Source organism: Pseudoduganella sp. jia 12 (assembly GCF_055502675.1).
In genome coordinates this window covers 55728-110300 of the sequence record NZ_JBUXKP010000014.1, presented here as the reverse complement: position 1 = coordinate 110300, position 54573 = coordinate 55728, and the positions used below count along the sequence as shown (strand labels likewise).

Here is a 54573-nt window from a genome sequence, read left to right as displayed (position 1 = left end):
CCACGCGGATCGTGCCGACGGCGGAAACCTCCGTGCCCAGCAGGCGCGTGCAGTATTTTTCGCGCAGCGTTCGCATCGCCTCGGCCGTATCGGCGGCACCGGAAATGAACAGCGCTTCGGCATGTTCGACCGGGTAGCCGGCCTGTTCCAGCGCCGGTTCGAGGAAAGTGCCGGAAACGATGCGGATCTGCGACAGTGCGGCTTCCACGGCAAGCGGCGGCATCGGGGCGGCCGGCATGCCGGCGCAGCTGCCGGGCGCGGCGCGATAGGCATTGATCAGCGTTGCGAGTGGCGAGGTGGCCAGCGGCGGCGCGTGCTGCGTTTGCGCGGGGATGGCGCAGGCGAATGCCGGGGCCAGCGCGGCCAGCGACAACACCATGCGTTTGTTGATAATGTTGAAAGATGTATGTGACATCATCGGAGTTGCAGCGCAAAGAGCGATCTTGCCGCAAATGAGGGCGAGCGGCAAGAGTACAATACCGGCGCCGGTGGTAAGCTGGCGGCCTGTGACGTTCCTGTCCCTGATTCTGTTCCTGTTCCTGTCCCTGTTTCTGTCCGATCTTGTCCTACTCTGCCGAAGCAACCTCCGAAGCGCGCGCCACCGAGGTCACGCTCGTCCTGCACGCCGCCTATGCCGCCGCCCGTTCGCCCTGGGGCGTACGTGCCTGGCGCTGGCACATCATGGCCGATGGCGTGGCTGTCGGCACGATCAGTTTGCGCGATGGCCACTCGCACGTGTACACGCACCTGCTCGGGCACATCGGCTTCGCCGTCGACGCGGCGTTTCGCGGGCGAGGATTTGCCGGCCAGGCCGTGCTGGCGTTGCTGCCGGAAGCCGCGCGCCTGGGCCTGCGCACCGTGTGGATCACCACCACGCCGGGCAACGCCGCTTGCCGGCGCGCGCTGGAACGTATCGGCTGCACGTTCGTGGAAGAAGTGCCGATCCCGCCATGGTATGCCACGTATGGCAAGGGCGAGCGCACCAAGCTGCGCTACCGGCTGGCCGTGGATGGCGACGGATTGGCCGCAAGGTAGCCGATGCGGCGTCGCCCAAAAAAAATGGCCTGCATGCGCAGGCCATTTTCCTTGGGGCTGACGCTTATTTTTTCACGGAGTTGTCGTCCGCGTTGCTCGGATTGGTGGGCGAGGTGCCCGGCGTTGCCGTCGGCGACGTGCTGCCGCTCTGGTTCCACTGGCTCGAATTGGTCGAACCGGACGAGCTGGAACCGGACGAGTTGGAACCGGAAGTGCTGGAGCCCGCGGCGCCCGAATCCATCGAGCTGCTGCCCGACGTGGTGCTCGAGCCGGTTGCCGAGCTGTCGCCCGAGCCGCTGGAGTTCATGCTGTCGGTCGTGCTGCATGCGGCCAGGCCGAAGCACATAGCGGCCGCGAAGATGGCTTTGGTCATGGTTGCTTTGGTCATGGTCATGATGATTCCTTTTCCAGAGAGTTGATTGGTGACTCGAGCTTTGATCGTAGCATTGGATGCAACAGGACCGCGGCACGTTACCCTTCGAAAAAGCCTGTTGCCCAGGAACAGAACTGCAGGTTTCAATCGTGCGTCCATTGACAGTACATTATGACCATGGCAGCATCTATTGCCACACATCAACCTCGATGTGCGATGATGCTCACCCTCAATTTGTTTTCTGGAGTTATCGATGACCGCCCTTGCTTTCGACCAGCCCGACCTGGGCCAGCACTTGGCTGCGCTTACCGACGAACAGCTCGACGATGCAACGTTCGGCATCATCGGTTTCGATGACGCCACCGTGGTGCGGCGCTACAACCGCTTCGAATCGCATGCGGCCGGCCTGTCGCCGCAAAGCGTGGTGGGACAGCCGTTCTTCACCAGCGTGGCGCCGTGCATGAACAACTTCATGGTGGCGCAACGCTTCGAGGATGCGCAGGCCGACGGCGTGGCGCTCGATGAAACGATTCCCTATGTGCTGACGCTGCGGATGCGCCCCGCCCGGGTGCAACTGCGGCTGCTGGCGCAGCCCGGCGCGGCCACGCGCTACGTGCTCGTGCAGCGGCAGCCGTGAGCACGCCAGCATCCGGCCCCGGCATCGAGCCCGACCTCGCGGCCGAGCACGAGGCGCTGATGCAGTTCCTGTACCTGGCACCCGTGGGGCTGGTGCAGGCGCAGGCCGATGGCGCCATCACGCTGATCAACCCGATCTCGGCGCAGCTGCTGATGCCGCTGTCGCGCGACGGGTGCCTGGACAATCTGTTCACCGCGCTGCAGGACGTGGCGCCGGAAGTGCGCACGCTGTGCGGCGAATTCGCGGCGCCGCGCGGAAGGATCTGCGACGGCCTGCACATCCACCTGCATGGCGGCCGGCGCGACGGCCCCGGCATCCTGTCGCTGTCGATCGTCAAGCTCGATGCCGCCCGGCTGATGGCCGTGCTGCAGGACGTGACGCTGCAGGTGCAGCGCGACCGCCAGCTGCGGCAAAGCGACGCGTGGCTGAACGCGCTGCTGGCCAGCGTTGCCGACTATGCGCTGGTCAGCCTGGACCGTAAAGGCCGCGTGGAACAGTGGAACGACAGCATCGGCCGGGTGACCGGCCACACGCCCGCGGTCGTGGGGCAGCCCTATGCCGTGTTCGAGCCCGACGACACGGCGACGCCGGAAAAGGCGCGCGACCTGCTGCGCGAGGCGGATGCCAGCGGCTGGAGCTTGGACGAAGGCCTGCGCCTGCGCGCCGACGGCACGCCGTTCTGGGCCAGCGCGATGATCACGCCGCTGCCCGAGCGTGACCCGCAGGCGCCGGATACCGAGCCCGCGTATTGCCTGGTGCTGCGCGACATCACCGACCGGCGTGCGGCCAGCGAAGGCTGGCGCCAGGCCGTGTTTTCCGACCACCTCACCGGCGTGGCCAACCGGCGCGGCTTCTTCCATGCGGCCGAACTGGAGCTGGGCCGCGCGCGCCGCTTTCCGCGCCCGATCGCGCTGGCGATCTTCGACCTCGACCACTTCAAGCAGGTCAACGATGCGCACGGCCACCCGGTCGGCGATGCCGTATTGCGCGCGTTCGCGGCGGAGCTGCGTGCCACGTTCCGCCCGGTGGACGTGGTGGCCCGCGTGGGCGGCGAGGAATTCGCCGTGCTGCTGCCATCGACCGAAGTGACGCAGGCATGCGCGGTGGCGAAACGCGTGCTCGCGGCCGTGGAAGCGTTGACGGTGCGGGTCGACGGGGTGGCGCTCAAGTTCACCGTCAGCGCCGGGGTCGCGGCCTGGGACGCGCAATCGAGCGGCATCGACGACCTGGTCAAGCGCGCCGACACCGCGCTGTATGCCGCCAAGGCCGCCGGGCGCAACCGCGTGGAATCCTGGCGTCCCCAATCGACCGATACCCCCGCATGATGGAGCACGACGACAAACTCGCCTACGAGGCGCTGGTTCAGTTCATGTACCGCACGCCGATCGGCCTGCTGCAGGCCGATATCGACGGCGCCATCGACATGCTGAACCCGATGGCTTCGCAGCTGCTGATGCCCCTGGCGCCGCAGGGCGCGCTCGACAACCTGTATGCGATCTTCGCGGGCGCGGCACCCGGGCTGCGCGATGACGTGGCAAGGTGCGACACCCCGTCCGGCGTGGTGGTCGAAGGCATGCGCATCGACGCCCCGGAAGGCAAGGAGGGCCCGCAGGTGCTGTCGCTGTCGGTCATGAAGATCGATCCCCACCGGCTGATGGTGGCCGTGAACGACATCACGCTCGAGGCGCGCCGCGAGCAGGAGCGGCTGGCCAGCCGGCTGTCGTCGGCGGCGCGTACCGATGCGCTCACGCGCATGCCGAATCGCAGCGCCGTGCACGAGGAACTGCGCAGGATACTGGAACGCGGCGGTGCCGCCGAGGCCGGCTTCGCGGTGCTGTTCATGAACTGCGACCGCTTCCGCCAGGTGAACGACACGCTCGGCCAGGCGGTGGGCGACCAGCTGCTGGTGCTGGTGGCCGAACGCATCCGCAACGTGCTGCGCCCGCCCACCGACCACATCTCGCCTGGCCAGCAAGGCGGGCAACTGGCGGCGCGCGTGGGCGGTGACGAATTCGTGGTGGTGCTCGATGGCCTGCGCCGCGTGGAAGATGCGGAGAGCGTGGCCATGCGGCTGATCGGCTCGATCGGCCGCGCCTTCCACCTGCAGGGGCATGAAGTCATCTGCAATGTCAGCGTGGGCATCGCCTGGGGCGACGACCATGATCCCGATGCGCTGCTGCGCGACGCCGGCATCGCGATGGTGGAAGCCAAGCGCAGCGGCGGCGCGCGCTTCGTGCGCTTCGAATCCGCCATGCGCGAACGGGCCGCGCGCCGCACCGATATCGAGACGGAGCTGCGCCAGGCGCTGCAGTCCGACCAGCTGTTCGTGGTGTACCAGCCGGTGGTCGGGCTGCGCGGCGATGGCGGCACCGACCGTTCTGCCGGCGTGGAGGCGCTGGTGCGCTGGCGGCACCCGGTGCGCGGCATCGTGCCGCCGTTCGAATTCATCGGCGTGGCCGAGGAGAGCGGCCTGATCGGCCCGCTCGGCGATTTCGTCCTTGCGCAGGCCTGCCGCGATTTCGTGCGCTGGCAGGACGAGCTCGGCGTGCTGGCGCCGCGGCTGCTGGCCGTCAACCTGTCGCGCGCCCAGCTGGGCCAGCGCGGATGGGTGGAGACGGTGGCCCGCATCCTCGCCGAAACGGGGATGGCTGCGCAGCGGCTGCAGCTCGAAGTGACGGAAAGCCTGGCGGCGCAGGATACCGACGTGCAGCAGCGCCTGCACGAACTGAAGGCGCTCGGCATCACGCTGGCGCTGGACGATTTCGGCACCGGTTATTCATCGCTGGCCAGCCTGCACCTGCTGCCGGTGGACACGGTGAAGATCGACCGCTCGTTTGTCAGCCAGAGCGAAACGAGCCACCACCACCGCGTGCTCATCGAAGCCACGGTGAAGGTGGCGCAGAGCCTGGGCATGAACACGGTGGCCGAAGGCATCGAGACGGCCGAACAGGCCACCGTGGTGCGCACGCTGCAATGCGACAAGGGGCAGGGCTACCTGTATGCCCGGCCGCTGCCGAGCGAAGAGCTGGCGGCCTGGCTCAGGCAGCCCGGCGCCGCCTGAGCCAGGCCATGGCCGGCGCCGCGAACGGCAGTCTTGCGCGCGGCAGGCTGGCCGCGCTGGCCGGATCGGCCAGGAAGCCGGCCAGCACGTCCTCGAACAGCTGCGCGTCGCCCGCATGCTGCTTCTGGCGCATCGCACGCGGTTCGCCCAGCCAGCGCAGCGCGAACCAGTCGGCCAGCAGGTCGCCCTGCGCCTCCATGTTGAAGTCCGCCAGCCGCCGGCCCGGCGCCAGCTGGTAGCGATAGGACAGGCCAACGCGCAAGGCGCCGCGGAACATCACCGGGTAGCCCAGCTGCCACTGCCATACGTGCACCATCTCGTGCACGAACCAGAGCAGCCGCCATGCCGGCTCGCGCGAAAAATCGTCGCGGAAATCCTCGGGCCGGAACCAGACATGCCCATCCGGCGCCATGGCCGTGTGCCGCCACTGCAGGCCGAAGAACCAGCCGCGCGCATGGATGCGCACGCGCGTGTAGTCCAGCCCCGCGCCGAACAGCTTGCGGCAGCAGGCGATTTCGCCATCGGTGAGTGGCCGGGAGTGATGTTTCATCGAAAAATGTTTCCTAAAACCGGGGGCGTAGCCGGGGTTTCAAAGAGTACTGCTCTTTGCCGGCGCAGCGGTGCTGGCTTACAAGCCAGCACTCCTTCCTGACCCCGGTTTTAGGAAATTTTTGCCAGGAAGGTAACGAGTTCGCGGTTGACGTCGGCGGCGTGCGTGATGGGGGCCATGTGGCCGCCGGGTGTTTGCGCGGTGGTGGCGCGGGGCAGGGCGGTGGCGAGGCGCGTGGCGACGGAGCGCGTGGAGGCGGGGCCATCGCGGCCGGAGAGCACGAGGGCGGGGATGCCGATCGCGGCCATGTCGCGCGGCGTGGCGGGCTCGCCGAGCAGGGCGACGAAGTCGAGTTTGACTTTCGCCACCTGGCCGGTGAAGCGCTCGCGCATGGAGGCGGGCATGCCGTCGAACGCGCCGGGGCCGTTCCAGTAATCGATGAAGCTGCGCGTGGCTTCTTCCGGGGTGGGCGCGGCGTCGATCGCGGCGATGACGGCGCATACTTCGGCGCGGCCCGTGTCGGTTTCGTCGAGCAGGTGGAAGGCGACGGGTTCGAACACGGCCAGCGAGCGGATGCGGCCCGGCACGGTGCGGGCCAGGCGCAGTGCCGTGGCGCCGCCATAGGAGTGGCCGACGAGGTGGAACGGTTCATCCTGCGCCAGGTGGGACGCCAGGGCGGCCTGCACGGCGTCGGCTTCGTGGGCCAGCGAGAAGTCCGCCTGCATGGCCGCATCGGGGAACGGCGCCTTGCCATAGCCCAGCAGGTCGAGCGCGATGAAGCGGTAGTCCGCTTCGTGCGCGGCCATCAGCGCGGCCCACTGGCTGCGCGAACTCATCGAACTGTGCAGCAGCACGACGGCGGGGCGGGGATCGGGAAGGGGCATGGCATTCTCGCGGTAGCGGCAGATCGCGCATTATAGGACTGTGGATGAAAACACGCGGCCATGAAAAACGACGATGCCGGCAGGCGATCGTCGTGCGGGTTGCATCAGGTGCCGGCGCGTGCGCCGCGTCCAGCCAGGCGCCGGCGCGAACCTAGTAACGCATCAGCGGCGCATCATGCCTGGCGGCCCGCTTTCCGGCGGCGGGCGACAGCGCCCACCAGGCCCAGGCCGGCCAGCATCATCGCGTACGTGCCCGGTTCCGGCACGGCGCTGACGGTGATGTTGTCGACGGCCACGTCGAAGTCCGTGAAGCCGTACACGTAGCCCGGCTTGTAGGTGGTGAACGCGATCTCGTCCACGCCGGCCAGTACGCTGGCGAACGTGCGGTCCGCCGGCAGGTACGGGGTGCCGTCCGCTTCCTCGGCGCCATAGCCGCCCCAGCCCGACGGCAGGCCGATGGCCGACGTGTCGTCGATTGTGACCGAGAAGTGCTTCCAGCCTTCGTTCGACGCGTCGAGCGTGCCCACCGTGTACCACACGCTCGTGTAGGGCAGGCCCGCGCTGGCGTTGTCGTAGTCGCGCAGTTCCAGTACCAGGTCGCGGGTCACGTCCTGGCCAAAGAAGCTGACCTGCTGCGCCAGCACGTCGATGCCGAACGTGACGGACGACGTGGCCGTGTAGTCGCGCACGACGTCGGCGTTCGTGCTGTTGGCGAAAGTGATGCCGAAGTTATTGATGATCGTGCGATAGGCCGGTGCGCCATTGCCCAGCGTTGCGTCGATACCGGAGCCGCCGACGCCATTCGCCGGTTGCGTTCCCTCCCAGCCTTGTGCGCCGGAAGAAAAGTCCGTCGTGGCCGCGGCGGCGCTGCCCGCGCCGAATGCCAATGCCAACACCATGTAAGCCTGCTTCATCTTCATGTTGCATTCCTTGTAGTAGTTGATAGGTACCAAGTGGCGCCGCGGCCGGGGTCTCCGGCACGTTGATTTGTGGTCAATGCGGCAAGCCATTCTCGGCAGTGCAGCCACCAGGTGTCAAAGCAGAAAGATGAATTATTTGTAACAAAGTGCCGTGGTTATATGGCAATTTCTGGGCGGGAAGGGAGGCGGGGAAATAAACTTTGGTAGCGCTAGCTTGGCAGACGGCTTGAATCGCGGATTACCACTCTGGGAGACAGCAGGCACGCGCAATGGGTGCCCGGACGCGCAGTGACTTTATTCGTGCAAGCCGGAGTGTGTCTCCGGCACCACGATCAATCGAGGCTGGCCTGGCGCAGCGATGCCGTCTTGTCTTCCAGCTCGAGTTTCAGCCGGGCTGCCTTGAGCGTCGCCACATCCACCTTGGGCGGCGTGCTGACGAGCAGCGGCTTCGGCCGGTTATGCTGGTCGATCTCCGCCGTGGGCAGCCTGAAGTATTCCTTGACGACCTGCGGCCGGCCTTCGTCGATGGCGGGCACTTCGGCCACGCCGGGAGTCACGCCCGGGGTCGCGTCGCCGGTTGCAGGGGCCGTGTCGGAGGCGGGCACGGCCTGCACGATGGCGCAGGGCTTGTCGGACAACATCGTGGCGCCGTTCGGATCGATGCACTTGTAGATCTGATCGTTGGCGCCCGCGCCCGTGCCGGCCAAAGTGGCCAGTCCGAGGGCGAAGGGAAGAATGAAGCGTCGCATGGTTCACCTCCTGTGAAAGCGATGGAGGAAGTATGCGCGCCGGATACTTGCGGGTCTGTTCGCCATCCCACGATCGGCCGGAGGACCAGTCCTACAGCGCGGTAGGCCAATGTCCGGATAGCGCGGCCGTGGCCTGGTTATTCTGCCTGGCGCGCGCGCAGCAGGTTCGCCCAAGCCGGTATGGCCGCATGCCAGAAGGCGGGAATGGTGGCCGCCTCGATGTGCAGACCAAGGAAGCGGGCGGCGGGCAGCAGGCTGTCGGCCAGCAGCCGCTCCGGCGCCGCACCGTTGTCGAACGCCGCCGCGCCGGTCTGCTTCGACAGCTTCTCGCCGTCGGCATTGGCAACGACCGGCACATGCAGGTAGCGCGGATGCGGCACGCCCAGCAGTTCCTGCAGGTAGAGCTGGCGTGGCGTGGAATCGAGCAGGTCGGCGCCGCGGACGATGTCGGTGATGCCCTGCGCGGCATCGTCGACGACGACGGCCAGTTGATAGGCCCAGAAGCCGTCCGCGCGGCGGATCACGAAATCGCCCACCTCGGCCGTGATGTCCTGTTCGACATGGCCGTGCCAGCGGTCCTGGAAGCCGATCACGCGGCGCGGCTGCTGCGGCGTGCGCAGGCGCAGCGCGCGCGGCGCCTTGCCCGGTGCCAGGCCGGTGCGGCATGTGCCCGGGTAGACAAGCGTGGCGTTGGGCTGCAGCGCCTGCAGGCTGACCTGGGAGTCGGCGATCTCCCGGCGCGAGCAGCCGCACGGGTACACGTGTTCCGCCAGCTGCGCCAGCGCCGCCTCGTACAGGTGCTCGCGGCGCGTCTGCCACGTCACTTCGCCGTCCCACGCCATGCCGCAGCGTTGCAGCGATGCGAGGATATGCTCGTCCGCGCCGGACACGTTGCGATCACGGTCGAGGTCTTCGATGCGCACCAGCCACCGGCCACCGTGCACCTTCGCGTCGAGGTAGCTGGCCATGGCCGCGACGAGCGACCCGAGGTGCAGGGGACCGGTGGGAGAAGGGGCGAAACGGCCGGTGTAGGAAGTCATGCGCGCAGTATCGGGGAACGGGCGGCGGGGCGTCAACCGGCCGCCGGCACGTGCATGGTACTGCCGGGCCCGTAATGTCCCCGTGCCAGGCACCGGGACACGAGCTCGACCGCACGGTGTGGCGATGGACAGCGGCGGCTCGCGTGCTCTATAGTCGTCGCTCGTCCATAACGCCCGGTGCCGGATGACTTCACGACGATTGCTCTCCCTCGATGCCTTCCGCGGTTTCACGATCGCCGCGATGCTGCTGGTGAATAACCCTGGCGACTGGGGCAACCTGTATTCGCAGCTGGCGCACGCCGACTGGCATGGCTGGACGTTCACCGACTGGATCTTCCCGTTCTTCCTGTTCATCGGTGGCGTGTCGATGACGCTGTCGCTGGGCCGGCAGGCCGAAGCCGGCGCCGATAAAGGGGCGCTGCTGGCGAAGCTGTGGCGCCGCGCGGCGCTGATCTTCGCGATCGGCCTGTTCCTCAACCTGTTCCCCGCCTTCGATCTTTCCACCCTGCGCATTCCCGGCGTGCTGCAGCGGATCGCGCTGTGCACGGCGCTGGCCGCGCCCATCGTGGTGTATTTCGGCTGGCGCGGGCAGGTGGCATGGATCGTTGCGTTGCTGGCGCTCTACAGCGCCGTGATGCTGCTGTTGCCGGTGCCGGGTGTCGATGGCGTGGTGGCGGCGGGCGTGCTGGAAAAGGGGCGCGACGCGGCGTCGTGGATCGACCGCATGGTGCTGTCCGGGCATATGTGGGCGGTGTCGGAGACATGGGATCCGGAGGGGCTGTTCTCGACGGTTCCCGCGCTGTGCAGCCAGCTGTTCGGCGTGCTGGCGGGGCGCTGGCTGGCGGCGCGCGTGGATGCGGTCGAACGCACCGTGTGGCTGTTGCTGGCCGGGCTCGCGTTCGTGCTGGCCGGCGCGATGCTGGACGTCGTGCTCATGCCGGTCAACAAGAGCTTGTGGACCACCTCGTTCTGCGTGATGACCACCGGCTGGGCGCTGCTGGTGTTCGGCGTTTTCTACTGGCTGCTCGATGCCGCGCCGTCCGCCGCGCTGCGCGAGCGGACCGCTGTTCTGGCGCGGCCGTTCGTCATCTTCGGCATGAATGCGCTGTTCCTCTATGCGCTGTCGGGCGTGGTCGTGAACCTGATCGGCCATGTCGGCTGGCACGGCGCGCTGTATGGGCCGATCGCGGCGCTGCCGCTGGCGCCGAAGGCCGCGTCGCTGGCTTACGCGGTGGCCTTCGTGCTGGCGATGTTCGCCGTCGCCTGGGGGATGTGGCGGCGGCGCTGGTTCGTCAAGGTGTGACGGCGCGCGGCTGCCGCTGCTCGGTGGCGAAGACCATCATGCCGGCCGCCGGGAACAGCAGGCCGGTCATCAGCACGCCCTGCCAGCCGTGGTGGGCGTACATCCAGCCGCCCACGGAAGAGCCGAGCGCGCCGCCCATGAAGAAGATCGCCATGTACAGGCCGTTCAGGCGCGAGCGCACGTCGGCGCTGAGCGCGTAGAGCGCCCGCTGGCCGGTGACGAGGCTGGCCGAGACGGCGCCGTCGAGCACGATCGCGGCCACCGCCAGCAGGCCCAGTTCGAACGTGCGGCCGCCGTGCAGTGCCAGCGGGGCAACGAGGGACAGGGCGGCAGCCACGAGCGCGATCGCCGTCGTCGAACGGGACTTGCCCTGGTCGGCGCGCCGGCCGGCAATCGGCGAGGCGAGGGCGCCGGCCACGCCCACCAGCGCGAAGATCGCGATGCCGGTTTGCGACAGGCCGAACGCCGGGCTGGCGAGGATCAGCGGCACGGTGGTCCAGAACAGGCTGAAGGCGCCGAACATGCAGAACTGGTAGGCCGAACGGCGGCGCAGGATCGGCGTGGTCCTGAGCAGGGTCCATAGCGAAGCCAGCAAGGCCGGGTAGGTGTGTTGCTGCGCGCCCGGCTGTACCGGGTCGCGCAGCGGCAGGCGCTGTTTCAGCACGACCGCCAGGCCCGCCATGACGAGCGCCGACAGCACGAAGATCGCGTGCCAGCCCAGCGCATCGGTGACGAGGCCGGCCACGGGCCGCGCCAGCATGATCCCCAGCATGAGGCCACTGACGACAGTGCCCACCGTTTGTCCGCGCGTCTCCGGCCTTGCCAGGTGCGACGCGAACGGCACGATGACCTGCGCCGCCACAGAGCCGAGGCCGATACCGAACATCGCGGCCAGGAACAGCGCCGCGCTGGTGCTGAACGCGGCCACGCCGAGCGCGCACGCGGTGCCGGCCAGCGCCGTCACGATCAGCTTGCGGTTCTCGACCAGGTCGCCGAGCGGCACGATGAAGATCATGCCGAGGCAGTAGCCCAGCTGCGTCAGCGTAACGATGAGGCCCGCAGCGCCCGCATCGAGTCCCGTCGCCCGGCTGATCGGCCCGATCAGCGGCTGCGCGTAGTACAGGTTGGCGACGATGAGGCCGGTGGCCGTGGCCATCAGCCACACCATGGCGGCGGAGATATCTGGTTGTTCTTGTTGTTGAGTGTGCACTGCAAATTCCTTTTGTTACTGCATCCGCCCGGCCACTGCCAGGCGCCTGACTACCGATTCTAGGAAATATTTCTCAAAACCGGGGTCTGACCCCGGTTTTGGGAAATATATTCTGACGGTACTAAATTGATGTGCTTAAAGGCAGGCTGTGAAGAATGAGTGCGCAGATAGCGCGAAATCTCAGGGGGATTGCTGGTCCGCCACCTGCCCGATTCCGGAATATTTTCTGAAACCGGGGTCTGGAGGGAGTACTGTCATGCATGACAGTACCGCTACGCCAGCAAGGAGCAGTGCTCCTTGAACACCGGCTACGCCCCCGGTTTTGAGCAATGTTTCCTGGACTTGGCCCTACAGCTTTCGGTGGTCAGCCGCGCAGGATGTCGCCGAGGATTTCGTAGGAGCGCAGACGGGCGCGGTGGTCGTGGATCTGCGAGGTGACCATCAGTTCGTCAGGCTGGGTGCTGGCGATGAACGCGTTCAGCTGGGCGGCCACGGTGGCCGAGGAGCCGATCGCCGAGCAGGACAGCACGGAGTCGAGCATCGCGTTTTCCGCATGGCCGAGCGTGGCGCGGTAGTTCGCTACCGGGGGCAGCAGTTTCGATGGCTGGCCGGTACGCAGGTTGACGAACGCCTGCTGCATCGATGTGGCGAGCAGTTGCGCTTCCTCGTCGGTATCCGCGGCGAACACGTTATAGCCCAGCATGACGTAAGGCTTGGCGAGGGTGGCCGACGGCTTGAAGTTGGTCCGGTAGAAGGCCACGGCCTGCATCATCATCTGCGGCGCGAAGTGCGAGGCGAATGCGTACGGCAGGCCGAGGTGCGCGGCGAGCTGCGCGCCGAACAGGCTCGAGCCCAGGATCCACAGCGGCACCTTGGCGCCCTGGCCCGGCACGGCCAGCACGCGCTGGCGCGGCGAGTCGCTCATGTAGTCCTGCAGTTCCAGCACGTCCTGCGGGAATTCGTCGGCATCGGATGAGAGGTTGCGGCGCAGCGCGCGGGCCGTGGTCTGGTCGGAGCCGGGGGCGCGGCCCAGGCCCAGGTCGATGCGGCCGGGGAACAGCGCCTCCAGCGTGCCGAACTGCTCGGCGATCACCAGCGGCGAGTGGTTCGGCAGCATGATGCCGCCGGCACCGACGCGGATCGTTTTCGTGCCGCCGGCCACATGAGCGATGACGACGGCCGTGGCGGCGCTGGCAATGCCCGGCATGCCATGGTGTTCGGCCAGCCAGTAGCGATTGAAGCCCCAGCGTTCGCCGTGCTGGGCCAGGTCGAGGGTGTTGCGCAGCGATTCGCCGGCATGGCTGCCTTCGGCGATGGGGGAGAGATCGAGTATTGACAGTGGGATCATTGATTTACGAGGGCGCGCCAGCGCTTGTGGCGCGGCCCTGCCTTTCATGCAAGTTCCGCTTGCAGCAAGGCCGGGTGGCGTTGCTCAAACGGTGTCCTGCATTGTGGCACGGCTGGCGCGTTCCTGCAGGAGGGCGCGCAGCTGGGACGGGGCCAGCGGCTTGACGATGTGCCGGTGGAAGCCCGCGGCGCGCGAACTTTGCTGGTCCTTTTCCTGGCCCCAGCCGGTGACGGCCACCAGCATGCAGTCGCGCTGGCGCGGGTCGGCGCGCAGCCGCCGCGCCAGTTCGTGGCCGTCCATGCGCGGCATGCCGATGTCGAGGAAGGCGATCTGCGGCTCGAAGCTTTCGGCGCAGCGCAGCGCGGACAGGCCGTCGTAGCACACCGTTACCGATTGCCCGGCCGCGATCAGCAGCGTGCGCAGCGTGTTGGCATGGTCGATGTTGTCGTCCGCCACCAGTACGCGCAGCGACGGCAGGGGCGCCGTGCGGATGTCGATACCCGGGGCGGGCGCCGCATCGACGGTGGTGACCGGCAGTTCGATGGCGAACGTGCTGCCCAGGTCCTTGCCCGGGCTGGACGCGGTCAGCGTGCCGCCATGCAGTTCCACGAGCCGGCGCGCCAGCGACAGTCCGATGCCGAGTCCCGCCTGCGCGCGGCCCAGCGACCGGTCCGCCTGGAAAAAGATGTCGAAGACCTGCGGCAGCACGTCGGTCGCGATGCCGATGCCGTTGTCGCTGATGTCGATGCGCACCCGGTCGGGCGCGTGCAGCCGCACCGCGTTCAGGGCGAGGCGCCCGCCGTTCGGCGTGTACTTGGCCGCGTTGTTCAGCAGGTTCGACAGCACCTGCGCCAGCCGGGTGGCATCGCCTTGCAGCACTACCGGTTCGTCCGGCACGTCGACCGCCAGCGCATGGCGCCGCTGCGTGACCAGCGGGCCGGCCGTTTCCAGCGAATGGGTGATCACGTCCTGCAGCACGATCGTCTCTTCGCGGATGCCCAGCTTGCCCGTGGTGATGCGCGACACGTCGAGCAGGTCGTCGACGAGGCGCACCATCTGCTTGAGCTGGCGCTCGATGATGTCCAGCACATTGGGCGGCGGGGGCTTGCCGGGGCCGCCCAGCCGCATGATCTCGAGCGCGTTGACGAGCGGCGCCATCGGGTTGCGCAGTTCATGCGCCAGCGTGGCCAGGAACTCGTCCTTGCGCAGGTCGGCCGCCTGCAGCGCTTCCTGGGCCGCGCGGCGTTCGCGCAGCTCGTTGTCGGCGCGGCCGCGCGCATCGTCCAGCGCCTCGGCGGCACGCACCAGGGAATCGGCCACTTGCCGCGCCTCAAGGAAGTCCACCACGGCGGGCTGCACGTGCTGCCCGGTGCCCAGCGCCGTCGCAGGCCCGATCAGCGCCTGTACGGAGTGCGCGATGCGCCCGCCGACCAGCCACGCCATGCCGAGGCCCAGCGCGAGGATCACCACGGTGGCGATGATCAGCGATTCCAGCGTGCGCATCATGCCCGCCGCCAGGTTCGCGTGCGGGATGCCGAGCGTGACGCTCCAGCCGGACTTGGACGAACGGCTGTACAGCATCACGACCCGGTTGCCGTCCACGGTGGAGCCCTCGAACGTGTCCTCGAGCTGGCGGCGCATGCGCTCGACCAGGTCGGGGGCGGGCAGGGTGCCGCGGTAACGCTCGATGTCGACGTTGCGGGCGACGATGCGCAGGTCGCCATCGAGGATCGATGCGCGCCAGGTCGCCGGCACCTGCTGGTCGCGCAGGATGGCGCCCAGTGCCGCCGGCAGCACCTGCGCCGCCAGCACGTAGCGCAGCGCGCCTTCGCGCACGACCGGCACGCCGACCGTGATCGTCTGTCCACCCGCGCCGTCGCGCGTCAGGCCCGTGACGACCGGCTGGCCGGTGCGCATCACGTCGCGCAGCAGCGCCGCATTGCCGGGGGCGGACGGCACCGGCTCCGTGGCGGTATTCATCAGCTGGCGCCGGGTCGGCACGTCGTACAGCACGATTTCGGTGATCGGCAGGATCGCGTGCACATTGGCGGCCTGCCGGCGGAATTCGGCGAGATCCGCTTCGTCGACGTCGTCGGACACGGACAGGGCCGACAGCGCGGTGACGACGGTGTCGAAGTCGCGGTCGACCACCGAGACCATCGAACGCGCCGTGGCCATGGCCTCGCCCAGCAGGCTGGCGCGTTCCACGCGGTAGTGGTCGTAGATCAGGAAGGCCGACACGATGGCGGCAGGCAGCACGCAGCTGAGCACCAGCAGCGCCAGCCGGAAACGGATGGTGGGCAGGCGCGGATGAGCGTGAAGATGAGCGTGGGGTGGCAGCTGGCCGGGAGTTGTCTGCACGAAACGTAGGGGCGTATACACTCGATCAATCGTTGTAGGAAGTTACCATAAGCTTGAGTCCGATGACAGCAGGCAATATAGAAAAGCAATGCCCTGTACGCGCGGCGCCACGAATCTTTTCCCGCACGGCCCTGCCGAAAAAAGCCATTCCGGTGCACGGCGCTCGCGTCATCAAATAAATATTCATCGGGCGATAATAAAAAGTCAGCTTTACTGGCCCGCTTATCAAGATTATTGAATCGGCCATATCGGTGGGCGTTGAAATACATTGTTGTTTCTATCCGGCCGATTTTCTTCGTCCTCCACAAATAAATTTCCTCCGGACGCAATTTCCTTTACCATCAGCAACAGAGCCGCTTTCACGCGGCCGCCAGCCAGTGCCCGGCTGACTCCAGGGCATTACCGTTCATTGTTTTCGGATCATGCCAGCCTTTTAACAAAGGCCGGTTGGGGATTTGCATGCTGCGCTATCTGACCTTCACCGTTGCCTTATTGATTTCGTGGTCCGTCAACAGTATGGAAATGAATGTCCCCAACGCGGTTGCCACCGCGGAGCCGATCGAGCTGAAGCCGGTACCCCGGCGTGGCGCCCTGTACCGCGTGCAGCACGATGGCAAGACCAGTTACCTGTTCGGCACGATCCACGTCGGCAAACAGGGTTTTTTCCCGCTCGAGCCGGAAGTGACCAGCGCGCTGGCCCATGCCAGTTCGCTCGTGCTGGAACTCGATACCCGCGTGCACGAGCCGTTTCAGCGCGCGCTGGCCAAGTACGGCAGCTACCCGGCCGGCGAATCCATCACGCGCCACCTGTCGCCGCATGCGCTGGCCCGGCTGGAGCGTGCGCTGGCGAAGGCCGGCATCCCGCTGCGCAATGTGGAAGGATACCGGCCATGGCTGGTCGCCAACATCCTCGTGGGCGGCGAGATCGAGAAGCATGGCTATCACCGCAACAATGGCGTGGAGGGATTCCTGCTGTCGACCGCGGAAAAGCAGAAGAAGCGGGTGCGCGAACTGGAAACGGCCGACTACCAGCTCAGCCTGTTTGCTTCGCTGGACGATGCCCAGCAAGAGAAATACCTGCTTGAAAACCTGGACGACCTGGACAACGGCAAGGCCGTGCAGAAGTCGGCCGGACTGATCGACGCCTGGAGCACGGCCGACGCAGCGCGTATCGCCGTGCTGGCACGCGAGCTGACCAGCGGCGATTCCGTTTCCGCCACGTTCATGGACCGCACGCTGCTACGCCAGCGCAACCCGCAAATGGCCGCCCACATCGAAGCGATCATGCGCAGCGACGAGGTGGCGTTCGTGGGCATCGGCTTGCTGCACCTCGTTGGCGAGGACAGCATTCCCGAACTGCTGCGGCGCCGCGGCTATGCCGTGGAGCAGATGTACTGACGCTGCGCGACCGCGGCGCTGCCTGGTGACCCATCACTGCCGCGACAGATTTCCGTTGCTATAGCGGACGCGGTCGCCCACGCGATAGTCCGGCGCGGCCTGCACCACCACGCTCTGCATCGTGCCCTCGTCGGTGCGCAATGTCACGCGGTACACGCGCCCGGGCCCCACGCCCGTGACCATGCCGCCGGCGGCGGCCGCGCCCGGCGCACCGCTGACGCCCATGCCGGCATCCTGCCGCGCAAGCGGTTCGATCGCCTGCACCACCCCCTGCCAGCCTTGCATGGCGGCGCTGCCTGCCGGGCCGGCCGCCATCGCGCCGCTTCCCGCCGCGCCCGGTGCACTGGTGGCCCGGGCCGCCATGGCGGCGTCATCGCTGCGGCCTTCGTGATAGCCGTTCGCCATCGTTCCGGCGGTGTCCGAATGTCCCGCGCTCTCCATCGTGCCCGATTCGCCGGCACCCGCGCAGCCAGCGAGGATGGCGCCTGCCGAGAGAGCGGCGAGGACCGGCTGCAGTATCGATTTTTTCACGGTGATCTCCCACGAGCGTCATGCCCGATAAGCATTGGAAGGATTTCCCGCCACCGCGTTCATGCCGGCAAGTCACCCTTTGATGCAAATCAAACTCCGGCCTTCCATGCAGCTTGATAATTAGATATTAGATAACTATAAGGGTCGATATGCTCAAGCATCGGACGGACGCGGTGATTTCGGACCTGGTCGACGCCGCTTATGGCGGGCTGGCGGGGCGCAGCGGCCGGCGCAAGCGCCACGTGTTGCGCCACGCGCTGTATGCGCTGGTACGGCTGGCGAAAGTGGAGCAGCTGATGGAAATGCGGCTGGATGCGGAGCGCGCGACAGGCGGCATGGTGGGGATGTCCCAGCGCCGCCATACGAAGGCGCTGCTGCGCAAGATCGGCATGGACATGCATGCGGACCAGGCGCGGCTCGAAAGTGACTGGGCAGAGGCGCGGGCAAGCGACGTGGCCCGCATAGCCACGGCGCCTCGGGCAGCCGACAAGGGCCAGTCTTGTGCCGATGTTGAAAACGATTGCGGGAAAGGCTAGCGTGCGGTGCGGTCAGGTGGAAACCTTGCGGTTCGTCCACAGTGCCCACAGCAGCGTGGATGTCACGATGGCAGACGTGCAGTCGACCAGCCAGTCCCCGACGGCGCCATGCCGGTAGGGCAGGAAGCTCTGCACCAGTTCGTCGACGATGCCCATCGCGGCAATCGTCAGCACGGCTTTCATGGCGCGCTGGGCCGGCGTGCCGCTGCTGCCGGTGAACACGAGGAAGGTCAGTACCGCATAGGCGCAGGAATGCAATACGACGCCGGAGGCGACTTCGGCGGCGTCCGCCCGGGCGCCCGGAATCGAACCGATGATGACGATCAGTGCGAACAGCGCCATCGCTCCCCAATAGCGCAGGCGGGCATATGCCGGGGTAAGCAACAGGAAATGAATGAATTTCAGCACGACACGGGAATGAATTGGCAAAACCGTAACGATAGCATGGGCCAGAAAAAAGAGCCCGCCATGAAGGCGGGCTCAAACCCTGTCCGGGCCAAGAGACGATGAATCAAAAACGGTGAATCGATGCGGCGATAAAGCAGTGCATTTCCGGCGTTGCGCGCTGTACCGGATTGAAATCAGGTCAATCGCCTTGAAAATCGACCCGGAGATGAAGCGACCCGGGTTGAAGCGATCCACGTTGAAGCGATCCACGTTGAAGCGATCCACGTTGAAGCGATCCAAGTTGAAGCGGTCCACGTTGAAGCGATCCGTGAGCAGCGATAAAACAGGGCAATGCCGGAAATGCGAATTCGGAGCGGTGTGCCGAAGCACACCTGGTCTGTCACCACGCATATCGGTTGCATGTGTGGCAGATGGGTTCGAGTATAAGGTTTCCATGTGACGCTGCCATGACAGCGCGCAAACTTGGCGCACTCGGCGCAGCTGGCGCAATGCAGCGGGAATGGGATGCGAGAAGAAACCGGGAAAAAACCGGCAAGAAGCCGCTAAGAAACGGGAGCAAAAAAAAAGCCCGCGTCATCGGCGGGCTTCAAACTATTATCTTGGAGGAGAATAGTGGAGACAGGTGTGATTATGCTGCGCTGCCACATATAAGTCCAATTTTGAATTTCGATAATAGATATAGATTTACCGAATATCTCATCCATAAGGAACGGCGTCCGCGCGTCACAGGATGACGGCTTCGTCGGGCAACTGGTTCGGGCGCGAGCCGTCCGACGGGAAATGCCGTTGCAGCAGGTCGGCCAACTGGTTCAATGCCGCCACGGTGCCTTCGCGGAACTCGCCGCGCTTGTACGCGCCTGTCATCGTGCTGCATACCGCCTGCCATTCGGTGTCGGCGATGCAACGCCCGACATGGCGGTCGGCAACGATGTCCACGGCGTGGTCGGCCAGGTTCACGTAGATCAGCACGCCGCAGTTTTCCTCGGTATCCCAAACACCGTATTGCGCGAACAGAACCCTGGCCCGTTCGCGGTTCGTCACGCCGTCGAGGGCCGCGCCGAACGGCAGCGCGGGTTCGACGACCAGCCGCACTTCGGCCCGGTGGCGCTGTTCGCCTTCGGCGATCGCGGCGGCAATCGCCGCAAGCGTTGCTTCCGGGAAGCATCGGCGCCCCGCGCCCGAGCCGGTCATCAGGTGGCGCAGCGCGCGGCGCCATCGAGCAATCGTATCCATTACCAGTCTCCCGAGGCGCCGCCGCCATCGAATGTGCCGCCGCCGCCGCCGAAGCCACCGCCACCGAAGCCGCCACCGCCGAAGCCGCCACCGCCGCGGTGGGCATTGCCCAACGCGCTGCCGATGGCACTGCCGATCAGCACGCCGGCCGCATTCGAACCCCATCCCGAACGGTGCAGCCCGCTGCGCTGCCCGCGCCCGCGGCCGCGAAACATCGGCAGCAGCACGAAGGCGCCGAACAGGAGCGCCGGCAACAGCCATGAGCCCCCGCTTTCGGGCTGCGCCTGCCGCGGCGCTGGCTGCTGTTGAGGAGCAGGGAACTGTTCCTTGTCCAGCAGGGTGGCGATGGCGGACACGCCGGCGCTCAGGCCGCCGTAATAATCGTTGTTGCGGAAATGGGGCGCGATCACGTCCTGCAATACGCGCTTGGACTGCGCATCCGTCAAAACGCCCTGCACGCCGCGGCCGGCCTCGATGCGCAGGCGGCGCAACGAGGAGGGATTATCCTTCGCCACCACCAGCAGCACGCCATCGTCGACACCCTTGCGGCCCAGTTTCCACGCATCGGTGACGCGGATGCTGTATTGCTCGATCGGCTCGGGCGCCGTGCTTTTCACCGTGAGGATGGCGATCTGGCTGCCGGTGCGGGTTTCGTAATCGGCCAGCACGGATTCGAGGGCGCCGCGTTGCTGCGCCGTCAGCATGCCGGCGCCGTCCGTTACGCGGGCGGTGAGTGCGGGCACGGGAACAAAGCCCGATTGCGTGGAACTTTCCTGCGCGCGGGCCGCCTCGACGAACAGCAGCGCAAAACACAGCAGCAGCACCAGCAATGTGTAGCGGACGAGCCAATGGTCGAGCCAGCGCTTCGATGGCCGCGGCACCAGGCGGCGCAGGCCGCGCCGGCGGCCCCGCATGTCACGTACGTCACGCTCGTTGGTGGTCTCGGCGGTACCCAGCCATTTGCCTTCGGAAGGGTGTTCGCGCGTGCGCCGCCGCGGGGCGGCGGGTGGTGCGGCCGGATCGTGCGGGCCGTGCGGGCCGAGCGGCATGGTGGCAGTCACCTCCAGCAAAGCTATTTCTTCCCGCCGAAGTCGACGGTCGGCGCGGTCGAGATGGCTTTCTCGTTTTCCACGGTGAAGCTCGGCTTGACGTCATAGCCGAACATCATGGCCGTCAGGTTCGTGGGAAAGCGCCGCGCCAGCACATTGTAGTCCTGCACCGAGGCGATATAGCGCTGCCTTGCCACCGTGATCCGGTTTTCCGTGCCTTCCAGCTGCGATTGCAGGTCGCGGAAGCTGGTGTCGGCCTTCAGGTCGGGATAGCGCTCGGAGACCGCCATCAGCCGCGACAGTGCCGACGACAGCTCGCCCTGTGCCTGCTGGAATTTCTGGAACGCGGCGGGATCGTTCAGCACCTCGGGCGTTACCTGGATGCTGGTTGCCCGGGAGCGCGCGGCGGTCACCGCTTCCAGCGTCTCGCGCTCGTGCGATGCGTATCCCTTGACGGTGTTGACGAGGTTGGGGATCAGGTCGGCCCGGCGCTGGTACTGGTTGACTACTTCGCCCCAGGCGGCCTTCGTTCCCTCATCCTTGGTCTGGAAATCGTTGTAGCCGCAGCCGGACAGCGTGGCCGTCAGCACGCCCAGTCCGATCCAGCGTACGAGTGTGTTGCGCATGCTTCCTCCTTGAAAAGACACGTACCGATATTGCATGCACTATACATGTCTGGACAACTGAACTTTGTACGGTACAGCACATAGCGTGGCGTGCAATTGCCGGCCGCTATAATGGTGGGTTTGCATAATTTTTGATTAAGGGGCCGCCGTGAATTTCATCAATAAACTGAACGCCGCATGGGCCGCCAACGATTCCCTGCTGTGCGTGGGCCTGGACCCGGACATGGACCGCCTGCCGGCGCAGTTCCGCGACACGCCGGACGGCATCTATCACTTCTGCAAGGAGATCATCGATGCCACGGCCGACCTGGCATGTGCGTTCAAACCGCAGATCGCCTACTTTGCCGCGCTGGGCGCGGAAGGGCAGCTGGAGCGCATCGGCGCCTACCTGCGCGACCGGCATCCGCACATTCCGCTGATCCTCGACTCGAAGCGGGGCGACATCGGTGCCACGGCGAAGCAGTACGCGCGCGAAGCCTATGACCGCTACGGGGCCGACGCGGTCACGGTCAGCCCGTACATGGGAGCCGACTCGGTGGAGCCGTACATGGCATGGAGCGACCGCGGTGTGATCGTGCTGTGCCGCACGTCGAACCCGGGCGGGTCCGACCTGCAGTTCCTGGAAGTGAACGGCAAGCCGCTGTACCAGCACGTGGCGCAACTGGTGGCGGACAAGTGGAACAGCAACGGCCAGTGCGCGCTCGTGGTTGGCGCCACCTTCCCCGAAGAGATCCGCGCCGTGCGCGAGATCGTCGGCGAAATGCCGCTGCTGATTCCCGGCATCGGCGCGCAGGGCGGCGACATCGAGGCCACGGTGCGCGCCGGCCGCACCGATGCGGGGACCGGCATGATGATCAACTCGTCGCGCGCGATCCTTTATGCGACGCCGCAGGCCGGCGAAGACTTCGCCCAGGCCGCACGGCGGGTGGCGGAGGAGACGCGGCAGGGGATCAACGCCCACCGCTGAAAAATTGGGGACGGACCGGATCGCCGGACCGCCTGTTTTACAGGAAATTTCCTGTAAAACAGGGTCCGTCCCCATTTTGGGCGGTGAAGGAGGGGACGCGGCAGACTAGAAATGCCTACCTATCACTGAACATTTGGGACAGACTGGATCGCCGGACCGCCTGGTTTTGAGGAAATTTCCTCTAAACCAGGGTCTGTCCCCAGTTTTTCTTATTAGTACGACTGCGGCACGATCATTTCGGCGTACTCGTACAGTTCGCCCAAGATCTGCTCGGCCCTTTCGTCGGCCGTCTGCGACAGCGTGTCGATCTCGCCGAACAGCTGGTCGACGCTGCGGGCGCCGCCGGCGCCCTCCAGGAGCCGCGCGGCGCGGTGCTGTTCCCAGTGCTCGTGTTCCTGCTCGGACAGTGTGTCGGGAAAATTGCGGGCGCGGTAGCGGAACAGCAGTTCGGCCAGCCGGTCGTCCTGGAAATGCGGCGAGGCGGTGGCGAGTTTGTGTGGCGGTTCGCGGCGCAGCGAGTCGAGCAGGCGGCGGTCTTCCTTGCCGATGAAGCCGCCATACAGGTCTTCGTCGACGTCGGACGGTTCGGCCGGCGGGCGGTGGAATACCTGTTCCCACAGCGCCGACAGGTCGGGGCCGCTCGCCGCGTACTGCGCGTGCGTGAGTGCCAGCTCCAGGTCCATGCCCCAGCGCTGGGCCACGTCCGCGCTCAGCGTTTTCAGGTTGCCGACCAGCATGGGTGATTTGTTCAGGTGCACGCTCTTGATCGGCAGCCGGCTGACACCTTCGGGCAGGTCGCCGGCGCGGCTGAACAGCCGGGTGCGGATGGTTTCCGCGTCCAGCGTGAACAGTTCGCGCGGGTCGTGGCTGCAATCCCACACGAGCACTTCGTTCTTGTTGGTGGGATGCACGCCCAGCGGCCACACGAGCGCGAGGCAGCCCCGTTCCGCCGGGAACATGCCGGACACGTGCAGGAACGGCTTGCGCAGCTCGCGCGACAGGTGCAGGCCCATTTCGTCCGCGGCGCGGCCCTTGTCGCGCAGGGCCAGGCAGAAGTCCCACAAGCGTGGCTGCTTGTCGCGGATCAGGCGCGCCAGCGCGATGGTGGCGCGGACGTCGGACAGCGCGTCGTGCGCCGCCTCGTGCGCCAGATTGTTGACTGATGTCAATAATTCAAGTTTGAAGCTGGTCTTGCCGTTATCGCCTTTAGGCCATTCGATGCCGTCGGGCCGCAAGGCGTGGCACATGCGCACCACGTCGAGCAGATCCCAGCGGCCGCAGCCGTTTTGCCATTCGCGCGCGTAGGGATCGATCAGGTTGCGCCAGAACAGGAAACGGGTGAATTCGTCGTCGAACCGGATCGTGTTGTAGCCCACGCCCACGGTGCCGGGCTCGGCGAAGAGTTCGAGGATCGTGGCGGCGAACTGGTGTTCCGGCACGCCCTCGCGCAACGCTTGCTGGGGCGTGATGCCGGTGATCAGGCAGGACTGTGGATCGGGCAGGTAGTCGTCGGCCGGCTTGCAGTAGAGCATGACCGGCTCGCCGATCTCGTTCAGGTCGGCATCGGTGCGGATGGCGGCAAATTGCGCGGGACGATCGCGGCGCGGCACGGCGCCAAACGTTTCGTAGTCGTGCCAGAGAAAGGTGTGGTTGCTCATGAGTAGCTTAGTCGTGTCATAACCGGAGATTATCGTGGCAAACAGCATTTCCCTCAATTCAAAGACCATCTCGACCGATTCGAAGGTGGCCGGCCAGGGCGAAGTCACCGCGGCCCGGGCGAAAATGCAGTTGAACGTGTCGATCATGGAAGCGTCCACGTCGATCTCGATCGGCGTCGGCAGCAATCCGCAGGCGCTGCTCTACAAGTCGGCGATCACCAGCATTAACGAAGCCTTGCGGGCCGAGCTGGGCGAGAATGCCGTGCAGAACGCCGCACGGCACGACAATTCGCCCGAAGCCACGGCCGGCCGCATCGTCTCGCTGGCCAGCGGTTTCTTCAGCGTGTTCAAGGCCCAGAATCCGCAGATGGAAGACGGCGCGGCGCTGGAAAAGTTCATGGGTGCGGTGAAGGGCGGTGTCGAGCAGGGCTTCAAGGAGGCACGCGACATCCTAAAGGGCTTGAAGGTGCTGGACGGCGACGTGGCCGCCAACATCGACAAGACCTATGCATTCGTGATGAAGGGTTTCGACGAATTCGCCGCCAGGATGGCGCAGCCGAAGGACGAAAAAGAGGCTGCCTAGACCGCTAATTCCGTTCAGTTAGTGCTTGGCCGGCACGTTGACCCGCATGCAGACACCTCAAAAGCAAAGGGCTGGGGTCAGACCTGGCGGGTCTGACCCCGGAATCTGCCTCTGGGTTTGGCTTATCTGAACGGCATTACCGCCTAGACCGCCGGTTGTGCGGCGGGCAGCGCTTCCGCCACGACAACACGGTCGCGCCCGGCCGCTTTCGCGCGGTACAGGGCGCCATCAGCGGCGGCGACCAGCCCATGGTCGTCCTGCGTTTCGGCCAGCGACGCCACGCCGAACGACGCCGTGATGTGCGGCAGTGGCACCCGCACGTCGTCGAACACCGCCGTTTCACGCATGCGTTCGCACAGCCGCTCGGCCACCCCGGCCGCCACCGGGCCCGGCGTGTCGGGCAGGATCACCATCAATTCCTCGCCGCCATAGCGCACGGCGAAATCCGATGGCCGCAGCGCGCCCGCCAGCAGGTGCGCGGCGATACGCAAGGCGCTGTCGCCCTGCTGGTGGCCGTGATGGTCGTTGAACTTCTTGAAGTGGTCGATGTCGAGCATGATCAGTGACAGCGGCGCGCGCGTCGCATGCGCGGTCGACACAAGCCGCGGCAGCACGTCGTTCAGCCAGGCGCGGTTGTACAGGCCCGTCAAGCCATCGTTCAGCGACAGCTGGCGGTAGAATTCGCCCAGCTTTTGCCGCTGGCGCAATTGCATGCCCGCGGCGCGGATGCGGAAGGACAGCAGCCGCAGCAGGTTCCGGGCGACGCCGTCGGCCTCCTCGATGAGCCGCCAGGCCAGGTCGGCATCGACCAGCAGCAGTTCGCTCGCTTCCAGCGCCTTCAGGCCGGACAGGTCGGCCTCGCCGTCGAGGACAGCCTGTTCGCCGGCGCTTTCCCCAGGCAGGATCCGCGTCGTGGCGCCGTTTCCGGTGGCATCGGCCAGCGCGCCGCGCAGCACGATCACCAGGCGCGGGCTCCCCGGGTCGGACACCATTTCGCCCGCCGCCGCCAGCATCACGGGACAGTTCGCCAGCAGCGCGGCGGCACTGGCGGTATCGGCATCGCGGAACAGGTGCAGGGCGGCGATGTCGTACGGGGAAGCGGCGAAAGTGCTGAGTAGTTTCACGGCAGGGTTTCCAGGAAGTCATGCCATGATAGCGCATGAAAGTCGGTCGAACGCGGCTGAACTTGTTTCAATCCACTACTTTTACTTTCTTTTGCAACATGACCTTCATCGATGCCCTTGGCCACGCCCACGAACCCGATCCGACTGCCCGCATCGTGTCGCTGGTACCGTCGATCACCGAAATGCTGTGCACGTTCGGGCTGGCCGGCCAGCTGGCGGGGCGCAGCGGTTTCTGCATCCACCCGAAAGACGCGCTGCGCGATATTCCGAAGGTGGGCGGCACGAAGGATGTCAACATCGACCGGGTGCGCGCGCTGGCCCCCACGCACGTGGTGGTCAACATCGATGAGAACACGAAGCCGGTGGCCGACCTGCTGGCCACGTTCGTGCCGCACGTGATCGTCACGCACCCGCTGCGGCCGGAAGACAACCTGGCGCTTGCCCGCCTGCTGGGCGGCGTGTTCTGCGCGGACGACGCGGCCCGCCAGTGGTGCGATGCCTTTGCCGCCGAACTGGCCGCGCTGCGCGCCATGCCGAAAGGGCCGCCGCAGCGCGTGCTGTACTGCATCTGGCAGGATCCCTGGATGACCGTGTCGCATGACACGTATATCGCGGCCATGCTGGCGGAGATCGGCTGGAGCGTGCCCGCGCTGGGACCCGACCGTTATCCCCGCTTCGACTGGAACGATGCGCTGGTGGCCGGCATCGACCAGGTGCTGCTCTCCACGGAACCGTACCGGTTCACGGAAGCGCATGCCGACGCGCTGGAAAAGCAGGTCGGCAAGCCCGTGCAACTCGTGGATGGGGAAATGATGTCGTGGTACGGCAGCCGGGCGCTGGCCGGGCTGGCGTACCTGCGCGGCCTGGCCGCGGCGGGATAACTGTCGGCCGTGCCGGTCAGTCGTCGGCCGTGCGGTCAGTCGTCGGTCTCGACGGCGTCCGGCTGCACGAGGTCGGCGACGGGCGTGTTGTGCTTGACGTCGCTGCGCTTGCCGATGGCCGTGTCCAGTGCGCGCACCAGCTTGCCGGAGGCGCCGGTGATCGCCTGGTGCAGGTCGCCGGCCTGGTCCGTCACGGCGATCGGCGGGATACCGGCCACGCGTGCTTCCATCATGCAGCGCTTGTCGTTCGGACCGGTCTTGTGACCGTTATTGTCACCGAGGTGAACCTCGACGCGGGTAATGGCTTCGCCGAAGCGTTCCAGCGCCGAGCGAACGACACTTTCGACGTGGTTGTCCAGGTTGGCATCATGGGTAATGGCCTTGTCGGTATTCACTTGAACTTGCATTGTTGTTCTCCTCGTTGTGATGGCTCAATATTACGTCTTACGGGGCCCTTCTGTTGTTAAGTGCAGCACATTGCCGCGTTTTCAAGGCCTTACTCCGCCTGCTGCGCCAACTCTTTCTCGTGGTGCGGGAACCGGTCCATCTTCGCGAGCACGGGGAACAGCTTGATCCACGCGCCCGTGACGAAGAGCGTGGCGACGCCGCCGAAGACGACGGCGCGCGACAGGCCCATCCAGCCGGCAGTGACGCCGGATTCGAATTCGCCCAGTTCGTTCGATGCGCCGATGAACACGTAATTGACGGCGCTGACCCGGCCGCGGATCGCATCCGGCGTTTCGAACTGCACCAGCAGGTGACGCACGTAGACGCTGATCATGTCGCCGGCGCCCATCAGCAGCAGGCAGGCGAGGGCGACGGCGAAGGTGGTCGTAGTGCCGAGCACGACGGTGCCCATGCCGAACACGGCCACGCCGCCAAACATCCACGCGCCGACCCGGCGCGTGATGGGGAAGAACGCCAGCGCGATCGAGCACAGCGCGGCGCCGGCCCCGGGCGCCGAACGCAGCATGCCCAGGCCGGACGGGCCAATGTGCAGCACGTCGTGGGCCAGCGCCGGCAGCAGCGCCGTGGCGCCGCCGAACAGCACGGCGAACAGGTCCAGCGAGATCGCGCCCAGCACGATGGGGCGCGACTTCACGAAGCGCAAGCCTTCCAGCACGCTGTGCCACGTGGCCGGTTCGCGGTTGCTGGCCTGCGGCGGGGCCTTGGTGATCGCCATCAGCACCGTGGCCACCAGCAGCAGCGCGGCGGCGACGCAATACACGGCGATCGGGCCGTAGATGTACAGCAGGCCGCCCAGCGAAGGGCCGGCGATCACGGCGACGTGGAAGCTGGACGAGGAGAGCGCTACCGCCTTGCTGAGGTCCTGCTGGGGCACCAGGTTCACCAGCATCGCCTGCGTGGCCGGCCCCATGAAGGCGCGCGCGCTGCCGAACAGCACGAGCACGGCGAACACGGGCCACACGGCCGCCATGCCGCTGGAGGCGAAGGCAAGCAGCAGCAGGCCCACCAGCAATTGCGTGGCCAGGCAGGCCGTGACGATGTTGCGGCGGTTGTAGCGGTCGGCCACGTGGCCCGCAGGCAGGATCAGCAGCAGGAACGGCGCGAATTGCGCCAGGCCGATCATGCCGAGGTAGAACAGGTTGTGGGTCATCGAATAGACTTGCCAGCCGACGGCGATGTTCTGCATCTGCACGGCAAGCGTGCCGAGGATGCGGGCGGACAGGTAAAACGTGAAGTTACGGTGACGCAGGACGGCGAAGCCGTTGGATGAGGACATGAAGCGATCGGTGGTCAGACGCGGCCCGCCGCCCGGCCGGGAGGCCGGCGGGGAACCGGGATCGCGAGGTGGTTAAGGTTGGGCCAGGTCGGCTTCGGTGGTGAAGGCGTCCGCGTAGAATTCGTCTTCCGGCAAGCCGCAGGTGGCGACGAAATCGCGCTTTGCCGATTCGACGACGATCGGCGCGCCGCACGCATAGACCTGCCAGCCGCTCAGGTCCGGCAGGTCGGCCACGGCGGCCTGGTGCACGTAGCCTTTGCGGCCCGTCCAGCCGTCTTCGTCCAGCGCATCGGACACCACGGGAACGTAGCTGAAGTTGGGCAGCTCGCGCGCCCATTCTTCGCACAGCGCATGCATGTACAGGTCGCGCGGCCGGCGGCCGCCCCAGTACAGCACCATCTTGCGCTGCGAACCGGACGCTTTCATCTGCTCGACGATCGCCTTGATCGGCGCGAAACCGGTGCCGGACGCCAGCAGCACCATCGGCTTGTCCGATTCCTCGCGCACGAAGAACGTGCCCAGCGGGCCCTCGAAGCGCAGGATGTCGCGCTCCTTCAGCGTGCCGAACACCTGGTCGGTGAACAGGCCACCCGGCATGTGCCGGATGTGCAGCGAGACCGGGCCGGCGCCGGGTGCGCTGGCCATACTGTAGCTGCGGCGCTTGCCGTCGCGCAGCAGGAATTCGATGTACTGCCCGGCACGGTATTCCAGCACTTCATTGGCGGGCAGCTGCAGCGTCATCACGATCACGTCCGGCGCCACCTTTTCCAGCGTGGTCACGCGCGACGGCATCTTCTTGACGGGGAAGTCGCCGCTGCCGGCCACTTCGCGGGCGGAAATCACGAGGTCGGAATGGGGTATCGCGCAACAGAACAGCGACATGCCCTGGGCTTCCTCTTCCTCGGACAGCGCACGGCGCTGGTGCGGCTTGTGCGTGATCTCGCCGGCAACGACCTTGCCCTTGCAGGAGCTGCACGCGCCGTTCTTGCAGCCGTACGGCAGCCCGACGCCGGCCCGCATGGCCGCCGCCAGCACGGTTTCATCCTCGTCGCATGCGAACTGGTGACCGCTGGGCTGAACAGTAATCTGAAACGTCATACAATCCTTGAATAATGAAAACCTCAAGCAAACAAAAATCCGGCCGGATCCTCGGAAAGCCGCGCCTGCTGGTCCTCGGCTGCGGCGATGTCGGCATGCGGCTGTTGCCACTGCTGTGCGCACGCTACCGCGTCTTCGCCGTCACCCGCGATGCGGCCGATGTCGGCGCGTTGCGGGCTGCCGGCGCGGTTGCCGTGCTGGCCGACCTCGACCAGCCAGCCACGCTGCGCCGCCTCAAGGGCCTGGCCCACACGGTGATCCACCTGGCGCCGCCGCCGGGGGCCGGCGAACGCGATAGCCGCACGCGCAATGTGACCGCCATTCTACCCGAGGCGGCGAAGGTCGTTTATGTGAGCACGACCGGTGTCTATGGCGACCTGGCGGGGCGGCTCGTCGATGAAACGCAACCGGTGGCACCCCGCAATATCCGGGCGCGCCGGCGCGTGGACGCGGAAGGGCAATTGCGCCGCTGGGCCCGCCGTGCGCAAGGTCGCCTGGCCATCCTGCGCGTGCCCGGCATCTACGCGGCGGACCGGCTGCCGCTCGAGCGCCTGCGCCAGGGCACGCCCGCGCTCGATGCCGCGGACGATGTCTACACGAACCACATCCATGCGGACGACCTGGCGGCACTGCTGCGGGCGGCACTGTATCGCGGCCGGCCGCAGCGGGTCTACCACGCGGTCGACGACAGCGCGATGCGCATGGCCGAGTATTTCGATGCCGTGGCCGATGCTGTCGGTCTGCCCCGTCCGCCCCGCCTGCCGCGCCCGCAGCTGGCACAGGTGGTATCGCCCACGCTGCTGTCGTTCATGTCCGAGTCGCGCCGTCTCGCCAATGGCCGGTTGAAGCGCGAACTGGGCGTGCGGCTGCGCTACCCAACCGTTGCCGACGGGCTACAAAGCATGACGGCCATCCGCCAGGATTGACGCGCCGCAAACGTGATTTTCCTGCTTGCGACTAACGTAGGCAGACATCACGAGGAGGTCGTATGGAAGCGAACCGCCGGCATCCCAGCAAGGAAGAAGTACGGGCATGGATGGCCCGGCGCCGGGTTTCCTCCCGCGCCGGGTTACCGCTGCCGCTGCCCTCGCCGGATGAACTCCGGCGCGAACTGGGCTGGCATCAGTTGCCGGTGGCCCGGCAGGAAGCGCTCCCGATGGCCCTGCCTCTCTCGCTGGCCGAACTCGCGGCCCTGACGATCGTCACATGGTGCTGGCTGCTGCTGTTGCTGCCCCGCGAGTCCTCGCAATCGGCTTCGTAGGTTACCTACCATAGAATGTGGTGTTGAAATCTCTCGGATTCTCACGCAGGTTGCCAAAATTTAAGCAATCCGGTGTACCATATTGTCCGCATACAAACTACTTCGCCGTGCGCGATGGTTTGTCACCAGAGACCGGTAACGAACCGGCGGAAATGGGTAACCCTGCTATTGCTTCAAAAGAGCATCTTGCTTTAAAAGAGCATTGTCCGAGAAAGTTTGAATATGTCATTCCTGAAAGACCTGACCGCATCGCCGTCGTACAACCCGAACCGCGTCCTCGACGCCATCATTGCCAAGCTGGACCTGAAGAACGACGCGGCCCTGTCGCGCGCCCTCGAAGTGGCGCCGCCCGTCATCAGCAAGATCCGCCACAACACGCTGCCGATCGGCGCCACGATCCTGATCCGCATGCATGAAATCAGCGATTATTCCATCCGCGAGCTGCGCGACCTGATGACGCATTGATGGCCCATCGGTAGCGTACTGATAACGCTAGAGTGGTTCGCTGCGCGGTGCACGAAAACCGCTCGACAATGCGCACACAAAAAAAAGCCGGCCCGTTGCGGGGCCGGCTTTTTTCATTGGGGCGTGCTCAGGCGAGGCGCGGACGTTCCGTATAGAACGCGGTCTGTGCCGGTGCCGCGTCGATACGGCCGGAATAAGCCGTTGCGGTGCCGATGCGGCCCGAATAGGCCGTTTTCGGGCTCACGTTCGCGTCGCTGATCCGGCCGGAATACGCCGTTTGCGCGGCAACGGTCGGCGCGGCGGCGCGGCCGGAATAGGCGATGCGGCCGGAATAGGCGGTCTCCGTGCCGATCCGCCCCGAATAGGCCACATCGGTGCCGATACGGCCCGAATAGGCGGTTTGCGCGCTGATCCTTCCGGAATAGGCCGTGTCGGTGCCGATGCGGCCCGAGTAAGCGACATCGGTGCCGATCCGGCCGGAATACGCGGCATCGGCGCTGATGCGCCCCGAATATGCCGGCTCGGCGTTGCGCAGGTAGGCGTCGCCGAAGGTCTCCTCGTACAGCTCTTTCATCCGGTCGCCCACGCGGCGGTGCGCTTCCTCGTCATCTTCGCCGCGCAGGCCGATGTACGGAAAATGGTGCAGGAAATAGCCGAACACCTTGTCGCAATCGACCGCGTATTTCATCGTATCGAGGATGTGGTAATGCCAGAACGTGTCCACGTCCATCAGCGGCGCGGTCTGCTCGTTCGGAAACATCTTCATCAGGTACAGAAAACGGCGGTATTCGAACTCGACAGCATTGACCTTTTCCAGCGACCAGCCTTCGCCCGATTCCTCGTGCATCAGCTTGACCTTGATGGGCTCCAGGTCGAGTTCGGCGATCTGTTTGAAATGTTCGGTAGAAACCATGTACATCCTCTCCAAGGGTTGCCGGCACTGCGATGCCGTATCTGAATTGATGTTGATGCAAGGAAACATCAACAAACCCCAGTATAGGTCGTTCTTTACGGATTGCAAGAAACGATTCAATCGTGCGGGAAGGCCAGGGGGAAGAGGCGCGGAACCGCTGTTGCGGTTCCGCGACAATGCACCAGGCAGCAGTCAGGCGGTGGTTTGCGCCAGTCGCGGCCGCACGGTGTAGACCGGGCTGACCGCCGGGATTTGCGCGCCGTCGATCGGCGTCGCCGCGTCCGGTGCACGGCCCGACCAGGCGGTTTGCCCGGCCAGCGGCGTTGCCATGCCCGACCAGGCGGTCCTTGCGGCCGGCGTTGCCATACCCGACCAGGCGGTCCTTGCGGCCAGTGCGGTTGCCGCACCCGACCACGCGGTCTTTGCTGCCGGCGTTGCCATGCCCGACCAGGCGGTCTTCGCAGCCAACTGGGTCGCCATGCCCGACCAGGCGATTTGCGTGTCCTGCGATGCCGTCGCGCGGCCCGACCAGGCAGTGGTGCCCGCGCGGAGGTAATCCTCGCCGAACGTTTCTTCGTACAGTTCCTTCATGCGCGCGCCCATGCTTTGATGGACTTGCTCGTCTTCTTCGCCGCGCAGGCCGATATAAGGGAAGTGATGCAGGAAATAACCGAACACCGCCTGGCAATCGAACGCGTACTTCAGCGTATCGAGGATGTGGTAATGCCAGAACGTGTCCACGTCCATCAGCGGCGCGGACTGTTCGTCCGGATATTTTTTCATGAGGATCAGGAAACGCCGGTATTCCTTCTCCACCGCGTTGGCATGCTCCAGGCTCCACCCTTCGCCTGATTCCTTGTGCATCAGCTTGACCTTGATGGGGTCCAGGTCCAGTTCTTCGATCGTCGTGTAGTCAGTCATCCTTGGTCTCCTATTGTTGAGGTAGGTCAATGCAATTAAAACAAGGCCTATTGTTGCCTTTGCTTAAATGGCGCTATTGATCTTGCTCAAACTATAGGAGGCTTATATGCAACTATTTTCTGTTATGAATGATTACTGTTAGTTTGCAAACTCGCCGATTGCCGGCTGCGCAGCGCGCCAGGCTACCGGCACCGTGACGGTGACCGTGGTGCCGCCATGGGGCCGGCTGACGATGGAGCAGTCGCCGCCCAGTAAGCTCATGCGTTCCTCGATGCCCACGAGGCCGAACGAGCCATTCTTGTTGCGGCTGCCGTCGTGCAGGCCGATACCGTTGTCGGCAATGACCATGCGCAGGGTGCCGCCGAGCTGGCGCAGTTCCACGCGCACATGCGTGGCCCGTGCATGTTGCTGGATGTTGCTGAGCGATTCCTGCAGCACCCGGAACAGTGCCACGGCGCAGCGGTCGTCCAGATCCGGCGTGCCGTCGGGGTCGAGCACGTCGCACTCGATGCCGGAACGTTTGCGGAACTGCGTGATCTGCCATTCCACCGCGGCCGACAGCCCGAGATCGAGCACGTTCGGCCGCAGATCGTTGATGATGTTGCGCACGCTGCGGATCGTGTCGTCGATCTGTTTCAGCGTGGCGGTGGCGCGGGAGTGCAGGCGGGGGTGGCGCAACGCCGTGCGGCTGGCCAGGATATCGGCTTCGATCCGCAGCGCCAGCAGGTTCTGGCCCAGGTCGTCGTGGATCTCGCGGGCGATGCGCTTGCGTTCTTCCTCCTTGATCTGCTCGGCATGTGCGGCCAACCGGCGCAGCCGCTGGTGCGACAGTTGCAGCTTGGCCTGGCTGTCGCGCAATTCGCGCGTCATGTCGCGCGCCATCTGCAGCGCGCGCCGCCGCGACGAGACCTGGGCATGGAACAGCGCGTACATCAGCAGCGTGCTGACAAAGCCGACCAGCGCGGCCAGCCACGGCAGGTAGGCGTCAAAGCTCGAGAACAGCGCCCCCCGGGGCGCATCGAAATACACCTGCCACAGCCTGCCGTTGTAGTTCACGGGCAGGCTCAACTCAACATGATCGTCCGGCGGCGCCCGGCCGGCGGCCGATTCGATGCTGTCGAACAGCAGGTGGCCATTCGGATGGCCATCCGGCGGCGTGCCGGCCACGGCGCTGTACAGTCGCACCCGCACTTCGCGCACCGGCGTATCGACCATGGCCGCCTCCACCAGGCGCGGCACGGAAAAGCCGATGCCTACCGAGCCCAGGTAAGCGGCGCGGCGATCGGCCACGGTGTCGACCGGCATGTCCGCCCGGTACACGGGCAAGCGCAACGGCATGCCGAACTGCGTGGGCGCTTCGGGCAATTGCACCGGCAGGCCCGACGTGGAGATCGCGCCCGTGTCGCGCGCCTGCTCCAGGGCACGGGCAACGGCGGGGCGGGAGGCCAGGTCGTATCCGAACTTGCCTTTGGCGCCGTACATCGGTTCGAGCAGCGTGATGACGGTGTAATCGGGCCGCTGGCCGGAGGGCGAGATCCGAAATTCAGGGTAGCCCAGCTCGCGTACCGTCGCACTGCGCATCTGGTGTTCGAACGCGGCGCGGCGCTCGTCCGGCACGTATTGCGCGAAGTTGATCGTGGCGATCGACGGGAAATTATGCGGAATGTCCAGGCCTCGCACGTAGCGATGGAAACTCTGGGGCGACATTTCCTCGCTGGCCTGGAAATGGCTGGCGGCGCCGCGCAGCACGTCGGTACATGCCTTGATGCCGCCGGCAATATTGTGCTGGATGCTGCGGGCCTGGTTGCGGAACCGTTCCAGCGCCTCGCTTTCGAGGGAGTTGGCCATCCATGCGTAGAATCCGGCGCCGACCAGCATCGACAGCAGCACGCCGCTCCACCAGGAGGGTTTCGCTTCGTGCAATTTTCCTGACAAAGGTTGTTTCATGGACGGCGCGCTGGGAGAGCTGAGTTCGTGTTCAAAATATAGGCAGTCGAGGTGAGCTGCGTCAAGAACAAAGCGACTCCCGGACAGGAACCGTTGCGGCAGACGCAGCCCTCGTCTGTCACCGTGGTGAATCTCATGCACGAACGAAAAACAGGGGACGTACCCTGGTTTCCAGGAAAGAAATCCTTATGGCAGCAAGAGTGACGCTGGCGCAGCATAGCCCTGTCTGTCACTAAAATGCCGAGAAACAAGGGTACGTCCCCAGTTTTGCTAATGGAAAAGCCGCCTCGCGGGCGGCTTTTCTTCAGGATTTACTTCGCGCTTCCCCAACTGTCTTTCAGCGTGACGATGCGATTGAACACGGGTTTGCCCGGCCGGGAATCGACCCGGTCGGCCACGAAGTAGCCGTGGCGCTCGAACTGGAAGCGCTGCTCGGCCTGCGCATCCTTCAGGCCCGGTTCCAGGTAGGCGGTCACCACTTCCTTGGCCTTCGGATTCAGGAATTCCTTGAAGTCCTTGCCGCCGGCATCCGGCTGCGGGTCCGTGAACAGGCGGTCATACAGCCGCACTTCCGCTTCCAGCGCGGCGCTCGCGCTGACCCAGTGGATGTTGCCCTTGACCTTGTAGTTGTTCGCGCCATCGGTGCCGGATTTGCTGTCGGGGAAGTAATTGACGTGCACGGCGATCACTTTGCCGTTCTCGTTCTTGTCGTAGCCCGTGCATTCGGCCACGAAGCCGTATTTCAGGCGCACGCGCGCACCCGGCTGGTCGCCGATCGGCGGGTAGAAACGGAAGTAGCCTTTCGACGGTACTTCCATGAAATCCTCTTCCTCGATCCACAGCTCGCGGGTGAACGGGAACGTGCGGTTGCCCAGTTCCGGATGGTGCGGGTGCACGGGCGAGCTGCACTCGACGCTTTCATTGGCGTCGAAATTGTCGACGACCAGTTTCAACGGCTTGAGCACGGCGATCGCACGCGGCGCCTTCGGGTCCAGGTCTTCGCGCACGGCGCCTTCCAGCACGCCGAAGTCGATCCAGCCGTCGGACTTCGTCACGCCCGTGCGTTCGGCCATGAGCTGGATGCCTTCCGGCGTGAAGCCGCGGCGGCGCATGCCCACCAGCGTGGACAGGCGTGGATCGTCCCAGCCGTCGACGATGCCTTCCTCGACCAGCTGGCGCAGCTTGCGCTTGGACGTGACGATGTACGTCAGGTTCAGGCGCGAGAATTCGTATTGCTTCGGCAGCGGCTTCTTGAAGAAGCCGCCTGCCGCCAGCGTTTCCAGCAGCCAGTCGTAGAATGGCCGGTGATCCTGGAATTCCAGCGTGCACACGGAGTGCGTGATGTTTTCCAGCGCATCCGAGATCGGGTGCGTGTAGTCGTACATCGGGTAGATGCACCACTTGTCGCCCGTGCGGTGGTGGTGCGCATGGCGGATGCGGTAGATCGCCGGATCGCGCAGGTTCATGTTCGGCGACGCCATCGCGTCTTCGCTCATCTTCGCGCGCAGGATGTGCTCGCCATCGGCGTACTTGCCGGCCTTCATGTCGCGGAACAGTTGCAGCGATTCCTCGGCGGGGCGGTTGCGGAAGCGCGAGTTCACGCCCGGCGTATTGAAATTACCCCGGTTCGCCGCCATTTCCTCGGCGCTCTGGCTGTCCACGTAGGCGTAGCCGGCCGTGATCAGGTATTCCGCCATCTCGTACAGCCGGTCGAAATAATCGCTGGCATAGTGCAGGTAGCCGTCGCCGCCGGCGGAGTCCTGGCTTTCCCAGGAAAAGCCCAGCCATTTCACGCTGTCCATGATGGAGTCGACGTATTCCTGCTCTTCCTTGGCCGGATTGGTGTCGTCGAAGCGCAGGTGGCAGCGCCCCTGGTAGTCGCGCGCCAGGCCGAAGTTCAGGCAGATCGACTTGGCATGGCCGATATGCAGGTAGCCGTTCGGCTCCGGGGGGAAACGGGTGATGACGGGAGGCAGCCCTTCGCGCTGGTGCGCGCCGGTGGCCAGGTCGTGTTCGACGATGTTGCGAAGGAAATTCGGTGCTGGTGCCGCTGCGGCTGTCTTTTTGTCGTTGCTCATGTACGAGGGCAGGAATTGGAGTCGATTGGCGGCCATTTTACCGTACGTCGCCTCGTGCGGCGGGACAGCCGATCGTTTTCTATAGGATAATTCGCCCTTACGCCCACGTTTTTGGACCAGAGTGTCGAGGCAGAGGAAAACCATGGATAATTTGTACAACGTGCTCGGTATCGCGCCGAACGCGACGGAAGACGAGATCAAGAAGGTCTACCGGTCGCTGGCGATGCGCTTCCATCCGGACCGCAATCCCGAGCCCGGTGCCGATGCCCGCTTCAAGGCCATCGTCAAGGCCTATGAGGTATTGTCCGACCCCGCGAAGCGGGAGGAATACAACCAGAGCCTGAACCACCGGATCATCATCGATCCGGAAGAGGAAGCCTACCAGTTGTGGCGCTCCGTCTTCAGCCTGCATGGCGTCACGTTACCTGCCGCCTGAACCAGACAAGCATTTACGAAAAGAGTCAGCAATGAGAAGAGTACACCCCGAGTTCGCCTTTCAGGCGCGCGAACTGGCCGAGCAGATCGATGGCATCCTCGGCGATCCGCCGGACCGCAAGAACTACAAGGCGATGACGCAGGCGCTGGTGACCGAGTACGCCAACGGCGGCGGCATCGAAGACCTGAACATGATGGCGTTCGCGCTGGTGGACGTGATCGATATCGCCGAACCGAAGACGCTGCTGGCGGACGCCGAGGACTTCGAGTTCGGCGACCCGGCGCGCGTGTTCGCGGCCGTGTCGTGCCCGGAGGGCGAGCCCGCCCGCATGCTCGCGGCCATCGAGGAAAACCACCTGGAACTGGGCCGCCAGGCCATCGTTACCGCGTTCCTGCACAAGCACCCGCGCATGTGGGATGACGACGACACGTCGCTCGACCAGCTGGCCGAAGGCGACGAGGGCGATGACGACGAGGAAGACGGCGGCGCCAGCGAGGAATTCACCCAGATGTTCGACCAGGAAGGAGAGCGTTGATGTCCGAGGAAAAGTCCAATCTGCCCGCGATCAGCAAGCAGGTGACGGAACTGGTGCTGGCCGGCTCGCTGGCACACGCCGAGCAGGCGTTCGCGGATGCGGCCGAGCAGCACGGCGACCTCGCCGTGGTGGAGGTGCTGCAGAATATTCCGCCGCACGTGACGGCGCTGCACATGGCCGGCTTCGACGGCGGCAAGCTGTCGCTGGCCACGCTGCTGGTGCCGCCGAAGGCCTGGGCCGACAGCCTGGCCTACATCGCCGCCACGTGGAACGAGGACATGATCGAGGACGATCCCGAGCGCATCGCCGAGGGCCTGTTCAATCACATCCACGGCGTGGTGTTCGGCACCGAGGACGAGGAGCGCCGCCGCGAACTGCTGCAGGAAGCATCGGCTTCCGACCATGGCGCGACCGTGTTCGCCATCGTGTTCTCGCTGGCGCCGAAGGAGATGCTGGAAGTGGCCGGCGAAGTGATCTCGAAGGGTTCGTACATCACGGCGCAATCGTCGTCCGACAGCGACGTGGTGCCGCTGGCCGTGGCGCTGGCGCAGGCCAGCGAGGATGGTTGGGACCGTGCGCTGTTCGAGCTGTTCCCCGAGTTCCGCCACAGCGCGGACCTGGCCGATGCCGAATATTCCGACGATCCCGACGAGGAAGAACCGTCGGTGCTGCAGCGCTCCACGAAGGAGCTGCTGTACCGCCTGCGCAAGCAGGTGCCGAGCACCCGTAGCGCCAGCGCGCGCGGCGGCCGCCGCAACCTGGGCACGGGGATCTTCTCCTGATGCTGCCGGCACTCGTACGCGAAAACCTGCCGAGACTGACGCGCGCGATCAAGCTGCTGCCGGGCGACGACCGCCCGGACGCTGCCGTGATGCTGGCCGACGAACTGGCCGGCATCACGGCGATGGTCGCCGAGAAGTTCACCAACCACCGCACTTCCGAAGGCATCCAGAAGGCCGTCAACCTCACGGTGGGCGGCGTATCGCTGGGCCTCGAACAGTTGCTGTCCGTGGACAGCGACGCGGCCGCGCTCGACTTCCTCGTCGAGAACGGCGCCGAGGCGGCATTCCAGGCGGGCTTTCGCCAGCTGAAGGACCTGGCCGCGATGCCCGAGGATACGCTGGTGGGCGAATACGACCAGGACCCCGTGTATGCCCAGCGGCGCCTGCGCGACATCTTCTTCGACCTCTGCCTGACCGACCCGAACGCGAACTGGGACGGTCCGGCACGCTACCAGGAACAGTTCAGGCAGCGCCAGGAAGCACAGGCCGTCGTCCGCTTCGCGAGCTGGCTGCGGCGGCACAACAGCGGCGGCGCCATCAAGGACACCGACCTGAACGCGGAAGGCGTGATCGCGCTGGCGATCATCTTTGCCGTCGAAGGAGGAGGGCGCATCGTGGCCCGCACCGGCCAGAAGGACTTCGAGCGCTTCGTGAAGGCGGTGCGCGCGAACAAGCCCGACTTCGAAGCCGGCTGGACCGAACTGGTGGCCGCCGTGCCCGCCCAGCACCATCCGGTGCTGCTGAACCGCATCGACGTGTACCGCAAGGGCTGCACGGTGCTGCAGCACATTCCCGGCCGCACGGCGATGAAGACGCTGTTTGCCGAGCTGGAGAATTATGCGGGCTCGGAGCTGGACCCCGACTACGACTGAAGGCGTCGATGAACCCGCAGGCCGACACCGCGGCGATCCTCGCCGACCTGATGAAGCTGGTGGAGGCGCTGCACCAGGTGTCGCCGAACCGGTTTCATGCGATGGTGAAGAAGGCCGGCACGGCAGCCGATTGGTATGACGCCGTGCTGGCCTTGCGTTACGCCGCCGGTTCGAAGGAACTCCGGGACACCGGCGACGAGCGCGTGCACGAGCTTTGCGAGGACATCCGCCGCCACATTGCGCGCATCGATGCGTTCTTCCAGATGACGCTTCTCCCGGCATCGCCCCGGCAGCAACGCCAATGGGAAGATGCGCTCGCGCCGGATGACCATGCGAGACACGTGTTCCGCAAGGATGGCTCGCTGGACATCAGCCTGCTTGATTCCGACCTGCGGGGCACGACCTTGCATGTACGGCGCGTGTGGAACCACGTGTGCAACTTCACCGGCTCGTGGACGGAATTCACGATCGAACTGGACAGGGCCCAGGCGGCGGACTGGCAGGCGCGGCGTGCGCGGTTTCAGGCGATGCAGACCGCAATCGAACAGCGGTAGCCGGCACCAGCCCGGTCAAGTATTGCCTGAAAAATGGGGTACGTCCCCATTTTTCGGGAAACATTGCCAGGAAAATGGGGTACGTCCCCATTTTTCGGGAAATTATTCCTCGGCGGCGGCTTTTGCCAGCGCCACGAACGCCGCCACCAGCGGCCCGCCGTCGTCGCTGCGCTGCGCCAGCATCAGCGCCGTTGTGGCCTGCGGGTCTTCCAGCGGCCGGTACACGACGCCTTCCATGTGGATACCCTCGAATGAACTCGGTAGCACGGAGATGCCGCAGCCGGCGGCCACCAGGCCGATGATCGTCGACGCTTCGCCCGCTTCCATCGCGATCTGCGGCGTGAAGCCGGCGGCGCGGCACATGCGGAACAGTTGGGGGTGGATGCCCGTGCCCGCGTCCTTCGGGAAGATCACGAACGGCAGTCCCTCCAGGTCCTTCACCGTGATGGCGTCCATCGCGGCGATGGGCCAGTCCGCCGGCAGCACGAGGCGCAGCGGGTCGTGGCGCAGGGTGGTGAGCGTGATCGTTTCCGGGATCGGCACGCTGACGGTGCGCACGAAGCCCAGGTCCAGCTCGCGCGCTTCCAGTTTCGCCAGTTGCGGCAGGGTCGCCATTTCATGGAACGTCAGCAGCACGCCGGGATATTGCTGGCGGTAGCGCCGCACCACGGCGGCGAACAGCGGCGTGAACGGCGTGGAAAACGTGAAGCCCACGCGCAGCTCGCCCGCCTCGCCGCGCTGGGCCCTGCGCGCGGTTTCCTTGGCCTGTTCCGACAGCGCCAGTACGCGCCGCGCATCCACCAGGAACAGCTTGCCCGCCTCCGTCAGCCGCACCCAGCGCTTGCTGCGGTCGAACAGCCGCGCGCCCACCTCGTGTTCCAGTGCCTGGATTTGCTGGGACAGCGGCGGCTGGCCGATGTGCAGCCGTTCCGCCGCCCGCGTAAAGCTCAGTTCCTCGGCCACTGCCACGAAATAACGCAAATGACGAAGCTCCATGTTATCGCTTTGAAGTATTAATGACGCCTCAAATATATATTGGACTGTATTACCGGGCAACCCTACCATCGTGCCATCGCCTTTGGAAGTTCACCGACATGGAACGCATTTCACCCGCCAGCCCCGCCTTCAAGCGCACCAACCGTGCACTGTTCTTTGGCGGTTTTTCCTGTTTTGCGCTGCTGTACTGCGTGCAGCCGCTGATGCCGCTGCTGGCACACCAGTTCGCGCTGACACCGGCGCAAAGCAGCCTGTCGCTGTCGGTGTCGACGGGGGCGCTGGCCGTGTCGCTGCTGCTGTCGTCGATCGTGTCGGACCGCATCGGCCGCAAGGGTCTGATGATCACCGCGCTGTTCCTGGCCGCCATCATGACGCTTGTTTGCGCGCTGGCCCGCAACTATCCGCAATTGCTGGCGGCGCGCGCGCTGCTGGGGCTGGGGCTTGGCGGCATGCCCGCGGTAGCGATGGCTTACCTGAGCGAGGAGATCGAGCCTGAATCGCTGGGCCTGTCGATGGGGCTGTACATCAGCGGCAGCGCGTTCGGCGGCATGCTGGGCAGGGTCGTGACCTCCACGCTGTCCGACGTGTTCTCATGGCGCGTCGCGCTGGCGGCGATGGGCGCGGCCGGCCTGTACGCGGCCTGGGAATTCTGGCGCAGCCTGCCCGAGTCGCGCAATTTCAGGCCTGCGCAGGGCGGATTGACGGGCATGACGGCCGGCTTGCGCCGCCACCTGGCCGACGACGGCCTGCCGTGGCTGTTCGCGCTGGCCTTCCTGCTGATGGGCTGTTTCGTCAGCGCCTACAATTTCATCGGCTTCCGGCTGCTGGGCGAACCGTTCTCGCTGCGCCAGGGGATCGTCGGCGGGATTTCATTCCTGTACCTGCTGGGCATCTACAGTTCCGTGTGGGCCGGCCGCCTGGCGGACCGGCTGGGCCGCCGCAAGGTGCTGTGGGCCACGATGTCGGCCATGCTGGCCGGCCTGCTGCTGACGCTGGCCGACAACGTCGTGGCCATCGTGGCGGGCATGGCCCTGTTCACGTTCGCGTTCTTTGCCTCGCACTCGATGGCCAGCAGCTGGGTGGGCCGGCGTGCCCGCGCGCCGCAGGCGCTGGCGTCGGCACTGTACCTGTTCTTCTATTACCTGGGGTCGAGCGTCGTCGGCTGGCTGTGCGGCGTGCTGTGGGCGCATGGTGGCTGGCCGGGCGTGGTGGCGCTGCTGGCCGGATTGCTGGCCACCGGGCTGCTGGTCGCGCTGCGGCTGCGCAACCTGGCGCCGCTGGCGCCTGCGCAAACGCTGCGGAAACTTGAACCCGCTCAAGCCTGAGGCGGACTCAGGCAACCATTTGCCCGCACGGCCCTCCAAGCTTCAGTGGCGCATCCGCTGCCGCACAATCCACGGAGGTGATCATGGGAGAACAGGAAATCCGAAGCCGCCTCAGCAGTGTACAGCTCGCCGTCGGGCATGCCGCGCAAGCGCTGTCCGCCGAGCGCAACCTGCCCGGCGAACTGCGCGACTATATCCAGAAGCTGGACAGGCAATCCGACCGCATCACTGAAATCCTCGCGCTGAGCGACCGCGCGCGCATCGTCAAGCTGGTCCACGAGATGGAATTGCTGGGTTCCCGTGCGCGCCGCGTGTGCGGCAGCGGGCTGCCGCTGTCGGCCCAAATGAAATCGGCGGTCAACCACATGCACAATGAACTGATCGACTTCAAGGTGAAACTGCATTGAGTTGGGGCGATGGCGCCGGGGCCCGCTGTGCGGGTTCCACGGGCCAGCGCCGCGGCGCCCCCCGAGCCGCGGCGGCGACCGGTGCCTTGCAGGGCCGCTTCGATGCGTGAAGCGGCCTTTTTTTGCTCGCACTTTGTATTCCCACTTTTTATTCCCATCTCACGGCGAGCATGCTAGTGTCTCGGCCATGTGGCCCTATCCAACCATGATCGCGCACCGCGGCGGCGGCTCGACCGCCCCGGAAAATACCTTCGCCGCGCTGGCCGCCGGCCTGCGCCACGGCTACCATGCCGTCGAGTTCGATGTGATGCTGTCGCGCGACGGCATCGGCGTCGTCATGCACGACCCGGAGTTCGGGCGCACGGTGGCCGGCGCGGGCAGCATCGCGGACACCGCTGCAGCCGATATCGCCAGGCTTGACGCCGGCTCGTGGTTCGGCCCGGAATTCGCCGGCGAGCCGGTGCCGCTGTTCGTGCCGTTCGCCGAGTATTGCAAGGGCCACGGCATCTGGATGAACGTGGAGATCAAGCCCGCGCCGGGCCATGACGAGGCCACCGGCCGCTGGGTGGCCGAAACGGTCCGCAAGCTGTTTCCGGACGAAAGCGACGCGGCCACGCTGCCGCTGCTGTCCTCGTTCAGTGCGGCTGCGTTGCGTGCCGCCCGCGCCGCTGCGCCCGAACTGCCCCGCGCGATCGCCTTCGAAGGCTTGCCCGCCGACTGGGAAGGGCAGGCGCGCGAACTGGGCGTGCTGTCGGTGCATGTCGACCATGCGCAGCTCACGCCCGCGCTGGCGGCTGCCGTGAAAGCCGCCGGGTTCGGGCTGTTTTGCTATACCGTCAACGATCCCGCGCGCGCCCGCACGCTGCTGTCCTGGGGCGTGGAGGCGATCTGCACGGACCGGATCGACCTTCTTCCGCCCGACTTCAAGTAAGCATAAGCGTTATATAATCAACGTTTTGCCTTTCAGCCATGGCGTGCTCGCCTGCCATCAGCCTGTCCTTAATCAGCCAGCATCAAGCAACCACATGAAATCATCCGAAATCCGCGAGAAGTTCCTTAAATTCTTCGAGTCCAAGGGCCACACGATCGTCCGTTCCAGCCCGCTCGTGCCGGGCAACGATCCGACCATGCTGCTGACGAACTCCGGCATGGTGCAGTTCAAGGACGTGTTCCTGGGCCTGGATACCCGCCCGTATTCGCGCGCCACCACCGTGCAGCGCTGCGTGCGCGCCGGCGGCAAGCACAACGACCTGGAAAACGTGGGCTACACGGCGCGCCACCACACGTTCTTCGAGATGCTGGGCAACTTCAGCTTCGGCGATTACTTCAAGCGCGACGCCATCGCCTACGCGTGGGAACTGCTGACCAAGGTGTACGGCCTGCCGGCCGAGAAGCTGACCGTCACCGTCTACCAGGAAGACGACGAAGCCTACGACATCTGGGCGAACGAGATCGGCGTGCCGAAAGAGCGCATCATCCGCATCGGCGACAACAAGGGCGCCCGCTACGCATCGGACAACTTCTGGCAGATGGCCGATACCGGCCCGTGCGGCCCCTGCACCGAGGTGTTCTACGACCACGGCGCCGACATCTGGGGCGGCCCTCCGGGTTCGCCCGAGGAAGACGGCGACCGCTTCATCGAGATCTGGAACCTCGTGTTCATGCAGTTCAACCGCGATGAAGCGGGCAACATGACGAAGCTGCCGAAGCCGTGCGTGGACACCGGCATGGGCATGGAGCGCCTGGCCGCCGTGCTGCAGCACGTGCACAGCAACTACGAGATCGACCTGTTCCAGGCCCTGATCAAGGCCGCCGCCCGCGAAACGCACACGGAAGACCTGGAAAGCAAGTCGCTGCGCGTGATCGCCGACCATATCCGCGCCGCGTCGTTCCTGATCGTCGACGGCATCATCCCGAGTTCGGAAGGCCACGGCTACGTGCTGCGCCGGATCATCCGCCGCGCGCTGCGCCACGGCCACAAGCTGGGCCAGACCAAGCCGTTCTTCTACAAGCTGGCCGCGGACCTGGACAAGGAAATGGGCACCGCGTATCCGGAACTGTCGGAAAAGCTGGCCTATGTGCAGCAGGTGCTCAAGACCGAGGAAGAGCGCTTCGGCGAAACGCTGGAAAACGGCATGAAGATCCTGGAAGCCCAGCTGGTCAAGGACCCGCACAAGCTCGATGGCGGCACCGCCTTCACGCTGTACGACACCTACGGCTTCCCGCTGGATCTGACGGCCGATATCTGCCGCGAGCGCGGCGTGACGCTGGACGAGGCAGGCTTCGCCGAGGCGATGGAAAACCAGAAGCGCACCGCGCGCGCCGCCGGCAAGTTCAAGATGGCCGCCAACGTGGAATACACGGGCGCAAAGACGAGCTTTGTCGGCTACGAGCAGCTGGTGTTCGATTCGTCCGTGATCGCGCTGTACGCGAACGGCGCGCCGGTGCAGGAACTGAACGCCGGCGAATCGGGCATCGTGGTGCTCGATACCACGCCGTTCTACGCCGAATCCGGCGGCCAGGTGGGCGACCAGGGCATCATCCGGAGCACGAGCGCGACATTCACCGTGGACGATACGCTGAAGATCCAGGCCGACGTGTTCGGCCAGCACGGCGTGCTGGAAAACGGCAGCCTGAAGGTGGGCGACAAGGTGTCGGCGCAAGTCGATACCGTGAAGCGCGCGCGCACGATCCGCAACCACTCGGCCACGCACCTGATGCACAAGGCGCTGCGCGAAGTGCTGGGCGGCCACGTGCAGCAAAAGGGCTCGCTGGTCGATCCCGACAAGACCCGCTTCGACTTCAGCCACAACGCACCGATGACCGCGGAGCAGATCGCCAAAGTGGAAGCGATCGTCAACGCCGAGATCCTGGAAAACCATCCGGTCAAGGCGCAGCACATGTCGTTCGACGACGCCGTCAAGCATGGCGCGATGGCGCTGTTCGGCGAGAAGTACGGCGACGAAGTGCGCGTGCTGGATATCGGCACGTCGAAAGAGCTGTGCGGTGGCGTGCACGTGACCCGCACGGGCGACATCGGCCTGTTCAAGATCGTGTCCGAAGGCGGCGTGGCGGCCGGTATCCGCCGCGTGGAAGCCGTGACGGGCGAGGGCGCGCTGGCGCTGGTGCAGGCCATGAACCGCCGCCTGAACGAAGCCGCCGCCGCGCTGAAATCGACGCCGGAAGAGATCACCTCGCGCATCGGCCAGGTGCAGGACCAGGTGAAGGCGCTGGAAAAGGAACTGAACGCGCTGAAGTCGAAGCTGGCATCCGGCCAGGGCGACGAACTGGCCACGAAGGCCGTCGACATCAAGGGCATCAAGGTGCTGGCCGCCACGCTGGAAGGCGCCGACGTGAACGCACTGCGCGAGACGATGGACAAGCTGAAGGACAAGCTGAAAACGGCCGCGATCGTGCTGGCATCCGTCAATGGCGACAAGGTCAGCCTGATCGCCGGCGTGACCGCCGATTCGATCGGCAAGGTGAAAGCCGGCGAACTGGTGAACTTCGTGGCCCAGCAGGTGGGCGGCAAGGGCGGCGGCCGGCCGGACATGGCGCAGGCCGGCGGCACCAATCCGCAAGCGCTGCCGGAAGCCCTGGCAGGCGTGCAGGGCTGGGTCGAACAGCGCGTTTGAGCAATGGCACCAGGGTGTAACGGCAGGATGTAACACCGGGGTGTGGCACGGAAAGGCGGCGCGAGCCGCCTTTTTTGCTCGGGAGCATGCCACCTGCGCCACGTCAACTCGAAGGTGGTCAGGGCCGTTATCGGAAGGGTATGCCGCCAGTGCGGGTGAGCATGGGCCGGCATGCATTCCAGCATTCCGGCCTGGCAGGGCACCATGAAGGGGCGCACCGCGCACCCAAATGACGCAGTGCATAACGACCCACTGCGGCCCCCGCGCAATCAAGCGTGACGCACTGCGTCAAAGCCTGATTTAGGTCTATACTGGGATTGCCACCCGTTGTCTCCAGTGGATCTTTACTTTGTTGAATCATACGTTGCAATTTTGCAACGCCACGCGAACTCTTTTGGTGCACCGCGTCAAGCAGCACTTTTTGGAGTAGACTGTCATGACTCTGCACAATATTTGGCGAGAATCTTGATGAGCGATACTTTACTCGATACCGAAATCATGGAATTTCATAAGGAAATCGATGCACGCGGATTGAACTGCCCGCTGCCGATCCTGAAGGCGAAAAAGGCACTGGCCGAACTGGAGAGCGGCCAGGTGTTGCGCATCGTGGCGACCGATCCCGGTTCCGTGCGCGACTTCCAGGCGTTCGCCAAGCAGACCGGCAACCCGCTGCTGTCGCATGTGCAGCACGGCGCCGAGTTTACGTTCCTGATGCAGCGCAAGTAGTTTGCCCTACCTGGTACTGCCATACCCGGCACAGCCATACCCGGTACCGCCATACCTTACATAAAAACATACCCATCGCACCATCTCGCCTTTGCCGGCAAATAAGGGACAGTTTCCTGGTGGCAGGACTGTCCCCTTGTTTTATCCGCCAACGGAATATTTGCTTCCCGTCGACCTCATTACGCGAACAATCTGCGTTTTAGAGGTGCTCTTCTAACCTGAAATCGTACGGTCGTGCTTTAATTCCGTACCGGCCTAGAAAAACTTTTATAATCTAGCCCATTTCACTCTCATTTTTCCCAAAGGCATCCCATGAAAGTCCTGGTACCTGTCAAGCGCGTGGTCGACTACAACGTCAAGGTGCGCGTGAAGTCCGACGGCACTGGCGTCGATATCGCCAACGTCAAAATGTCGATGAACCCGTTCGATGAGATCGCCCTGGAAGAAGCTACGCGCCTGAAGGAAGCGGGCAAGGTCACCGAGATCGTTGCGGTGTCGGCGGGTGTCGCACAGTGCCAGGAAACCCTGCGCACGGGCATGGCGATCGGCGCCGACCGCGGCGTGCTGATCGAAACGACGGCCGAACTGGAGCCGCTGGCCGTGGCCAAGCTGCTCAAAGCGCTGGCCGACAAGGAGCAGCCGCAACTGATCATCCTCGGCAAGCAGGCCATCGACGACGATTCGAACCAGACCGGCCAGATGCTGGCTGCGCTGCTGGGCTGGCCACAAGCCACGTTCGCCTCGAAAGTCGAACTGGCGGACGGCAAGGTCACCGTGACCCGCGAAGTGGACGGCGGCCTCGAAACGCTGGCATTGACCCTGCCGGCGATCGTCACCACCGACCTGCGCCTGAACGAGCCGCGCTACGTGACGCTGCCGAACATCATGAAGGCCAAGAAAAAGCCGCTGGAAACCGTCAAGCCGGAAGACCTGGGCGTGGACGTGACGCCGCGCCTGAAGACCCTGAAAGTGGCCGAGCCGGCCAAGCGTTCGGCCGGCGTCATGGTGCCGGACGTTGCCACGCTGGTGTCGAAGCTGCGCACCGAAGCCAAAGTCATCTGAATCGCGGCCAGTCCGTAACGCATACATTTAACCCAGGGGCGAAACCCGGGGTCAGCCCCCCTGATGGGGTCTGGCCCCAGTAACTGCCTCTGGGGTTGAAACAGACAAGGAAAAATCATGGTCGCACTCGTCATTGCAGAACACGACAACGCCAGCCTGAAAGGCAGCACCCACCACACCGTGACCGCCGCAGCGCAAGCCGGCGGTGAAGTCCACGTCCTGGTCGCCGGCTCGAACGCCTCGGCCGCCGCGCAGCAGGCCGCGCAGATCGCCGGCGTCACGAAAGTGCTGCTGGCCGACGCGCCGCACTTCGCCGACGGCCTGGCCGAGAATGTGGCCGAGCAGATCCTGGCCGTCGCGGGCAGCTATTCGCACATCCTGGCCCCGGCCACCGCGTACGGCAAGAACATCCTGCCGCGCGTGGCCGCCAAGCTGGACGTGGCGCAGATTTCCGAGATCACGAAAGTGGATTCGCCCGATACGTTCGAGCGTCCGATCTACGCCGGCAACGCGATCGCCACCGTGCAATCGTCGGACAAGGTCAAGGTCATCACCGTGCGCACCACCGGCTTCGATTCCGCCGCCTCCACCGGTGGTTCGGCCGCCGTTGAAAACCTGTCGGCCATCGCCGACTCCGGCAAGTCGAGCTTTGTCGGCCGCGAAGTGGCCAAGTCGGACCGCCCGGAGCTGACGGCCGCCAAGGTCATCGTGTCCGGCGGCCGCGGCATCGGCTCGGCCGACAACTTCAAGGTCCTGGAACCGCTGGCCGACAAGCTGAACGCCGCCATGGGCGCGTCGCGCGCCGCCGTCGATGCCGGCTACGTGCCGAACGACTGGCAGGTCGGCCAGACCGGCAAGATCGTTGCGCCATCGCTGTACATCGCCGTCGGTATCTCCGGCGCGATCCAGCACTTGGCCGGCATGAAGGATTCGAAGACGATCGTGGCGATCAACAAGGATCCGGAAGCACCGATCTTCTCGGTGGCCGACTACGGCATCGTGGGCGACCTGTTCGAGATCGTTCCGGCGCTGGTCAAGGAACTGGGCTGATCCTCACGAGGGACAGACCCCACAACGAGCCACGCTGGCCAGGCACCACCGCCCGGCCACCGTGGCTTTTTTTTTGGAGACGACAATGACATATACCGCCCCGATCAAAGAAATGCTGTTCGTGATGAACGAACTGGCGAACCTGGATGCCGTCAGCGCGCTGCCCGGCTGCGAGGATGCCACGCGCGACACGGCCGAAGCCGTGCTGGAGGAGAACGCGAAGTTCGTCAGCGGCGTGATCGAGCCGCTGAACCACGCCGGCGACAAGGAGCCGAGCTACTGGCACGACGGTAACGTGACGACGACGAAAGGCTTCAAGGAAGCATTCCGCCAGTTCGCCGACGCCGGCTGGCAAGGCCTGCAGCACCCGCAGGATTTCGGCGGCCAGGGCTTGCCGAAACTGATCGGCACGCCGTGCGTGGAGATGCTGCACGGGGCGAACCTGTCGTTCGCGCTGGTGGCGCTGCTGTCCGACGGCGCCATCGAGGCGCTGATGACGGCCGGCAGCGATGAACAGAAGGCCACCTACCTGGAGCCGCTGGTGACGGGCAAGTGGACCGGCACGATGAACCTGACCGAACCGCAGGCCGGCTCGGACCTCGCCGCCGTGCGCACGCGCGCCGAGCCGCAGGGCGATGGCACGTACAAGATCTTCGGCACCAAGATCTTCATCACGTACGGCGAGCACGACATGACCGACAACATCGTGCACCTGGTGCTGGCGCGCACGCCGGACGCGCCGCCGGGCGTGAAGGGCATCTCGCTGTTCATCGTGCCGAAGTTCCTCGTGAACGCCGACGGTTCGCTGGGCGCGCGCAACGATGCGCACTGCGTCTCCATCGAGCACAAGCTGGGCATCAAGGCCAGCCCCACGGCGGTGCTGCAGTTCGGCGACAACGGCGGCGCGATCGGCACGCTGGTGGGCGAGGAGAACCGTGGCCTCGAATACATGTTCATCATGATGAACGCGGCGCGCTTCGGCGTGGGCATGCAGGGCGTCGGCCTCGCCGAGAACGCGTACCAGAAGGCCGTGGCGTTCGCCCGCGACCGCGTGCAATCGCGCGACGTGGCCGGTTCCAGCGGCCCAGTGGCGATCATCCACCACCCGGACGTGCGGCGCATGCTGATGTCGATGCGCGCGCAGACCGAGGCGGCGCGCGCGCTGGCCTACGTGGGCGCGGGCTTCCACGATATCGCCCACCACCACGAAGACGAGGAAACGCGCGCGGCGCACCAGGCGGTGTACGAATACCTGGTCCCCATCATCAAGGGCTGGTCGACGGAGATGAGCGAGAACGTGGCGCGCGACGGCGTGCAGGTGCATGGCGGCATGGGCTTCATCGAGGAAACGGGCGCCGCGCAGCATTACCGCGACGCGAAGATCCTCACGATCTACGAGGGCACCACGGCGATCCAGGCCAACGACCTGGTGGGCCGCAAGACGCTGCGCGACGGCGGCAAGGTGGCGAAGCACCTGCTGGCGCAGGCCCGCGCGACCGGCACGCAACTGGGGGAGCTCGCAGGTGATGATTCCCGGGACGATTTCGCCGTGATCCGTGCGCGCCTGGAGCAGGGCGCCGCCGACCTCGAAGCGGTGGTCGACTTCGTGCTGGCCAACGCGAAGAGCGACGTGAAAGCCGTGTTCGCGGGCAGCGTGCCTTACCTGAAGCTGGCCGGCATCGTGCTGGGCGGCTGGCAGATGGCGCGCGCCGCGCTGATCGCGCAGCAGAAGCTGTCCGCCGGCGATGGCGATGCCGCGTTCTACAAGGCCAAGATCGCCACCGCCCGCTTCTTCGCCGACCACTTCGTGGCCCAATCGGCCGCGATGCGTACCGCCATCGTCGACGGCGCCGCCGGCGTGCTGGCGCTGCCCGAAGAGATGTTCTGAGCGGCAAGCGGATCGGCTCGTGTCCACGCCCGGACCGTGGTGGACACGGGCATGCAGCGGCCTCGGCTGTTGCATGCGCGGCGCGATGACCGATCCTGATATTCTTACGGGAAATTATCAAAAGGGTATCCCGTATGACATGGTTCGTGAAGAAGGCGGTTGCCGTGGCCGCGCTTGCCGTAGTGGTATCGCCTGCCGCAATTGCCGCTGCAGATTGTCCTGACTGTTTTCCCAAACGCTGGATCTATTACGGCGGCAATGTCGCCCTGCCTGCGCAGGTCGATCTGCTGAAAAAGGTGATCGCCGATGCCGCCGTCCACGGCTACAACGGCATCGCGGTCAATTCCGGCGGCGACGGCAGCTACCACATCCTCATGAAGGATGCCACGGCCAGGTCGGCAAGCCTGCGCAGGAACCTGGATGAACTGATCGCACTGGGCGCTTCGAAGGGCGTCGAGCTGATTCCGGTGGGCGGTAATCCGGCCTTGCCGGCAGCCCTGAAGCCGGAATTGGTCGAGGCCCTGCCGGCCACAACGTCGTTCACCGTGCGGCACAGGGTAGCCACTGCCACCGGCACCGGGAATCTTGCCGCGAACGGCGATTTCGCCAGCGATGCCGGCTGGAATCGGGATGCCGCCTCGGTTCGGCTGGATCGCGATAATGACCGTGCCGGCGGCAGCGGTGCGGCATCGGGCTCGATGAAGATGTCGCCGTCGGGCAAAGGCCCGCACCACCACTCGCGTCTGTATCGCAGGTTCGACCTGGCGCCACACAAGGCTTACCGCCTGACGTTCTGGCTGAAAGCCAGTGCGCGCTATCCCACGTCGCGGTTGTTCGTCCAGATCCTGGGGGAGGGCACGGACCAGCCTGTCTACCGCAACATGTCGTCCAGGCTGGGCTGGGGCAGCAAGCCGGATGGCAGCTGGAACGAAGCAGGCAATTCCGACCGCACGATGTTCGCACCAGGGCAGGGCTGGAAAAAATACGAACTCGACTTCAATACGGGCAATTATTCGTGGGTGACGTTCTACCTGGCCAACCAGTCGGCGGGCGATCCGTCGACGGCGGTGTGGGTCGACGATATCGAACTGCGCGAAATCGGCCTGGCGCACCCCGTGCGACGCGCATCGCTGCCTCTCGTGGTGAAAGGACGGGACGGCACGGTCTACAAGGAAGGCAGCGACTACGTGGCTGGCGTGGAAAAGCTGGCGATCCCGAACGGCAGCCGCCTGCGCGACGGCCAGGTGCTCGACGTGGCGTGGTACCAGTCGGCCGTGAACATGACGACACGCTGGGGCACCCCCGCCACCGCTTGCGTCGATGAATTCTTCGATATCCAGAAAGCGTATTACGACGAGCTCAACAAGATTTTCGGCGGCAAATTCCCCGGTGCGAAAACCGACCGGTATTTCATGTACTACGATGAAATCCGTGTGATGAACTGGGATCCGGGCTGCAAGCCGAAACCGGCGACCGCCGGCGAATATCTGGCGCGCACGGTCAACGGCGTGGGCGCCAGGCTGAAGGGCTATCGCAGGCCCGTGGAAAAGCTGGTGTGGAACGACATGTTCGACCCCACGATGAACGCGGTGCCGCGCTACTGGCAAGTCAATGGCGACCTGAGCAAATCGTCCGTTGCGCTCGACAGGGATTTCGTGATCGTCAACTGGGCCGGTGGCGGCGGCACCAGCGCCGCCGAGGATGCGGGGCGCCGCACCTCGCTGAACAAATTCGCCGCCCCCGGGCACCGCCAGGTCGTGGCGCTGTACTATGACCGCCTGAACAGCGTGGACAACTGGCTCGGCGTCATCGGCAAGCAGCCGCCGCCGGGAATGGATGGCATCCTGTATACGACGTGGACTGGCGAGTATGCGGGCTATGCCGACCTCGGTGCGGTCGCGGACCGGATCCGCGCACGGTTTCCCGGCCGCTGGCCGGCCAGGCAGCGCTGAGCCGGGTCAGCTGCGTACGATCGATCCGCCCGACTTGCGCACGCGGTCGCCCTTGCGCATGTGCGGATCGTTGGCGAAGCTGTACGAGGCGGTGCGGCCGTTCTGGTAGCGAACGTTGACGGACCACGTCTTCACCTTCTTCATCTTGCCTTCGATGTGCTTGCCTGCGTAGGCACCGCCGACGGCGCCGGCCACGGTGGCGATATCGCGGCCGGTGCCGCTGCCGATCTGGTTGCCCAGCAGGCCGCCAGCCACGCCGCCGACGATGACACCCGCGGCGCCACCGTTGCCATCCTTTTCCACGACCCGCACGCCGGTGACCTTGCCGCAATCATTGCAGATGCGTTTCTTGTGGTGCGGGTCGGCGTGGGCACCGGCCATCAGGGAGGACAGGGCGAGGGCGGCAAAGGCGGTACGAAGGATGCGGGATTGCATGATGGCTCCAGATAGTGACAGATGGCCACAGTATAGGCGGGCGAAAGCCCGGTACAGCCCGGCAAATTGTAATCTCTTGTAAATTTGCAATTCCTGCCTTCAGCCGCCGGCGCCTTCCGTGGTCAGCCGTAGGCGCCGCCCGTGTACAGCAGGTCGAACAGGCGGGCGATCGTGGCGATCAGCATGCCGGCGCCCACCATCACGGTGGCCACGATGATCACCGCCAGCGGCCAGCGCGACTCGCTGCGGCGCCCGGAGCCGGCGTTGTAGGCGGCATCCCATTTCTCGTCCGGCATCAGGCCCAGCACCAGCGCTTCGAGGAAGCCGGCCAGCATCGACAGGATCAGCGGCAGGTACCAGAAATACCAGTCCGCCTGCGGCGCGGCGCCGATCACGATGCCGCAGGCGGGCAGGGTGGCCGCATGCAGCCAGCCCCAGCGATCGCCGAAGCCCTTCAGGTAAAAGCGGTGGATGCCTAGCCCGCCCGTGGCGGAAGCGAGCAGCGTGGCCAGCGTCTTGTTTTTGTGCGACATGCTTGAGTGGCAAGTAGTGGGAAGTCCCGGAACTGTGCAGTATCGGCCAAAATCCGCTGGCTGTGTCGGCCGGAGCGACAGCCGATACCGCGGCGACAGCAATTTGAGATTGCCCATCACGGCCATATAAGCGATAATCATGGATTGCCCCAACTCTCACTATTGTCAATAATTCTTGCTGGGCAATTGAGAGGCACGCTATAATCGGCGGCTTTTTCCGTCTCAGCACACTTTTTGGAAATCTTATGGTCGTTATTCGTTTAGCTCGTGGTGGTGCCAAGAAGCGCCCTTTCTACAACATCGTTGCAACCGATTCCCGCAATCGTCGTGACGGCCGCTTCGTCGAGCGCATCGGTTTCTACAACCCGATGGCTTCGGGCAAGGAAGAGCTTCTGCGTATCGCCGCTGACCGCCTGTCGTACTGGCAAGGCGTGGGCGCACAGCTGTCCCCAGCTGTCGAGCGTCTGGTCAACTCGCAAAAAGCAGCAGCCTA

At 65.3% G+C, this 54573-nt stretch carries 57 protein-coding genes (2 of these 57 running past the window's edge); 30 read left to right on the top strand and 27 right to left on the bottom strand.

All coding sequences use genetic code 11. From position 1 onward, the window contains the following. A protein-coding gene (locus tag ACY65G_RS26535) for a CAP domain-containing protein (RefSeq protein WP_465000280.1) crosses the window boundary here: on the bottom strand, window positions 1–379 show its 5' portion. Its footprint begins 467 nt before the window's first position; the window shows 379 of its 846 coding nt (coding positions 1–379); the start codon lies at window positions 377–379; the stop codon falls past the left edge of the window. Window positions 380–561: 182 nt separating this feature from the next. Between ACY65G_RS26535 and ACY65G_RS26530 the strand changes: the two genes are divergently transcribed. The 5 genes from ACY65G_RS26530 (at window position 562) to ACY65G_RS26510 (ending at window position 5106) form a co-directional block, all read left to right on the top strand. Continuing rightward, window positions 562–1035 (top strand): GNAT family N-acetyltransferase, encoded by a 474-nt coding sequence (locus ACY65G_RS26530; protein ID WP_465000279.1) that lies wholly within the window; start codon window positions 562–564, stop codon window positions 1033–1035. A gap of 92 nt (window positions 1036–1127) precedes the next feature. Next, window positions 1128–1454 (top strand): hypothetical protein, encoded by a 327-nt coding sequence (locus tag ACY65G_RS26525; RefSeq protein ID WP_465000278.1) that lies wholly within the window; start codon window positions 1128–1130, stop codon window positions 1452–1454. A 207-nt stretch (window positions 1455–1661) separates the two neighbouring features. After that, window positions 1662–2045 (top strand): phosphonate transporter, encoded by a 384-nt coding sequence (locus ACY65G_RS26520; RefSeq protein WP_465000277.1) that lies wholly within the window; start codon window positions 1662–1664, stop codon window positions 2043–2045. Then, on the top strand, window positions 2042–3370 hold the full coding sequence (locus ACY65G_RS26515) for a sensor domain-containing diguanylate cyclase (protein WP_465000276.1): 1329 nt from the start codon (window positions 2042–2044) through the stop codon (window positions 3368–3370). The genes ACY65G_RS26520 and ACY65G_RS26515 overlap by 4 nt, the downstream gene beginning before the upstream one ends. Beyond that, window positions 3367–5106 carry a putative bifunctional diguanylate cyclase/phosphodiesterase gene (locus tag ACY65G_RS26510; RefSeq protein ID WP_465000275.1) on the top strand — a complete coding sequence of 580 codons (1740 nt, stop codon included), beginning with the start codon at window positions 3367–3369 and terminating at the stop codon, window positions 5104–5106. Before ACY65G_RS26515 ends, ACY65G_RS26510 begins: the two co-directional genes overlap by 4 nt. On the opposite strand, the gene ACY65G_RS26505 is transcribed toward ACY65G_RS26510, so the two are convergent. The 5 genes from ACY65G_RS26505 to gluQRS all read right to left on the bottom strand — a co-directional run bounded on the left by ACY65G_RS26505 (window position 5084) and on the right by gluQRS (window position 9249). Next, window positions 5084–5656, bottom strand: coding sequence for a Rhs element Vgr protein (locus tag ACY65G_RS26505; protein ID WP_465000274.1), 573 nt, complete (start codon window positions 5654–5656; stop codon window positions 5084–5086). The two genes, ACY65G_RS26510 and ACY65G_RS26505, sit on opposite strands and share 23 nt — an antisense overlap. A gap of 110 nt (window positions 5657–5766) precedes the next feature. Next, on the bottom strand, window positions 5767–6540 hold the full coding sequence (locus ACY65G_RS26500; RefSeq protein ID WP_465000273.1) for an alpha/beta fold hydrolase: 774 nt from the start codon (window positions 6538–6540) through the stop codon (window positions 5767–5769). Window positions 6541–6713: 173 nt separating this feature from the next. Further along, window positions 6714–7460, bottom strand: a complete 747-nt coding sequence (locus tag ACY65G_RS26495) for a PEPxxWA-CTERM sorting domain-containing protein (protein ID WP_465000272.1) — start codon at window positions 7458–7460, stop codon at window positions 6714–6716. 332 nt (window positions 7461–7792) lie between these two features. Further along, window positions 7793–8209, bottom strand: coding sequence for a DUF4124 domain-containing protein (locus ACY65G_RS26490; RefSeq protein WP_465000271.1), 417 nt, complete (start codon window positions 8207–8209; stop codon window positions 7793–7795). 137 nt (window positions 8210–8346) lie between these two features. Next, window positions 8347–9249: a tRNA glutamyl-Q(34) synthetase GluQRS gene (gluQRS, locus tag ACY65G_RS26485; protein ID WP_465000270.1), complete on the bottom strand. Its 903-nt coding sequence runs from the start codon at window positions 9247–9249 to the stop codon at window positions 8347–8349. Window positions 9250–9433: 184 nt separating this feature from the next. Between gluQRS and ACY65G_RS26480 the strand changes: the two genes are divergently transcribed. Then, entirely contained in the window at window positions 9434–10552 is a 1119-nt protein-coding gene (locus tag ACY65G_RS26480; RefSeq protein WP_465000269.1) for an acyltransferase family protein, read from the top strand. On the opposite strand, the gene ACY65G_RS26475 is transcribed toward ACY65G_RS26480, so the two are convergent. The 3 genes from ACY65G_RS26475 to ACY65G_RS26465 all read right to left on the bottom strand — a co-directional run bounded on the left by ACY65G_RS26475 (window position 10542) and on the right by ACY65G_RS26465 (window position 15492). Further along, on the bottom strand, window positions 10542–11720 hold the full coding sequence (locus tag ACY65G_RS26475; RefSeq protein ID WP_465000315.1) for an MFS transporter: 1179 nt from the start codon (window positions 11718–11720) through the stop codon (window positions 10542–10544). The two genes, ACY65G_RS26480 and ACY65G_RS26475, sit on opposite strands and share 11 nt — an antisense overlap. A gap of 406 nt (window positions 11721–12126) precedes the next feature. Then, the gene (locus ACY65G_RS26470) at window positions 12127–13110 is read right to left on the bottom strand and encodes an LLM class flavin-dependent oxidoreductase (RefSeq protein ID WP_465000268.1); all 984 of its coding nucleotides are present in this window, start codon (window positions 13108–13110) and stop codon (window positions 12127–12129) included. 84 nt (window positions 13111–13194) lie between these two features. After that, window positions 13195–15492, bottom strand: coding sequence for a hybrid sensor histidine kinase/response regulator (locus ACY65G_RS26465; protein WP_465000267.1), 2298 nt, complete (start codon window positions 15490–15492; stop codon window positions 13195–13197). Between the two features lie 438 nt (window positions 15493–15930). Here ACY65G_RS26465 and ACY65G_RS26460 point away from each other — a divergent pair, with 438 nt between their 5' ends. After that, window positions 15931–16869 (top strand): TraB/GumN family protein, encoded by a 939-nt coding sequence (locus ACY65G_RS26460; protein ID WP_465000266.1) that lies wholly within the window; start codon window positions 15931–15933, stop codon window positions 16867–16869. Between the two features lie 33 nt (window positions 16870–16902). Here the strand turns inward: ACY65G_RS26460 and ACY65G_RS26455 are convergent, their stop codons facing one another. Beyond that, a complete protein-coding gene (locus ACY65G_RS26455; RefSeq protein ID WP_465000265.1) occupies window positions 16903–17400 on the bottom strand; it encodes a hypothetical protein in 498 nt (165 codons plus the stop codon). Between the two features lie 149 nt (window positions 17401–17549). On the opposite strand from ACY65G_RS26455, the gene ACY65G_RS26450 reads away from it, so the two are divergent. Then, a complete protein-coding gene (locus tag ACY65G_RS26450; RefSeq protein WP_465000264.1) occupies window positions 17550–17936 on the top strand; it encodes a hypothetical protein in 387 nt (128 codons plus the stop codon). Between the two features lie 12 nt (window positions 17937–17948). Here the strand turns inward: ACY65G_RS26450 and ACY65G_RS26445 are convergent, their stop codons facing one another. Further along, window positions 17949–18344 carry a VanZ family protein gene (locus ACY65G_RS26445; protein WP_465000263.1) on the bottom strand — a complete coding sequence of 132 codons (396 nt, stop codon included), beginning with the start codon at window positions 18342–18344 and terminating at the stop codon, window positions 17949–17951. A 72-nt stretch (window positions 18345–18416) separates the two neighbouring features. Next, window positions 18417–18779: a hypothetical protein gene (locus ACY65G_RS26440; RefSeq protein ID WP_465000262.1), complete on the bottom strand. Its 363-nt coding sequence runs from the start codon at window positions 18777–18779 to the stop codon at window positions 18417–18419. An 11-nt stretch (window positions 18780–18790) separates the two neighbouring features. On the opposite strand from ACY65G_RS26440, the gene ACY65G_RS26435 reads away from it, so the two are divergent. Next, window positions 18791–19078 (top strand): hypothetical protein, encoded by a 288-nt coding sequence (locus ACY65G_RS26435; RefSeq protein WP_465000261.1) that lies wholly within the window; start codon window positions 18791–18793, stop codon window positions 19076–19078. On the opposite strand, the gene ACY65G_RS26430 is transcribed toward ACY65G_RS26435, so the two are convergent. From ACY65G_RS26430 to ACY65G_RS26420, 3 genes are all read right to left on the bottom strand, one after another. Then, window positions 19068–19577, bottom strand: coding sequence for a TPM domain-containing protein (locus ACY65G_RS26430; RefSeq protein WP_465000260.1), 510 nt, complete (start codon window positions 19575–19577; stop codon window positions 19068–19070). The genes ACY65G_RS26435 and ACY65G_RS26430 overlap by 11 nt on opposite strands. Then, entirely contained in the window at window positions 19577–20407 is an 831-nt protein-coding gene (locus ACY65G_RS26425; protein WP_465000314.1) for a TPM domain-containing protein, read from the bottom strand. Before ACY65G_RS26425 ends, ACY65G_RS26430 begins: the two co-directional genes overlap by 1 nt. A gap of 242 nt (window positions 20408–20649) precedes the next feature. After that, window positions 20650–21252 carry a LemA family protein gene (locus ACY65G_RS26420; RefSeq protein WP_465000259.1) on the bottom strand — a complete coding sequence of 201 codons (603 nt, stop codon included), beginning with the start codon at window positions 21250–21252 and terminating at the stop codon, window positions 20650–20652. A gap of 148 nt (window positions 21253–21400) precedes the next feature. On the opposite strand from ACY65G_RS26420, the gene pyrF reads away from it, so the two are divergent. Then, window positions 21401–22219, top strand: coding sequence for an orotidine-5'-phosphate decarboxylase (gene pyrF, locus ACY65G_RS26415; RefSeq protein WP_465000258.1), 819 nt, complete (start codon window positions 21401–21403; stop codon window positions 22217–22219). Between the two features lie 212 nt (window positions 22220–22431). Here pyrF and sbcB read toward each other — a convergent pair whose 3' ends face one another. Continuing rightward, window positions 22432–23877, bottom strand: a complete 1446-nt coding sequence (gene sbcB / locus ACY65G_RS26410; protein WP_465000257.1) for an exodeoxyribonuclease I — start codon at window positions 23875–23877, stop codon at window positions 22432–22434. Between the two features lie 34 nt (window positions 23878–23911). Between sbcB and ACY65G_RS26405 the strand changes: the two genes are divergently transcribed. Then, window positions 23912–24460 (top strand): DUF5610 domain-containing protein, encoded by a 549-nt coding sequence (locus ACY65G_RS26405; protein WP_465000256.1) that lies wholly within the window; start codon window positions 23912–23914, stop codon window positions 24458–24460. A 143-nt stretch (window positions 24461–24603) separates the two neighbouring features. Here the strand turns inward: ACY65G_RS26405 and ACY65G_RS26400 are convergent, their stop codons facing one another. Continuing rightward, window positions 24604–25584, bottom strand: coding sequence for a GGDEF domain-containing protein (locus ACY65G_RS26400; protein ID WP_465000255.1), 981 nt, complete (start codon window positions 25582–25584; stop codon window positions 24604–24606). A 98-nt stretch (window positions 25585–25682) separates the two neighbouring features. Here ACY65G_RS26400 and ACY65G_RS26395 point away from each other — a divergent pair, with 98 nt between their 5' ends. Then, entirely contained in the window at window positions 25683–26465 is a 783-nt protein-coding gene (locus tag ACY65G_RS26395) for a helical backbone metal receptor (RefSeq protein WP_465000254.1), read from the top strand. A gap of 35 nt (window positions 26466–26500) precedes the next feature. On the opposite strand, the gene ACY65G_RS26390 is transcribed toward ACY65G_RS26395, so the two are convergent. From ACY65G_RS26390 to ACY65G_RS26380, 3 genes are all read right to left on the bottom strand, one after another. Continuing rightward, complete coding sequence (locus ACY65G_RS26390; protein WP_130185825.1) at window positions 26501–26872, bottom strand: HPF/RaiA family ribosome-associated protein; 372 nt, start codon at window positions 26870–26872, stop codon at window positions 26501–26503. A gap of 89 nt (window positions 26873–26961) precedes the next feature. Then, on the bottom strand, window positions 26962–28209 hold the full coding sequence (locus ACY65G_RS26385) for an MFS transporter (protein ID WP_465000253.1): 1248 nt from the start codon (window positions 28207–28209) through the stop codon (window positions 26962–26964). 72 nt (window positions 28210–28281) lie between these two features. Then, window positions 28282–29307, bottom strand: a complete 1026-nt coding sequence (locus ACY65G_RS26380; RefSeq protein ID WP_465000252.1) for a CDP-6-deoxy-delta-3,4-glucoseen reductase — start codon at window positions 29305–29307, stop codon at window positions 28282–28284. A 95-nt stretch (window positions 29308–29402) separates the two neighbouring features. Here ACY65G_RS26380 and ACY65G_RS26375 point away from each other — a divergent pair, with 95 nt between their 5' ends. From ACY65G_RS26375 to ACY65G_RS26365, 3 genes are all read left to right on the top strand, one after another. Further along, on the top strand, window positions 29403–30233 hold the full coding sequence (locus ACY65G_RS26375; RefSeq protein ID WP_465000251.1) for a sugar nucleotide-binding protein: 831 nt from the start codon (window positions 29403–29405) through the stop codon (window positions 30231–30233). A 62-nt stretch (window positions 30234–30295) separates the two neighbouring features. Further along, the gene (locus ACY65G_RS26370; protein WP_465000250.1) at window positions 30296–30568 is read left to right on the top strand and encodes a hypothetical protein; all 273 of its coding nucleotides are present in this window, start codon (window positions 30296–30298) and stop codon (window positions 30566–30568) included. A 222-nt stretch (window positions 30569–30790) separates the two neighbouring features. Further along, on the top strand, window positions 30791–31033 hold the full coding sequence (locus ACY65G_RS26365; RefSeq protein ID WP_130185820.1) for a hypothetical protein: 243 nt from the start codon (window positions 30791–30793) through the stop codon (window positions 31031–31033). A 127-nt stretch (window positions 31034–31160) separates the two neighbouring features. On the opposite strand, the gene ACY65G_RS26360 is transcribed toward ACY65G_RS26365, so the two are convergent. From ACY65G_RS26360 to ACY65G_RS26345, 4 genes are all read right to left on the bottom strand, one after another. Next, complete coding sequence (locus tag ACY65G_RS26360; RefSeq protein ID WP_465000249.1) at window positions 31161–31946, bottom strand: glycine-rich domain-containing protein; 786 nt, start codon at window positions 31944–31946, stop codon at window positions 31161–31163. Window positions 31947–32138: 192 nt separating this feature from the next. Then, entirely contained in the window at window positions 32139–32867 is a 729-nt protein-coding gene (locus ACY65G_RS26355; protein WP_465000248.1) for a glycine-rich domain-containing protein, read from the bottom strand. Window positions 32868–33005: 138 nt separating this feature from the next. Then, on the bottom strand, window positions 33006–34814 hold the full coding sequence (locus tag ACY65G_RS26350) for a CHASE domain-containing protein (RefSeq protein ID WP_465000247.1): 1809 nt from the start codon (window positions 34812–34814) through the stop codon (window positions 33006–33008). A 311-nt stretch (window positions 34815–35125) separates the two neighbouring features. Then, window positions 35126–36892 (bottom strand): glutamine--tRNA ligase/YqeY domain fusion protein, encoded by a 1767-nt coding sequence (locus tag ACY65G_RS26345; RefSeq protein ID WP_465000246.1) that lies wholly within the window; start codon window positions 36890–36892, stop codon window positions 35126–35128. Window positions 36893–37034: 142 nt separating this feature from the next. Between ACY65G_RS26345 and ACY65G_RS26340 the strand changes: the two genes are divergently transcribed. The 5 genes from ACY65G_RS26340 to ACY65G_RS26320 are packed head-to-tail and all read left to right on the top strand — an operon-like array spanning window position 37035 to window position 40071. Then, window positions 37035–37328: a DnaJ domain-containing protein gene (locus ACY65G_RS26340; protein ID WP_465000245.1), complete on the top strand. Its 294-nt coding sequence runs from the start codon at window positions 37035–37037 to the stop codon at window positions 37326–37328. Window positions 37329–37359: 31 nt separating this feature from the next. After that, window positions 37360–37863 carry a hypothetical protein gene (locus tag ACY65G_RS26335; RefSeq protein ID WP_465000244.1) on the top strand — a complete coding sequence of 168 codons (504 nt, stop codon included), beginning with the start codon at window positions 37360–37362 and terminating at the stop codon, window positions 37861–37863. Further along, window positions 37863–38645 (top strand): hypothetical protein, encoded by a 783-nt coding sequence (locus ACY65G_RS26330; RefSeq protein WP_465000243.1) that lies wholly within the window; start codon window positions 37863–37865, stop codon window positions 38643–38645. The genes ACY65G_RS26335 and ACY65G_RS26330 overlap by 1 nt, the downstream gene beginning before the upstream one ends. Then, complete coding sequence (locus ACY65G_RS26325; protein WP_465000242.1) at window positions 38645–39517, top strand: hypothetical protein; 873 nt, start codon at window positions 38645–38647, stop codon at window positions 39515–39517. The genes ACY65G_RS26330 and ACY65G_RS26325 overlap by 1 nt, the downstream gene beginning before the upstream one ends. 8 nt (window positions 39518–39525) lie before the next feature. Continuing rightward, the gene (locus tag ACY65G_RS26320; RefSeq protein ID WP_465000241.1) at window positions 39526–40071 is read left to right on the top strand and encodes a hypothetical protein; all 546 of its coding nucleotides are present in this window, start codon (window positions 39526–39528) and stop codon (window positions 40069–40071) included. Between the two features lie 102 nt (window positions 40072–40173). Here ACY65G_RS26320 and ACY65G_RS26315 read toward each other — a convergent pair whose 3' ends face one another. Continuing rightward, window positions 40174–41067 carry a LysR substrate-binding domain-containing protein gene (locus ACY65G_RS26315; protein ID WP_465000240.1) on the bottom strand — a complete coding sequence of 298 codons (894 nt, stop codon included), beginning with the start codon at window positions 41065–41067 and terminating at the stop codon, window positions 40174–40176. 98 nt (window positions 41068–41165) lie between these two features. Between ACY65G_RS26315 and ACY65G_RS26310 the strand changes: the two genes are divergently transcribed. From ACY65G_RS26310 to ACY65G_RS26270, 9 genes are all read left to right on the top strand, one after another. Beyond that, entirely contained in the window at window positions 41166–42392 is a 1227-nt protein-coding gene (locus tag ACY65G_RS26310) for an MFS transporter (RefSeq protein WP_465000239.1), read from the top strand. Window positions 42393–42475: 83 nt separating this feature from the next. Further along, window positions 42476–42799, top strand: coding sequence for a hypothetical protein (locus tag ACY65G_RS26305; RefSeq protein ID WP_465000238.1), 324 nt, complete (start codon window positions 42476–42478; stop codon window positions 42797–42799). A 187-nt stretch (window positions 42800–42986) separates the two neighbouring features. Beyond that, window positions 42987–43730 (top strand): glycerophosphodiester phosphodiesterase, encoded by a 744-nt coding sequence (gene ugpQ, locus ACY65G_RS26300; RefSeq protein WP_465000237.1) that lies wholly within the window; start codon window positions 42987–42989, stop codon window positions 43728–43730. Window positions 43731–43824: 94 nt separating this feature from the next. After that, on the top strand, window positions 43825–46434 hold the full coding sequence (alaS, locus tag ACY65G_RS26295; protein ID WP_465000236.1) for an alanine--tRNA ligase: 2610 nt from the start codon (window positions 43825–43827) through the stop codon (window positions 46432–46434). Between the two features lie 498 nt (window positions 46435–46932). Beyond that, entirely contained in the window at window positions 46933–47160 is a 228-nt protein-coding gene (locus ACY65G_RS26290; RefSeq protein ID WP_465000313.1) for a sulfurtransferase TusA family protein, read from the top strand. A 312-nt stretch (window positions 47161–47472) separates the two neighbouring features. Further along, on the top strand, window positions 47473–48222 hold the full coding sequence (locus ACY65G_RS26285) for an electron transfer flavoprotein subunit beta/FixA family protein (RefSeq protein ID WP_465000235.1): 750 nt from the start codon (window positions 47473–47475) through the stop codon (window positions 48220–48222). 117 nt (window positions 48223–48339) lie between these two features. Then, a complete protein-coding gene (locus ACY65G_RS26280; RefSeq protein WP_465000234.1) occupies window positions 48340–49272 on the top strand; it encodes an electron transfer flavoprotein subunit alpha/FixB family protein in 933 nt (310 codons plus the stop codon). 85 nt (window positions 49273–49357) lie between these two features. Then, window positions 49358–51160 (top strand): acyl-CoA dehydrogenase, encoded by a 1803-nt coding sequence (locus ACY65G_RS26275; RefSeq protein ID WP_465000233.1) that lies wholly within the window; start codon window positions 49358–49360, stop codon window positions 51158–51160. Window positions 51161–51294: 134 nt separating this feature from the next. Further along, the gene (locus ACY65G_RS26270; protein ID WP_465000232.1) at window positions 51295–53112 is read left to right on the top strand and encodes a hypothetical protein; all 1818 of its coding nucleotides are present in this window, start codon (window positions 51295–51297) and stop codon (window positions 53110–53112) included. Between the two features lie 6 nt (window positions 53113–53118). Here the strand turns inward: ACY65G_RS26270 and ACY65G_RS26265 are convergent, their stop codons facing one another. Together ACY65G_RS26265 and ACY65G_RS26260 are read right to left on the bottom strand one after the other, a co-directional pair. After that, window positions 53119–53547, bottom strand: coding sequence for a glycine zipper 2TM domain-containing protein (locus ACY65G_RS26265; RefSeq protein ID WP_465000231.1), 429 nt, complete (start codon window positions 53545–53547; stop codon window positions 53119–53121). Window positions 53548–53669: 122 nt separating this feature from the next. Further along, window positions 53670–54080 (bottom strand): NINE protein, encoded by a 411-nt coding sequence (locus tag ACY65G_RS26260; RefSeq protein ID WP_465000230.1) that lies wholly within the window; start codon window positions 54078–54080, stop codon window positions 53670–53672. Window positions 54081–54325: 245 nt separating this feature from the next. On the opposite strand from ACY65G_RS26260, the gene rpsP reads away from it, so the two are divergent. Then, on the top strand, window positions 54326–54573 hold the 5' portion of the coding sequence (gene rpsP, locus ACY65G_RS26255) for a 30S ribosomal protein S16 (protein WP_465000229.1). The gene runs 1 nt beyond the window's last position; 248 of the gene's 249 nt are visible here — the first part of the coding sequence; the start codon lies at window positions 54326–54328; the stop codon is cut by the window's right edge — 2 of its three bases fall inside, at window positions 54572–54573.

What these genes read in the sequence shown, in the direction of transcription:
- ACY65G_RS26520 (WP_465000277.1), top strand. Translation starts at nt 1,662, where the DNA reads ATGACCGCCCTTGCTTTCGACCAGCCCGACCTGGGCCAGCACTTGGCT.
- ACY65G_RS26510 (WP_465000275.1), top strand. Translation starts at nt 3,367, where the DNA reads ATGATGGAGCACGACGACAAACTCGCCTACGAGGCGCTGGTTCAGTTC.
- ACY65G_RS26505 (WP_465000274.1), bottom strand. Translation starts at nt 5,656, where the DNA reads ATGAAACATCACTCCCGGCCACTCACCGATGGCGAAATCGCCTGCTGC.
- ACY65G_RS26500 (WP_465000273.1), bottom strand. Translation starts at nt 6,540, where the DNA reads ATGCCCCTTCCCGATCCCCGCCCCGCCGTCGTGCTGCTGCACAGTTCG.
- ACY65G_RS26495 (WP_465000272.1), bottom strand. Translation starts at nt 7,460, where the DNA reads ATGAAGATGAAGCAGGCTTACATGGTGTTGGCATTGGCATTCGGCGCG.
- ACY65G_RS26490 (WP_465000271.1), bottom strand. Translation starts at nt 8,209, where the DNA reads ATGCGACGCTTCATTCTTCCCTTCGCCCTCGGACTGGCCACTTTGGCC.
- gluQRS (WP_465000270.1), bottom strand. Translation starts at nt 9,249, where the DNA reads ATGACTTCCTACACCGGCCGTTTCGCCCCTTCTCCCACCGGTCCCCTG.
- ACY65G_RS26480 (WP_465000269.1), top strand. Translation starts at nt 9,434, where the DNA reads ATGACTTCACGACGATTGCTCTCCCTCGATGCCTTCCGCGGTTTCACG.
- ACY65G_RS26475 (WP_465000315.1), bottom strand. Translation starts at nt 11,720, where the DNA reads ATGGTGTGGCTGATGGCCACGGCCACCGGCCTCATCGTCGCCAACCTG.
- ACY65G_RS26470 (WP_465000268.1), bottom strand. Translation starts at nt 13,110, where the DNA reads ATGATCCCACTGTCAATACTCGATCTCTCCCCCATCGCCGAAGGCAGC.
- ACY65G_RS26460 (WP_465000266.1), top strand. Translation starts at nt 15,931, where the DNA reads ATGCTGCGCTATCTGACCTTCACCGTTGCCTTATTGATTTCGTGGTCC.
- ACY65G_RS26450 (WP_465000264.1), top strand. Translation starts at nt 17,550, where the DNA reads ATGCTCAAGCATCGGACGGACGCGGTGATTTCGGACCTGGTCGACGCC.
- ACY65G_RS26440 (WP_465000262.1), bottom strand. Translation starts at nt 18,779, where the DNA reads ATGGAAACCTTATACTCGAACCCATCTGCCACACATGCAACCGATATG.
- ACY65G_RS26435 (WP_465000261.1), top strand. Translation starts at nt 18,791, where the DNA reads ATGACAGCGCGCAAACTTGGCGCACTCGGCGCAGCTGGCGCAATGCAG.
- ACY65G_RS26430 (WP_465000260.1), bottom strand. Translation starts at nt 19,577, where the DNA reads ATGGATACGATTGCTCGATGGCGCCGCGCGCTGCGCCACCTGATGACC.
- ACY65G_RS26420 (WP_465000259.1), bottom strand. Translation starts at nt 21,252, where the DNA reads ATGCGCAACACACTCGTACGCTGGATCGGACTGGGCGTGCTGACGGCC.
- sbcB (WP_465000257.1), bottom strand. Translation starts at nt 23,877, where the DNA reads ATGAGCAACCACACCTTTCTCTGGCACGACTACGAAACGTTTGGCGCC.
- ACY65G_RS26395 (WP_465000254.1), top strand. Translation starts at nt 25,683, where the DNA reads ATGACCTTCATCGATGCCCTTGGCCACGCCCACGAACCCGATCCGACT.
- ACY65G_RS26390 (WP_130185825.1), bottom strand. Translation starts at nt 26,872, where the DNA reads ATGCAAGTTCAAGTGAATACCGACAAGGCCATTACCCATGATGCCAAC.
- ACY65G_RS26385 (WP_465000253.1), bottom strand. Translation starts at nt 28,209, where the DNA reads ATGTCCTCATCCAACGGCTTCGCCGTCCTGCGTCACCGTAACTTCACG.
- ACY65G_RS26380 (WP_465000252.1), bottom strand. Translation starts at nt 29,307, where the DNA reads ATGACGTTTCAGATTACTGTTCAGCCCAGCGGTCACCAGTTCGCATGC.
- ACY65G_RS26375 (WP_465000251.1), top strand. Translation starts at nt 29,403, where the DNA reads ATGCGGCTGTTGCCACTGCTGTGCGCACGCTACCGCGTCTTCGCCGTC.
- ACY65G_RS26370 (WP_465000250.1), top strand. Translation starts at nt 30,296, where the DNA reads ATGGAAGCGAACCGCCGGCATCCCAGCAAGGAAGAAGTACGGGCATGG.
- ACY65G_RS26365 (WP_130185820.1), top strand. Translation starts at nt 30,791, where the DNA reads ATGTCATTCCTGAAAGACCTGACCGCATCGCCGTCGTACAACCCGAAC.
- ACY65G_RS26360 (WP_465000249.1), bottom strand. Translation starts at nt 31,946, where the DNA reads ATGGTTTCTACCGAACATTTCAAACAGATCGCCGAACTCGACCTGGAG.
- ACY65G_RS26355 (WP_465000248.1), bottom strand. Translation starts at nt 32,867, where the DNA reads ATGACTGACTACACGACGATCGAAGAACTGGACCTGGACCCCATCAAG.
- ACY65G_RS26350 (WP_465000247.1), bottom strand. Translation starts at nt 34,814, where the DNA reads ATGAAACAACCTTTGTCAGGAAAATTGCACGAAGCGAAACCCTCCTGG.
- ACY65G_RS26345 (WP_465000246.1), bottom strand. Translation starts at nt 36,892, where the DNA reads ATGAGCAACGACAAAAAGACAGCCGCAGCGGCACCAGCACCGAATTTC.
- ACY65G_RS26340 (WP_465000245.1), top strand. Translation starts at nt 37,035, where the DNA reads ATGGATAATTTGTACAACGTGCTCGGTATCGCGCCGAACGCGACGGAA.
- ACY65G_RS26335 (WP_465000244.1), top strand. Translation starts at nt 37,360, where the DNA reads ATGAGAAGAGTACACCCCGAGTTCGCCTTTCAGGCGCGCGAACTGGCC.
- ACY65G_RS26330 (WP_465000243.1), top strand. Translation starts at nt 37,863, where the DNA reads ATGTCCGAGGAAAAGTCCAATCTGCCCGCGATCAGCAAGCAGGTGACG.
- ACY65G_RS26325 (WP_465000242.1), top strand. Translation starts at nt 38,645, where the DNA reads ATGCTGCCGGCACTCGTACGCGAAAACCTGCCGAGACTGACGCGCGCG.
- ACY65G_RS26320 (WP_465000241.1), top strand. Translation starts at nt 39,526, where the DNA reads ATGAACCCGCAGGCCGACACCGCGGCGATCCTCGCCGACCTGATGAAG.
- ACY65G_RS26315 (WP_465000240.1), bottom strand. Translation starts at nt 41,067, where the DNA reads ATGGAGCTTCGTCATTTGCGTTATTTCGTGGCAGTGGCCGAGGAACTG.
- ACY65G_RS26310 (WP_465000239.1), top strand. Translation starts at nt 41,166, where the DNA reads ATGGAACGCATTTCACCCGCCAGCCCCGCCTTCAAGCGCACCAACCGT.
- ACY65G_RS26305 (WP_465000238.1), top strand. Translation starts at nt 42,476, where the DNA reads ATGGGAGAACAGGAAATCCGAAGCCGCCTCAGCAGTGTACAGCTCGCC.
- ugpQ (WP_465000237.1), top strand. Translation starts at nt 42,987, where the DNA reads ATGTGGCCCTATCCAACCATGATCGCGCACCGCGGCGGCGGCTCGACC.
- alaS (WP_465000236.1), top strand. Translation starts at nt 43,825, where the DNA reads ATGAAATCATCCGAAATCCGCGAGAAGTTCCTTAAATTCTTCGAGTCC.
- ACY65G_RS26290 (WP_465000313.1), top strand. Translation starts at nt 46,933, where the DNA reads ATGGAATTTCATAAGGAAATCGATGCACGCGGATTGAACTGCCCGCTG.
- ACY65G_RS26285 (WP_465000235.1), top strand. Translation starts at nt 47,473, where the DNA reads ATGAAAGTCCTGGTACCTGTCAAGCGCGTGGTCGACTACAACGTCAAG.
- ACY65G_RS26280 (WP_465000234.1), top strand. Translation starts at nt 48,340, where the DNA reads ATGGTCGCACTCGTCATTGCAGAACACGACAACGCCAGCCTGAAAGGC.
- ACY65G_RS26275 (WP_465000233.1), top strand. Translation starts at nt 49,358, where the DNA reads ATGACATATACCGCCCCGATCAAAGAAATGCTGTTCGTGATGAACGAA.
- ACY65G_RS26270 (WP_465000232.1), top strand. Translation starts at nt 51,295, where the DNA reads ATGACATGGTTCGTGAAGAAGGCGGTTGCCGTGGCCGCGCTTGCCGTA.
- ACY65G_RS26265 (WP_465000231.1), bottom strand. Translation starts at nt 53,547, where the DNA reads ATGCAATCCCGCATCCTTCGTACCGCCTTTGCCGCCCTCGCCCTGTCC.
- ACY65G_RS26260 (WP_465000230.1), bottom strand. Translation starts at nt 54,080, where the DNA reads ATGTCGCACAAAAACAAGACGCTGGCCACGCTGCTCGCTTCCGCCACG.